Here is a 51582-nt window from a genome sequence, read left to right on the forward strand (position 1 = left end):
AGACAACAAACCAGTAGCAATTAAGTTTGCAACGATAACACTCACTTGTATGTGTTAACGACTGTTTGGGGTTGTATAGTCAAGTAATTAAGTGCATGTGGTGGATGCCTTGGCAGTCAGAGGCGATGAAAGACGTGATAGCCTGCGAAAAGCTCCGGGGAGGCGGCAAATATCCTTTGATCCGGAGATTTCTGAATGGGGGAACCCACCCGCTATAAGGCGGGTATCATAAACTGAATACATAGGTTTATGAAGCGAACGAGGGGAAGTGAAACATCTCAGTACCCTTAGGAAAAGAAATCAATTGAGATTCCCTTAGTAGCGGCGAGCGAACGGGGAGCAGCCCATTAAGTTATGTGTGTTTTAGTGGAACGCTCTGGGAAGTGCGAACGTAGAGGGTGATATTCCCGTACACGAAAGGGCACACATAATGATGACGAGTAGGGCGAGGCACGTGAAACCTTGTCTGAATATGGGGGGACCATCCTCCAAGGCTAAATACTCCTGACTGACCGATAGTGAACCAGTACCGTGAGGGAAAGGCGAAAAGAACCCCTGTGAGGGGAGTGAAATAGATCCTGAAACCGCATGCATACAAGCAGTGGGAGCCGACTTGTTCGGTGACTGCGTACCTTTTGTATAATGGGTCAGCGACTTATATTCAGTAGCGAGGTTAACCGAATAGGGGAGCCGTAGAGAAATCGAGTCTTAATAGGGCGTTTAGTTGCTGGGTATAGACCCGAAACCAGGCGATCTATCCATGAGCAGGTTGAAGGTTGGGTAACACTAACTGGAGGACCGAACCCACTGTCGTTGAAAAGCCAGGGGATGACTTGTGGATAGGGGTGAAAGGCTAATCAAGCCTGGTGATAGCTGGTTCTCCCCGAAAGCTATTTAGGTAGCGCCTCGGACGAATACCATTGGGGGTAGAGCACTGTTTCGGCTAGGGGGTCATCCCGACTTACCAAACCGATGCAAACTCCGAATACCAATGAGTACTATCCGGGAGACAGACTGCGGGTGCTAACGTCCGTAGTCAAGAGGAAAACAATCCAGACCGCCAGCTAAGGCCCCAAAATCATAGTTAAGTGGGAAACGATGTGGGAAGGCATAGACAGCTAGGAGGTTGGCTTAGAAGCAGCCACCCTTTAAAGAAAGCGTAATAGCTCACTAGTCGAGTCGGCCTGCGCGGAAGATGTAACGGGGCTAAAACTATGTGCCGAAGCTGCGGATTTGACATTAGTCAAGTGGTAGGGGAGCGTTCTGTAAGCCGATGAAGGTGTATTGAGAAGTATGCTGGAGGTATCAGAAGTGCGAATGCTGACGTGAGTAACGACAAAACGGGTGAAAAACCCGTTCGCTGAAAGACCAAGGGTTCCAGTCCAACGTTAATCGGGGCTGGGTGAGTCGACCCCTAAGGCGAGGCCGAGAGGCGTAGTCGATGGGAAATTGGTTAATATTCCAATACTTCTGTGTAATGCGATGAGAGGACGGAGAAGGTTAAGTCAGCCTGGCGTTGGTTGTCCAGGTGGAAGACCGTAGGCATGCATCTTAGGCAAATCCGGGGTGCTCTATGCTGAGAGTCGATAGCAAGCTGTACTTGTACAGTGAAGTGGCTGATACCATGCTTCCAGGAAAAGTCTCTAAGCTTCAGTTACACAGGAATCGTACCCGAAACCGACACAGGTGGTCAGGTCGAGTAGACCAAAGCGCTTGAGAGAACTCTGCTGAAGGAACTAGGCAAAATGGTACCGTAACTTCGGGAGAAGGTACGCTGCTGACGGTGATGGGACTTGCTCCCTGAGCGGTTGGCAGCCGCAGAAACCAGGCCGCTGCAACTGTTTATTAAAAACATAGCACTCTGCAAACACGAAAGTGGACGTATAGGGTGTGATGCCTGCCCGGTGCTGGAAGGTTAATTGATGGGGTTAGCGTAAGCGAAGCTCTTGATCGAAGCCCCAGTAAACGGCGGCCGTAACTATAACGGTCCTAAGGTAGCGAAATTCCTTGTCGGGTAAGTTCCGACCTGCACGAATGGCATAATGATGGCGGCGCTGTCTCCAGCAGAGGCTCAGTGAAATCGAAATCGCTGTGAAGATGCAGTGTACCCGCGGCTAGACGGAAAGACCCCGTGAACCTTTACTGCAGCTTGACATTGAACTTTGACCTTACTTGTGTAGGATAGGTGGGAGGCTTTGAAGTTGGAACGCTAGTTCCAATGGAGCCGTCCTTGAAATACCACCCTGGTAATGTTGAGGTTCTAACTCTGTCCCGTAATCCGGGACGAGGACCATGTCTGGTGGGTAGTTTGACTGGGGCGGTCTCCTCCTAAAGAGTAACGGAGGAGTACGAAGGTGCGCTCAGCGTGGTCGGAAATCACGCGTAGAGTATAAAGGCAAAAGCGCGCTTAACTGCGAGACCCACAAGTCGAGCAGGTACGAAAGTAGGTCTTAGTGATCCGGTGGTTCTGTATGGAAGGGCCATCGCTCAACGGATAAAAGGTACTCTGGGGATAACAGGCTGATACCGCCCAAGAGTTCATATCGACGGCGGTGTTTGGCACCTCGATGTCGGCTCATCTCATCCTGGGGCTGAAGCAGGTCCCAAGGGTATGGCTGTTCGCCATTTAAAGAGGTACGCGAGCTGGGTTTAGAACGTCGTGAGACAGTTCGGTCCCTATCTACCGTGGGCGCTGGAAATTTGAGAGGATCTGCTCCTAGTACGAGAGGACCAGAGTGGACGAACCTCTGGTGTACCGGTTGTCACGCCAGTGGCATCGCCGGGTAGCTATGTTCGGAAGGGATAACCGCTGAAAGCATCTAAGCGGGAAGCCTACCTCAAGATAAGATTTCCCTAGGAATTTATTCCTCTAAAGAGCCGTTCGAGACTAGGACGTTGATAGGTTGGGTGTGGAAGCACGGTGACGTGTGAAGCTGACCAATACTAATTGCTCGTGAGGCTTGACTATACAACACCCAAACAGTTGTTGTATTCAAGATAAATTCAATACACAACTTGATTTAGTGTATAAACTAGTTAAAATGCTGAACACAAAGTTAGACTCAATATCTAATCCGTTAATAACTCTTTGGATCGTAAGTAAGGCAAACATTATTAATTAATGTGAATAAGACCCGAAAACACCACAACAGTTTGCTGGCGACAATAGCAAGAGTGAACCACCTGATCCCTTCCCGAACTCAGAAGTGAAACCTCTTCGCGCTGATGGTAGTGTGGCGTTTGCCATGTGAGAGTAAGTCATCGCCAGCTTTTAATTCTAAACACCCCCAACCTAACAGTTGGGGGTGTTTTTTATTGTGTTTCTTTCCCATATAAAACACGTAACCAACCAATAAAGTTTATATAAATCTTTTTTTGCTAGTTTTTTGAGCATATAGATAGATGGAAAGTAAGCTTATTTATAGTTGTTCAAGTTTCTTTGTGTTATAAATAATTTTATAGGCATGTTTTTTGCTTTTTCTGATATAGGGAATGATTATGAAATTATCTGTTGGGTTGAAAGTAGCGAATAATTTATCGTTAACTCCTCAATTGCAGCAGGCAATTCGACTTTTACAACTCTCTAGTTTGGAGTTGGAGCAAGAGATACAAATTCAACTTGATAGTAATCCATTGCTCGAAAAAATTGAAGATAATAATAGTATTGAAAGTTTAAATAGTGTTGAAGCTAATGAAAATAAAGATTTAACATCTGAATTGAATGCAGATCATTTACCTAATGATTTACCTGTTGATACTGAGTGGGATGATATTTATACGCATCAATCCACCGCACTTGCTACACCAGAGTATGAAGAAAGAGAAGATAACAGACAAATTCACCTTAGTTTAAAAGAACATATTCTAGAACAAGTTAATCTTTTGCATTTTTCTAGGGTGGATAAGCTGATTGCTTATTGTATTGTAGACTCTTTGGATGATAAGGGATTTCTAGATGCTGATTTGACAGATATTTTAATTGCTGTGAATCAATTGTTACGAGAGGTTGATAACGACGAAGATGTTGAAGAAGATGAGGTTATTGTTGTCTTAAAACATATTCAACGTTTAGAGCCGATAGGTGTTGGCTCAAGAAGTTTGGCTGAATGTTTGCAAATTCAATTAGAAACAATTAAAGACAAGACTCCTTTTTTAGCCGAAGCAAAGCAGCTTTTAAATTACTATGAACTGCTGATTTCTAATGATTTAAATAAATTATTGAAACAAACTGGATTATCAAAAGAACAACTTACTAATGCAATTGAGCTACTTAAAACCTTAAAGCCTTATCCTGGGTTGGAGTTTGATCAACAAGAATCAGAGTATCAGGTACCTGATGTCGTTGTCGCAAAGAAAGATCAGCATTGGAATGTACAATTAAATCCGGATGTAATGCCTAAATTACGGATTAATTCATTTTATTCCAATATGATTCGTCGAGCAGATCAAAGTGACGATAATGTTTATTTACGAAATCAAATGTTAGAAGCAAAGAACTTCATTAAGAGTATAGATGAGCGTCATAAAACATTATTGAAGGTTGCGACTTGTATTGTTGAACATCAGCGAGCATTTCTTGAGCAAGGTGCTGAAGCAATGAAGCCTTTAGTTTTGCGTGATGTAGCAGAAGAAGTTGAACTACATGAATCAACAGTATCTCGTGTGACAACCAATAAATATATGCTTACACCCCGTGGGTTATTTGAATTGAAATACTTTTTTTCAAGTCATGTTGGAACAACTTCTGGTGGGGAGGCATCTTCGACTGCAATTCGTGCCATGATTAAAAAGCTCGTATCTAATGAAAATCCACGTAAGCCTTTGTCAGATAATGCAATAGCAGAGATGTTGAAAAAAGAAGGTATTGAGGTTGCTCGTAGAACAGTCGCAAAATATAGAGAATCGTTACATATTCCTTCATCTTCTGAAAGAAAAGTCTTGATCTAAATTTTAAGGTGTGACTATTCTAATAGCTCATTATGACGAAATAATGAATTTTTTTAATAGTCACTAGAGAGATCACTGAAATGATTTAATGGATACTGAACCACTCATGTGCATTAATTTGTTTTAGTTATTTCTTGAATCCTAAGAAAAGGTGAGGGATAGAATTATGCAAATAACAATTCGTGGACACCATTTAACCATTACACCAGCAATTGAAAAAAATATAAAAGAAAAGTTTAGTCAAATGACTAAGCATCTTGATCAAGTAAACAGTATGCAAATTAAATTAGCGAAAGATCATCAAATCGATAAGCGTTCGCATAAAGGGAGTGCCAATCATATAGCTGAGGCCATCATACGTTTACCAGGGGTTGAGCTGTTTGCTCAAGCAACAGCAGATGATATGTATACTTCAATAAAAAAACTGACAGAAAAATTAAAAAGACAGCTTGCTAAACATAGAAAAATGCAATGTTCTTACCAGCATGAGTTGGTTGTTTTAAGTTAAATTGCTTTTAAGAAAGAGGCTAATTTTGATAGCCTCTTTTTTTTATTTTTAAAAAAAGAAACTGCTTACTGAATAATGTGAAAAAGTTATAGTAAAATATGCGGTTTTACACCATTGGCTGTATAAGAGGTCTTGTAATGAATAGTGAACAGCTCACGCAAATTTTAAAAGAAGCTTTCCCTGAAGCAGAAGTAGCAGTGAGTGGACAAGCTGGAAAATTCGACCTTCGTATTGTAGATGATCAATTTGAAGGAAAGAGAACTCTTACACGTCAACAAGCCGTATATGCACCTCTTAATTCTTATATCGCGAGTGGTGAAGTTCACGCAGTTACTATTCGTGCAATGACTAAAGACGAATGGCGTAAAGCAAGCCTTTTCGGAGCTTAAATATTAATGGATAAATTTTTAATTACGGGCGGTGTTAAGCTCGAAGGTGAAGTACGCATTTCTGGTGCTAAAAATGCAGCTTTACCTTTACTCGCTGCAATGATTCTTGCGGACTCTCCGACTACTTTAACCAATGTGCCAAACTTAAAAGACGTAAATACATTAGTCAAATTAATAGCGGGTCTTGGCGTTACCATGACCTATGAAGGGGATACGGTTCGTGCTGATGCATCAACATTAGATAATCAATTTGCACCATACGAACTTGTGAAAACAATGCGTGCTTCAATTTTAGTGTTAGGTCCATTATTAGCACGTTATGGTAATGCAAAAGTATCATTACCAGGTGGTTGTGCCATTGGTTCACGTCCAGTTGATCAGCATTTAAAAGCTTTGGAAGCGTTAGGTGCACATATTGAAGTTGAAAATGGATATGTTCATGCTTCAGTTGATGGTCGATTAAAAGGCGGTGAAGTCATTTTTGATATGGTGACCGTGGGTGGCACAGAGAATATCTTGATGGCTGCTGTTTTAGCAGATGGTGTTACCACAATTCGTAATGCTGCTAGAGAGCCTGAGATTACAGACCTCGCCCAAATGCTAATTAAAATGGGTGCAAAAATTGAAGGCCTTGATACAGACACTTTGGTAGTAACTGGTGTTGAAAGTCTGCATGGTTGTGAATACGCAGTCGTAGCAGATCGTATAGAAACTGGTTCATATTTAGCTGCTGCAGCGATCACTGGTGGTCGTATCAAAACGACGCATACAGATCCAGCATTATTAGAAGCTGTATTAGATAAATTCGAAGAAATGGGTGCGGAAGTTACTCGTGGCGATGATTGGATTGAACTAGACATGCAAGGGAAACGTCCTAAAGCTGTTAGTTTTAGAACATTGCCTCATCCAGAATTTCCGACTGACATGCAAGCTCAAATTATGGCCGTGAATGCAATTGGTCGTGGTTTTGCGACGATTTCGGAAACAATTTTTGAAAATCGCTTTATGCATGTCCCTGAACTTTCACGTATGGGTGCAAATATTCAGGTAGAAGGCCATGATGCGATCGTAACTGGTGTGGAAACACTTCAAGCTGCACCTGTTATGGCTACAGATTTACGTGCTTCATTTTCACTAGTGCTTGCAGCCTTAGTTGCAGAAGGTGAAACACTAATTGATCGTATTTACCATATAGATCGTGGCTATGAACATGTTGAAGAAAAATTGCAAAGTTTAGGCGCTCAGATTAAGCGAGTAAAAGGATGAATGACTTAAGAAACGATGATCCGAATTTTGATGTAATGGGTAATTTTGATCATGGTTTAACTTTAGCACTCAGTAAAGGTCGTATCTTAAAAGAAACATTGCCATTACTTGAAAATGCAGGCATAAATTTACTTGAAGATCCTGATAAATCTCGTAAATTGATTTTCCCAACCACACATAAGAAAGTACGTATTTTGATTTTACGTGCTTCTGATGTGCCCACATATGTGGAAAACGGTGCAGCAGATTTTGGTGTCGCGGGTAAGGATGTATTAATGGAACATGGAGCTCAACATGTGTATGAGTTACTTGACCTGAAAATTGCCAATTGTAAATTAATGACTGCTGGTAAAGTTGGAATGGAGCGCCCGAAAGGACGTTTGAAGATTGCGACGAAGTATGTCAATTTGACGCGTCAATATTATGCGAGCTTAGGTGAACAAGTTGATGTGATTAAGCTCTATGGTTCAATGGAGCTTGCTCCATTAGTAGGCTTGGGTGATTATATTGTCGATGTCGTTGATACGGGTAATACTTTACGCGCCAATGGTTTAGAGCCATTAGAAGAGATTTGTAAAGTTTCTTCGCGTCTTATTGTCAATAAAGCGAGTTTTAAACGTAAACAAGCTTTATTAAATCCAATTTTGACTCAACTTGAACAAGCAGTCCAATCACGTTAAACGTGATTTCCTATGAAAACTGAGTGATAGATGTTGATATGATGCCCACAAGGACTTCGAAAAAGAGTAAACTTATTCTTCTCTTTTTCGCCTTGTGGGTAAATTGATGCGACGTTTATCGACTCAGGATCAAAATTTTAAGCAGATATTTGCTGAACTATTAGCATTTGAAACTGTAAATGATCCTCAATTAGTACAAACCGTAGACCAAATTATTGCCGATGTTCGTCAACACGGTGATCAGCATGTACTTAAGTTAACGCAACAGTTCGATCGACATCCTGCGCATCAATTCTCAGACTTAGAGCTCAGCCAAGAACAACTCAAATCCGCTTTTGAGGGTTTAACCATTGAAACTCGTGATGCACTTGAGTTAGCAGCAAAACGAATTCGTTCATTTCATCAAGCTCAGAAGCAAGAAGGGTGGACTTATGTTGATGATTTGGGAAATACATTAGGTCAAAAAGTCACTCCACTTGATCGTGTTGGGATCTATGTACCTGGTGGTTTAGCCTCTTATCCATCGTCTGTACTTATGAATGCTTTACCAGCCCATGTTGCTGGCGTACCTGAAATTATTATGGTTGTTCCTGCACCCAATGGTGAACTTAATCCATTGGTATTAGCAGCAGCATATTTAGCAGGTGTGAGCCGAGTTTTTACAATAGGTGGTGCACAAGCTGTTGCAGCTCTGGCTTATGGTACTGAAACAATACCAGCGGTGGATAAAATTACTGGGCCAGGTAATCGCTTTGTTGCCGCAGCTAAAAGAGCAGTTTTCGGTCAAGTGGGCATTGATATGATCGCAGGTCCTTCAGAAATTCTTGTTTATGCTGAAGGTGAAAATAATGCTGAATGGTTGGCAATGGATGTATTGTCTCAGGCAGAGCATGATACTGTGGCTCAATCAATTTTCATTACACCCGATGAGAATCTTTTAAATGCTGTGGAAATTGCAATTGAAAAGCATTTGAACGAACTGCAAAAGGCAGATATTGCTCGAACTTCTATCGAAAATCGTGGCGCATTAGTGCTTGTGAAGAATCGTGAAGAAGCAGTTGATCTTATCAACCAAGTTGCTCCAGAGCATTTAGAGTTATGTCTAGATGATGCAGAGTTGATGAGTCAAAAAATACGCCATGCGGGCGCAATATTCATGGGGCGCTATACTCCTGAAGCAATAGGTGATTATTGTGCGGGGCCTAATCACGTCCTACCAACATCTGGTACAGCTCGCTTTTCCTCACCGCTTGGTGTTTACGATTTTCAGAAACGCTCAAGCTTAATTATGTGCTCAAAAGAAGGTGTCAAAACCTTAGCAAAAGCAGCAGACATATTGGCGGTGGAAGAAAATCTCGATGCACATGCTCGATCAGCTCGTTATCGTTATCAATAGCTAACCCACGAATATAGGGGCTGATAAAGTTCCTTTTTAGAGAGTTTTGAGAGTATATAAAATGGCATTTACAATTGAACAAATGCGTTTTTGGAGTCCTGAGGTTCGTGATTTAGAGCCTTACGTACCTGGTGAACAACCAAAAATACAGAATTTATTGAAACTGAATACAAACGAAAATCCTTATCCACCATCACCAAAAGTGGTTGATGCAGTGCAAGCTGTTTTGACTCATCAAGCTGATGCCCTTCGTTTATATCCTGATCCAGATGCTACGGCTTTAAAACAAGCAATCGCTAAACAACAAAATGTTGATGTTAGCCAAGTCTTCGTAGGAAATGGTTCTGATGAAGTGCTTGCTCATATTTTTAAAGCATTTTTCATTCAGCAAGAACCAATTCTATATCCAGATATAACCTATAGTTTTTATCCAGTTTATAGTCAATTTTTTGGTGTTCAAACAAAGCAAATTCCATTGAATGAAAAATTTGAAATAGATATTTCAGATTATGAACAGGAAAATGGTGGCATCATTATCACTAATCCAAATGCACCAACGAGTATTGCATTAGGTTTGGACAAAATTGAACAAGTGTTAAAAGCTAATCCAAATCGTGTGATAGTCATTGATGAAGCTTATGTAGATTTCGGAGCAGAATCAGCCGTTGAACTTGTAAGTCGTTATGAGAATTTGGTTGTATGTCAAACAACCTCCAAATCTCGTTCACTGGCTGGATTACGTGTTGGATTTGCAATTGGACAAGCCCATTTGATTGCTGCACTTGAAGCGGTTAAAAATAGTTTCAATTCATACCCAATTGACCGTTTTGCAATTGCTGCAGCTGTAGCATCTTTTGAAGATCAAGATTATTTTCAAGAACAATGTGAGAAAGTCATTGCAAGTCGTGAAAAATTGGTAGCTAACCTAACTGAGCTAGGTTTTAATGTTTTGCCTTCAAAAGCAAACTTTATTTTTGCTACACACTCCTTACACGATGCAGCACAACTTGCAGAAAAATTGCGTGAGCAAGGTATTATTGTTCGCTATTTCAACAAACCAAGAATTAATCAATTTTTGCGTATCACGATTGGTACTGATGAACAAAATCAGCGCCTAGTTGATACATTAAAAATGCTGATAAGTTAATTTTGAAGTAGCTTATTTTATTTCTGCCATGTATTGAGTAGATCAAGCATGGCAGAAACTTTATCAAAACATTCTTGGTATTCGGCTTCCGCATCAGATGCGATAGTAATTCCACCACCTGCCCAAATCGAAAGATTGTCCTGATTTTTTTGAATACTACGAATTAAAATATTCCAGCGACCTGTACCATCGTAATTAAAATATCCTAAACTTCCGCAATAGGCACCGCGTGGAGATTCTTCAAGTTCATCGATAATTTGCATTGCGCGAATTTTTGGTGCCCCTGTGATTGAGCCTCCTGGAAGTGCTGATAGCAACATTTGCATTGGATTAACTTCTTCTTTTAATGTCGCGGTGATTTCACTCACCATATGATGAACTTGATTAAAACTTTCAATTTCAAATAATTTTGTTGTTTTTACTGAACCAGTTTCTGCATAAACACTTAAATCATTTCTTAGTAAATCCACAATCATTACATTTTCTGCCTGATCTTTTTTTGAATTTGTTAACTTTTCTTTTGAAATAAGGTCTTGTTCAGGATCTTGGTGTCTTGGCATGGTGCCTTTGATTGGTCGAGTTTTAATTTTATTTTTATTATCAAATTCAATGAATAGCTCTGGTGAACAACTTAAAAGTTCGAATTCATTAATTTTTACATAGCCTGCATATGGTGCATGAGTTAATTGCCAAAAATCATTTGATTTACTAAGTAAGGAGCCTTTCGCTTTTGCTGTAAACTCTTGAGTTAAATTTATTTGATAACAATCACCAGCTTTAATATAGTCTTGAATTTTTCTGAATGCCTGTAAATACTTGGTTTTAGACCAGCGAGGTGTACATTGATCCTGTAAAGATAATGATTCTAGTTGATCTAATTTATTTTTAGACAAAAGGGATAGAATGTAATTATAGGTGTTTACTGAATTTTTTTCATTGCCATAGAAATACCATTCACCATTATGATATTTGAGATAACTTGAATATTCACCTAAAAAAAGACTGGGTTGAGAGCGCATAGCAGTTGTAACGCATAAGTTTGAACAATAGTCATAACTTATAAAGCCGATGTATCCACCTTTAAAAGAAATGGATTCAATGGTTGATATTGGATTTTTGCTAAACTGAGCAAAATCAATGATCGATAAAGGATGCGTAATTTGATGATATTGGTTTAACTCAAGTTGAGTGAACTGTCGTGATGTTGAATTTTCGAAGATTAAATAATGTTTTGGCAAAAAACTAATAATAGGTGAGTTTTGATCATGCAAATAAACCAAACCAATTAACTCTCTCAACTGAAATAGAATTTCAGAGACTGATAGAGATGAAATATTGAGTTTTTGCTGAAACTGGCTCATAAACTTGAAAATAACACATGCAAATCATAAGAAATAATTGTACTACAATAGTGAGAAATCATCGGAGTTTTTCAAAAACAGGTTGTAATTCGAAAATCATTTAAACAGTATTTGTGATTCATCTCATAAAAATTGTCATTATCAGTAATTTAAATTCATAAAAATGGCAAAAAGTGTCATTGTTAACATTTATGTAAATATCTTATCCATTCAGATAAATGGAGAACTGAGAGAAATGTATACTTGTTTTTTTAAAAATGGTCTTATAAATATACAGATAATTCACAATGTTATTGCTGACTAAGAGTTGTAATGCAGTAGTGTATTTTTTATGCCGTTTATCGGTTTATTACTAAAAAGCGGTTAACAGGAGTTGAACATAAAATAACAAACAGGTAATTTAGTACTTGCTAAGCGAACTACTCAAGGATCGGAAGTTCAAGTTGTCATTTAAGAAAAAACAACAGTGGACAGTTTAGAGTAGTGTAAGTCAAAAAAATAAATGCTCTTGGGAGAGTGCTCAATGAAAATGTTTACTAAACTAGCTTTAGTTTCTTCAATGGCGATTAGCGCAAATGCAATGGCTATGCAAGCGATGGATGATGCTGCACTTAGCTCTGCTACTGGTCAAGATGGTATCAATATTGGTATTGGTGCTGGTCTAAATGCAGACTTGGCTACCTTTATGGGAACCCCTGTAGCTGTTACAAAAGGTATCTTGGTTGAAGATTTATACGTACATGATAACGACGGTCTAGCTGCAACTGCTGCGTTTAATGGTGTGAACTTAGGTGGTAAAGCAACTCCGGGTGCAATTCATATTGATGGTTTAGGTCTTCAAGCTACTGCTGGTGCTGATAATTTCGATGGTACTGCATCAACTAATCTACTTAATTTAAAAATTGATACTGATGCTGGTGATGCTGCAGCTGGTGGCGCATTCCTAAATATCGGTGCTAATGTTGCAGCACTTCGAGTTAAAGTGGGTGCGATCAGTGTTGGTGCTTCAGGCGCTGCTCCTGATTTAACTGCAAGCAGCATTCGTCGTGGCACGACTGGAACAGAGAACCAAATCCTTACTGGTTTAACTTTGGACATGGGTAAAGTTGCTGCTAACGTACAATTAGGTGCTACTCCGCAAGGCGCTATGGTTCTAGTGAAATCTTCTTTAAGTGGTATTAATATTACTGGTCTAGGTATTAATGATGCTGCTGGTGGTGGTAAAATTTATTTAGATGGTGTACATGTTCGTGGTATTACATCAGCTACCAATCTAACTGGTGCAATTGATCTTGATTTAGGCATCTCTGTAACAAGTACTGGTTTAAAAATTACGAATAACAGCACAGCTGGTAATGATGTCTATATCAAAGCTGTTCGTCTAGGTAATGTTGATACTGCCTCTTTAACTACAGCAGCTAATACAGCATCTATTGGCGATGTAGAAGTTCAAGGTCTTAAACTTGGCCAAACTACGATTACAATCGCTGGTCACTAAGTTGATTTGTTGATTAAAAAAAGCGCATTTATTGCGCTTTTTTTAATCTTTGAAGGAAAGTGGTTTTAAGCTAGATATTAATTTTCTATTTGAAAGTGAGGCCGTTACATATTTTCTTTGAAATACACGAAGATATGTAAAAGAAATAACATTTCATCAAAAAAAGCTAAAAAAAAGCTGTTTTTTTTTATAAAAAACGGTATCTTCATCACACAGGGAAGTAGTGTCAGTGACGCTAAGAATAAAATGAATAAGGCAAATCATGCCGCTGTTAAGAAAAGAGAATTATGTTAGAGATAGCTCTAGGCTCTGCATTGATGTATTACTTTACAACGCAAGCCTTTGAAATAGAAAAAAAACCTGAAGGAACAGTTTATTATACTGAAACTTTAGATTCTAGGAATTCTTCATTTACTCGTAATCATCGAGAAGCGGTTGTTATAAAACCAGCAGTTGAAGATCAGTTTCGAGGCATCGTACGTCAAGCATATGACTATAGTTGTGGTTCGGCGGCATTGACGACACTTTTAAATGGGTACGGTGGTCTAAAGCTCACAGAGCAGCAGACGATGAGTGGCTTGCTTCAGTACGGTGAATATCAACGAATCATTGAAAGAAGAAGTTTCTCCCTACTTGATATGAAAAGATTTGTTGCGGCTTTAGGTCTAAATAGTGGGGGATACCGCGGTGAGTTTTCAGATCTAATTGCGCTTAAGCAGCCAGCAATTGTTCCAATAACATATGCAGGATTTAAACATTTTGTCGTATATAAAGCTTATAAAGATGGGCGCGTGTATGTTGCAGATCCAGCTCTTGGAAATATAAGTTTTGATGAAACTCGATTTCGAGAAGTATGGGATAACAATACCTTATTTATCGTAGATGTTCCTGGACAATATCAAAAGGACTTGTTGGCGTTAAAAGATGAAGATATGCGCCACGTAGATGATGCTACAGTCAATCGATATGCTTTGGCTGAAATTCAATTCCCTACGCAAAAGTTTGAGAAACTTGCTGATAAAGCCTCTACAATGCGTAGGGTACTTGATGCTGATCCAAACTCAGAGAACTACAATAAACCGATCACTACATACATGCGTATGTACTATAAGCGTAAATAATCTCAGAATTTAATAGATGTAGGATGTCATAATGAACAATCAATGGATGAATGTGAGTGTATTAGCATTAAGTTTAAGTGCTATAGCGACGACCCTTTATGCTGAAGACCAAACTGAAGTTGCGAATGTAGAACAGACTCAAATCAATGAGTCGGCAACACAGAGTACACCAGCTGTAGCAGAAGTTCCACCTACAAATGATGCAAGTGAAGCTGCTAATGCTTTGCAGAAGCAAGAAGGTGATGCAACTAAGGAAACTAATTTACAAGAAGTATTCACTTCAAATGAACGTCAGTATTCTTTAATTAAAAAAGGTGTTTTCTCATCTTATTATGATATTGACTATACCTATTATCGCGATAGTCGCCTTGACTTAGCGACTGATGATAGTACGAGTACTTTAGCTCGGCTTCGTGTTGAAGAAGATGCAAATCATACATTAACCAATACTTTTACAGTTCAATATGGCTTACTAGATAACTTAACTTTATCAGCATCTGTTCCATTCATCGCAAAAAAAGACTTACTACAAGATGAAACTGCAGCAGGCTTGGGGGATTTATCATTTGGTGCACGTTGGGAACCTTTTCCGCTTAAACAAGGGCGACTACCTTTAGTTTTATTTGGTAGTTTATCGACCAAAACGGGTGATAGCCCATATGAAATTGGTATTGATGAGTTATCAACAGGTAAGGGCTACTACTCTGTAGGAGTTGGTGCTAGTACACGTAAATATATTGATCCAGTTGTTTTATTTACATCAGTTTCAGCCAATTATGGTCTCAAAGAGACAGGTCTAAATCAACTGCGTGGTAGTCGTACCTTAGAAAGTTTTGACCCTGGTTTAAGTGGTGGTTTTGCTTTTGGTTTTGCTTATTCGTTCAATTACGATGTATCTCTAACGATGTCTTACCAACAAAGCTTTAATACTGGTGCTAAATTTTATTTTAGCGAAGGTGAAAGTTTTAAATCAGCTGATCAAAGTAGTTCCACTCTTTCTTTTGCTTTAGGTGTACGTGTATCCCCAGAAACAATTGTGAATGGAACTGTTGGAATTGGTTTAACAGAAGATGCACCAGATGTTTCATTAGGACTTTCATTCCCGTTAGATATTATTGGTTTTGGTAAAAAACTACGTTAAGGAGACACAATGGTGAAATATCCTAAGTTATGTCCTTTAACGATAGGTATTCTAGTCGCGGGACTTTCGAATTTTACTCATGCACAATTGGGTCAAGACTTATCTGTAGATCTTAGGTCTTTGTCACTTGGAAATGCTGTTACCGCAGATCCACCAGGTATTAGTGCCGTTCATTTTAACCCAGCTGCTCTTGCTAAAATCGATGGTTTGCAAACTGATGTTCAAGGTATTCTTGCGAACTTTGCAATTAAAAGAGATTTTACCGCACCTGCAGGTTACAACGTTTTTGGTTATTCAGATGATCCTTTAGTTTGTAATGATGGACCTGAAGTTGATACAGGAATCTGTACAGATTTTAAAGGCACTGTTTCGGGTGATGTGGAATATGCCAGTATTTATGTTCCAGTACTCAAGAAAATTGTTGATCTTGGTCCTAATGCACCTTTAGCAGCTCCGACAGCGGGTATAGCCTATAAACCTCCTGGTTCTAAAGTTACCTATGCAACAGCAGTTTATGCGCCACTTGTAGCTGGCTTTGGTGCCGAAAGTGGTAATCCTGGTAATTTCATGGGGCAACAAGTTGCTTTAGAACGTATTACCTATCTTTCTCCTTCATTTGGATATCAAGTGAATGATCACTTAGCGATTGGTGCCTCTTTTGGTATGTCTTATCAAGCGATTGCGATGAAGACGGATTTACGTTTCCCCAATGAGATGATTGGTGTGTTGCGTATGGTCGATGAAGTCGTATGTGGTCCATTTAAAGATAATGGCGATATTATTACTGACTTACTGTTATTTGGTATTTGTAATGCTCAAGAGGGCCTAAATCCATTTAATAAATTGGGCGCTTTAGATGTATCCTTAGAACAGTCTTTGAGTCCCAGTTATAATTTAGGTGTGCTATGGGAACCTACAGATGATTTTAGTTTTGGTATGGTTTACCAAAGCGAGGCTAAAATGCGTCTAAAAGGGAAGTATCTTATAAATAATGCGAACGCTTCTCAAGAGCTAATCGCTGGACTAAACTCTTCAGCTACAGGACAAATTCTTGCTGCAATTTTGGGTTTGCCAGGATTTGTACCTAATATCGAATCTGGTCTTGTTGCGATGGATTTTAAATATCCTCAGCATTTTAAAGCAGGAATAAAATACAAAATATTTCCAGATTTACAAATGAATTTCGATATTGGTTGGACTGATTTCTCTGCATGGGATAAGTTTAAATTTGAATTTGATCGACAAATATCATTATTAAAAGTCGCGAAATTATTATCTGGGGATGTTACTGATCGTTCATTAGCATTACCTTTAAAATTCCAATCTTCGTGGCGTTGGGGGATTGGTTTTGAATATTCTGCCACGGATCGTTTAAAGCTACGTATAGGTTATGAACCACGGACAAGTTCGATTCCTGATGATAAGCGAAATACAATGGTTCCAATCAACAACGCACAATTGTTTGGGCTTGGTGTAGGCTATCGCTTTGATCAAGATACAGATTTAGATTTATCTATTGGTTTCTTACGTAGTCGTGATGATATTCCAGCCAATACAAGTAGCCTTGCGAACAAAACGGGTGTAGATAATATCTTACTGAATCCGTACGCAGGTTTAGATATTAAAACAAATACCAAAGTCACTTTACTTGGTATTAATTATAGAACTAGATGGTAATGCTTAAGAAAAATATTCAAATGTCTAAATACACTATGCTAATGATTGGTATTAGCATAGTGTCTGGACAAAATGTGTATGCAGATGGGTTCTATACAATCATTGGCCCAGATGGACGCCCAATGATTGTGCCTAAAAAGGATACCTCACAACAACTTCAATCTCAGGTTAGAAATATTGAGAAAGAATCGACCTTACCCAATAAAATTATTGAAAATAAAGTCGAAACGCCAGTAAAACTGTCTAACTCTCAAAATAGAAATATCCAGAGTGACATAAGTAATACGCGTAAAATAGAAAAGATTGAACCAGCAATTGTTGAGCAAAATGTTGAGTCCCAAAAGACAATTACAATTGAGATTCCATTGTCACAAGAATTGAAATCTGTTCAAACATTAGAATCTAAACAACAAAAGACTAAAGATATAAATCAAAAAGAAAAAGATTCAAAAGTTGTTACTCCAATCAATAATAAAGAACTGAAAAAAGAGTCCAATACATCTGCACAGCAAAAAGATGGTTTTACCAGTATAGATGGTGTGTCATATGTAAATAATGAATATTTAGAAGGCCAAGAATTTAATCTAGAAGGGAAAAAGCGTTTTTATACTATGCCTGATGGGAGTGGACGTTTAGAAACTATTGAGCGTAAAAAAGGGGTTAGTCGCTCAATGTTGGATCGCATAATGAGTCGCCCAATGGAGTCGAGTAAAGCGATTACACTTTCTACAAATTATGTAAGATTAACACCAGAAGACTTAGCATTAGCATTTGAAGAAGATCGCTGTTTTGTTGAAAATTATACAAAATCAATTAAAAAGCTTAGTCTTAATAAAGATATTGGTTTATGGCCAAGAAAACCTCTAAAAGAGAAATTTGAATACGAATTAGTTGAACTAGGCAATCCGATTACATATATTCAGCTTGATTCCTATGCCTCCAGTAATAATAAACCAGTGTATTATTGGCCACTTGTTATCTTCTTAGATAAAAAAGGTTGTATCCAAGAAGGTGTTAGTGGTTTCAAAAATGAAACTGTACATGAAACAACATTCAAGCATGCTGCTATTCAAGGTGTATTGCGTGTCCCAGAAACAGCACACTATGTAATGATGACACCATTAGCCTCAGCAGTTGATGTACCAGAACAAGAGCTTTCAAATCAAGGACAGATAAAAATCTCTGTTATACAGTAAATATTAGGATGAATTTTAGTATGAATAAAAAAACGATATTACCATTAAGCCTATCTATAATTGCTGCAATGATGACAGCTTGTGGTGGTGAAAGTGCTAAAATAAATGAAGATCCAAACCAAGGCGTTGATGGTGTTACATCTAATACAAGTTGTGACGTGTCAGCAAGTGATTGTCTGAAATTTGTGCTTGATTATCCTGTTTCTGGAATAAATTTTGATTGTAGTACGGATAAAATCAATCATTTTGCGACTAAATTAGACGGTAATATTGTTACTGGAGCATGTAAGCTAGGGGATGAAGCAAGTTTTTATATTCAAGGTTCTTCAGCTCGAAAAATCAACCTTGGTACGATTAAGTTAGATACAATTTCTAAGTTAAAAACAGCAACTCTTCCACATATTCGAGTAATAGATTTCGCTACGGCATTAACTGGCAAGATGCCAAATTCTCTTGATAAAAATGATGAAACTATTCGAGTTGCTGTTGCGCTGATTCGAATTATGCATAGTCTGGGCGTTGAAAGAAATGACAATGTAGTTGGAGATATACAACCGATAGAATTTACTGAAGAGAAGAAAGATTTATTAGTGAATGTTACTAAAGATATTGGTGTTAATGAATTATTGTCTGGCGAATATATTACACTTTTACAACCTTGGTTAGATGTATCAAAAGTTTCTGACGACCAAGCTTATACACTATTAATTCGTCTTTTAAACTTGGTTAACACGGGGGTTTGGCAAGCTGATTTACCGGCATATAAAGCTGGTGGTGAAAGTACAAGTGTTAATAATTTCCGCCCAGATGGGTTCTTCGGTTGTAATAAAGAATTGACTTCAAAATGCGTAGATAATGACACCAATCTATTGCATTCAATGGGCGCTTTCTTCTTATTGTCTGATCGACAAGGATATACGATTGGTGATGGTCAGCAATGGAAAGGAGCTGCAACTATAACGAATGGGTTGGTTGTTGCTCCAATTACCTTGATTACAAAGGTAAAACCAATTAAATTACAAGTAGATGCGCAAAAGGATTGGCTTGATCCGATCAATATGCAAGTAAATACAAATAAACCTTTACGTTTTAAAATTTCAGAAAATAATTCAGCTGAAGACTTATTGATATATCAGGGTAAGCTAATCAATAGAAATACTATACCTGGTACAACTAACTTTTATAAACAATTGATTAAAGCCAAAGATACGGATACCGTTGACACAACTCATCTTGGTTTATGGAAACAGTCTATATCAACTACTAACTATAATGGAACTGTTGATATTGTTAAGATTAATCCTTCGAGTTATTTAGCTAAAGACATTTTTAAAACTAGAAATAATGTTGCATCAAATCAGCAATATATCTTCCCTTTGTATGCTACTTTAACATTCAGATTCAGCAATGAAGCAAACCTAGCTCCAGTTGATTTAGGAATTGTCATTGATGAAGATGGTGATATACGTACAGATATCAAAGCGAATTCAACAGCTACAGATATGTCTGGTATTTGTGGCAGTGTGAAGACAGTGAATAGTGATGGTTCAATCACAGATAGTAATGATCAAAAACAGTTCCGAATTGGTACAACGGGAGCGACATTATTTTCAACGAATGATAAATCAATCAGTGTGAGAGCGATATTGTCTAATCCTAAGTTTGGAAATATCAATGGAGTAATGTTTGGCTTGAACGTAACTGCAGGCACTGGGGCGAAAATCAATATCAATAACCTTCTTGCAGGTCAAGCAACGGGCATTAATTTAACGAATTTCTCAAATAATACAGTGACATGGTCAAATACTTATGCATATTTTGTAGATGTATATAATCGTTTATATGATGATTTGACCACAGAGGAAAAAAATAAATACGTAGCTCCTACAGCAGAAGAACGTGAATTAGCGAAACGTTTCTCTGGTTCGGTAAGTATTAAGATTGCAGATCAATCTATCCCAGCATGTAAGGCAATTAAAGTTAAGTCGTAATATAAAAAAGACCGCGTTAAGCGGTCTTTTTTTAACCTGTATGGTCTAAACGAGTACCCAACGTTTCTAGATGAGTTGTGAATGTTCCTGATTTACGATCAGAAAAGTAGTGTTTCAATGTTTGTTCAACACTTGGAAATGCGAGTTCAGACCATGGGATTTCATGTTCTTCAAATAAACGACATTCAATACTTTCTTCACCTGCTCCAAAGAAACCTTGTTTAATATGTGCTTTGAATAATACGTATATCTGTCCAATACGCGGAATATTGTACATACAATAAAGTTGTTCTATTTCAACTTCAGCTTCCGCTTCTTCACGTGTTTCACGAGCTGCACCTTGTTCCATGGTTTCAAATAACTCCATGTAACCAGCAGGTAGTGTCCATAAACCATAACGTGGTTCAATTGCTCGTCGACACAGTAAAACCTTATCATCCCATAGCGCTAAAGCACCACAAATAACCTTGGGATTTTCATAATGAATATTGCCACAATTTGTACATACAAGACGTGTTTTATGATCACCTAATGGAATTTTTGCTTCAGTTTGATGTCCACACGCTACACAAAAGCTCATAATTATCATCAATCCTAGAGATAACTCAGCATAACTGAATTTTTATGAATTCGCATTAGGATCAGCTATGTTCCTCAGTAAAATTTCGGCTATGATGTTGGTGGATAAGAAAAGCATTCAAAGAGGGATGAGTAGCATGGAAGAGGCATCGTTAATACAGCTATTAGAACAACGGTTGCGATTTTCCAAACGAATTCAACAAGCTGATGCAGCAGTCTTAATTGCAATTACGCAGGAGACTCAGCCTAGAGTTTTATTGACACGTCGTTCAATTCATTTATCTCAACATGCAGGTGAGGTATCTTTTCCTGGTGGTAAACGTGATCCTAGCGATACAAGCAATATTGTTGTTGCTTTACGTGAGGCTCAAGAGGAAACCGCACTAAATCCTTTCGATGTTAAATTATTGGGTGATTTACCGATTCAAAGAGCGCGGAGTGGATTGTCCGTTAAACCAATTGTTGGTTTAATCCCTGCGGAAGTAAACCTTATTGCACAGCCCTCAGAAATTGATCGCATTTTCTTTGTACCATTAAAACAGTTAATCGATGCTCCTCCTTTACCTTATGAAGTTAGATTAGCCCGTCAATCTCTCTATTTTCCAAGTATGCAAGTTGAAAGCGAAGTCGTGTGGGGTCTCACCGCAAGAATGCTCGTTTCATTATTCCAATACGGTTTAGGCTATCAAAAAAAATGGCCATTTCTAGTTAACCCACCTAACTTTGGTCTAGCTAAGTTTTAATTTCACTTTGAAAAGTAGAGTTTTTAAAATGATGTACAAATATAAAGAATTTACTCCTAAAGCGCTTCAACAACCTTGGGATGGTTGGGTTGCACCGACAGCAACTGTGATTGGTCAGGTAGAATTAGGGTGTGAAGTGAGTGTTTGGTTTGGTGCTGTTGTTAGGGCGGATAACTGTTTAATTCGAATCGGTAATTACTCGAATGTTCAAGAGAACGCTGTTTTGCATACAGATGCTGGTATTGAATTGAATATTGGTGAATATGTTACGATTGGCCATCAGGCGATGTTACATGGATGTACCATCGGTGATAATTCTTTAATTGGTATTAATGCGGTGATTCTAAATAATGCTGTGATTGGCAAGAATTGTATTATTGGTGCTAATGCATTAATTCCAGAAGGTAAAGTGATACCTGATAATTCTGTCGTAATGGGTTCACCTGGGAAAATAGTTAAAACTGTAGATGATGAAGGTGCGGTTAAACTACGAATGAGTGCCTTACATTATGCTGAGCATTTTAAAAACTTCCTAAATTTAGAAGCGTTTAATTTTTAAAACACTTTAGATCAATTGATATGAACTCAGCCAAGTGAATGCTTGGCTTTTTTGTATCCATAAAAATAGAACAGCTCGCCTATGATGTCTGAGTGGAGTATGATACTCGACGTTTTTCATCTCTTTTATACCAAGGTTTTTGCATGAAATTGCTTGCATTGGAAACTGCAAATGAGCAGTGTTCAGTTTCACTAATTGATGACACACAAGAACTCTATTTTCAGTTGGATGAGCGAACAAAGGCACAAACTCAAACCATTTTGCCTTTAACAGAGCAGGCTTTAATTCAGACTCAAACACAACTTTCTGATTTAACAGCAATTGCATTTAGCCGAGGTCCTGGTTCTTTTAGTGGTGTGCGCATCAATGCTGCAGTTGCACAAGCTTTAGCATGGTCGCATGATTTGCCAGTTATACCTGTTTCTACTTTACAAGCTTTAGCTCAAGCAGCATATCGACTAACCGGTTTGAAACAAGTTTCTGCTGTTTTAGATGCACGAATGCAAGAAGTGTATATTGCAAATTACAGCTTAGATCAGTTTGGTATTATGCAAGCAATCGATGAAGAAAAACTATTAGCTTATGAGCGTGCTAGTGAATACTGTAAGTTTACACCAATTGGTTCAGGTTCAACTCTCATAGAGTTTATGCAAGAAGATGAATCTAAAGCCTTAAATCAAACTGTTGCTGATATCAAAGCAACTGCGCACGATATCTCAACCATCGCACGAATTTATGCAACTCAACAAAAATGGGTTGATGCAGAACATGCCTTGCCAGTTTATTTACGTGATGATGCGTGGAAAAAAATTGCTGATCAGGGTAAACCAAATTAAGGTGAGTTATGGATCTTTTATTGCTATTTAAAGCTGCCATAATGGGATTGGTTGAGGGCATAACAGAGTTTTTACCCATCTCAAGTACAGGTCATCTTATTTTGTCTGGACAGTTGCTAGATTTTTGGACTGTAGAAAAAAGAGATATGTTTGCCGTTGCAGTTCAGATCGGTGCGATTGCTGCAGTTATTTATGAGTATTGGGGCAAATTATGGGGTGCTTTGATTGGAGCAATGAAAGGTCAGGAGCAAGGTCGACGTTTAAGCCTAAATTTAATTATTGCTTCAATTCCTATTGTGATCATTGGATTAACATTTGGTGATGTGGTTAAAGCGTATTTATTTAATGCCATTACTGTTGCTATCGCTTTAATCGTTGGTGGTTTTATCATTCTTTGGGCGGAAAGACGCCAGCATTTAGTTGTCAGTTCTGAAGTGGATGATTTGACGTTTAAACAAGCAACGTTGATTGGACTGATTCAATGTTTTGCTTTGATCCCTGGTACCTCACGATCGGGTTCAACGATAATTGGTTCTTTATTTTTAGGGATATCACGTAAAGCTGCTGCTGAATTTTCATTTTTCTTAGGGATCCCTGTACTGATGGGTGCAGGTTTACTCGATATGTATAAAATGCGAAATGATTTACATAGTAATGATTTAGCAGTACTTGCAGTTGGGATTGTGGTTGCTTTTATTTCTGCTTTGATCGTGATCCGTGCCTTGATTCGATATGTTTCTAAACACGATTTTACGGCATTCGCGTATTATCGTATCGGTTTTGGGGTATTTATCCTTGCAACATGGTGGACAGGTTGGGTGCATTGGTAATGCGAATGATATGTTGGTATCAAGCAGAATATGAACACTCATTTCAGCAACTTCAAGCTCGTTTTGCTGAACTAGATGTAAAACTTGAGGGTCATGTTGTAGAGAAAATTAACTCAAGATTTTTACGTTTGAATCCTGATATGGCATTGGTATTGGATGAAGATGGTTTAAGTCTCAGTGCAAATGGCATGAAAATGCAGCCCGATTGGTGTGCTGAAATTCCTCGTTTAAAAAGAGCAAGTTTAAAATCAGAAATGATAGCGAGGGCATGCCAACTTGGAGAGAAACCAACACTTATTGATGCTACAGCAGGGTTGGGACACGATAGCTTGCTTATGGCACATTTGGGTGCCAATGTACGCTTAATTGAGCGACATCCAATTTTATTTGTATTACTCGAATATGCTAAGGCGCAAGCGGAAAGAGACCCCTTTTTACAAGCCACTATGCAGCGCATTCAACTTATACATGCAGACTCAAATTGCTATTTAAATGAGTTAGCACAGAAAGGTGAATATCTAGATGTTGTTTATCTAGATCCGATGTTTCCCCAGCGTGATCAAAATCAGCAAGCGATAAAAAAACAGGCACAAGTCAAAAAACAAATGCAGTTGTTGCATATGTTATTACCCGAAGATGGTGAAATGGATTTGGGTGATCAACTACTCGATTTAGCTAAGAAAATTGCAAAAAGAGTAATTGTTAAACGACCACGCCATGCGGTTTATCTCGCTGAACAACATCCTGATCATCAATGGTTAGGGGATGCTTGTCGATTTGATGCTTATTTTCCAAAAGGTTAAATTTGAGTCTTTTTATCAGATGATTGTTTGGCTTAGGTCAATGCTCGGTAAAAATTTGTGATATAGTTCAAAAGCATGATTGCTAAAAAATTCTTGCTAAGCTTACACTACGGTTGCATATATTAACGATTTTGAAAAAGCGACATTTAATCTATAACGTTTGGCATATTTTTTTAGTTTAGGCTTAAAAAGAGATACTCCCGAAGAATTCTATGATAGATCTCAAACCCTCCATTAATATCTGGCATGATTTCAAAAGTAACCAAATTGCTGGAATGTGGTTGTTCCTCGGGTCCCGCCGTTCATTACAAGTGGTTCATCCCTCTATCACCCAGCTGATCCTTTGGGGGATTTTAGGTGGCTGTACAAACTCGTTGTATAGTTGGTTAATAGCTGGTCAAGTAGGTGATTTTAACCCTCAAGGTCTCATTGGCTATGCGCTTTGGCCGTTCATTGCCTTGATTGTTGGGATTTTTCTATCTCAACGGATGAACCAAGCACGTTTGATGTTAGTGCCTGCTTTACTCTGGTTGGTTCTTGATACCAATATTTTGCTCTTACAGTGCTTGATTCAGTATTTAGGATCAAATGGTTATCTAAACTTCATTCCTGATAGTATCTATAATGGTTTTTTACCACCATTCTTTGTGGCTTTATTTGTTTGGCAAAGTTTAGCCGTAATTTGGGTGTTCTCACGTGCGCTGAATTGGCCTTGGTGGGAGCGAGCTCTCGTTTTTATCGCAACGATTGCAACGATGGTGGTTTGGCAATTATCGGTGAAAGATCAACCGATTTGGAAAGTCGAAGAAACTCCTCCAAGCTTTTCAGAGGAAGCCTTTTATGCTCAGAGTAATTTATTGCAACAAGCATTAGATAACATCCAATATGGCGACATTGCCCAAAGTCACTGGTACTTTTTAGGTGTTGCAGGTGATAGTTATGTGGATGTTTTTAAATCTGAAGTTGAGCGTATAAAAGAGCAGTTTGATACACGCTTTGGAACTGTCGACCGTTCTATCATGCTGATCAATAACCCTGCCACGCGTTTAGAAGTACCCATAGCTTCAAAGACAAGTATCGAGCTTGCTTTGCGCCGTATCGGTCAACAGATGAATCGTGATAGTGATGTTTTATTTCTTTATATGACATCACATGGTGAAAAAAATCATTTTGAACTAGAAAATGCACCACTTGAATTAGGTCAGGTCGATCCAAAATGGTTACGTGAAACTCTGGATAAGTCAGGTATTCGTTGGCGAGTGATTGTAATTTCTGCATGCTATTCTGGAAGTTTTATTCCAGCATTACAGTCTCCAGAAACATTGATTATTACTGCATCAGCAGCGGATAAGACCTCTTTTGGCTGTAATAATGAAGCAGATTATACTTATTTCGGTCGAGCTTTTTTTGATTTGGCGATGCGTGAACAGTCTTCAATGAAAAAAGCCTTTGAACAAGCCAAACAAACGGTGACACAGTGGGAAACTGCACAAGGTTTTGAGCCATCTGAACCACAATGGTCAATTGGTCGTAATATGGAACTCATGCTGCCGCAATTAGAACCATATTTATTCCCTACTCAAAATATTACAACAACAGACATTACAAAAACACAGGATGATCAACATGCAGCTACTGCAAAAAAATCGTTGTTTTGAGGGTGAGCAAAGGATTTATCAACTTGAATCACAACACCTCAAAGGCTCAAGCCGCGTTGGTGTTTATCTCCCACCAGCTGCTTTAGATGGCAAACCTTGTTCTGCGCTTTTTTATCTTGCAGGGCTTACGTGTACTGAAGAAACATTTGCAATAAAAGCACATGCACAACGCATGGCAGCAAGATTAAGTCTTATTTTGATTACTCCTGATACATCTCCACGTGGAGAGCATGTTGCTCAAGGCGATCATTGGGATATTGGGCAGGGTGCTGGTTTTTATATTAATGCGACTCAACAACCTTGGGCTGAGCATTATCAAATGGAGTCATACATTGTTGATGAACTCTATGCTCATGTTTTGCAAGAATTTCCAATTATTGAAAATCAGGTTGGGGTTTTTGGACACTCAATGGGTGGTCATGGTGCCCTAACATTAGCATTTAAGTACCCGGAACTTTTTAGATCGGTCTCGGCATTTGCACCGATTTGCGCACCAAGTATTTGTCCTTGGGGTGAAAAGGCATTTAGTCAATATTTAGGACAGGATCAACAACGTTGGGCAGAACACGATGCAACAGCATTAGTACAGCAGAAAGGGTCTCAATTTGAAGAAATTCTGATTGATCAAGGTTTAGAAGACCAATTCTTTGCGCAGTTAAATCCTGAAAAATTTAAACAAGCGTGTTTAGAGTCTGGCCAGCATATTACTTTACGTTTGCATGAAGGTTATGATCATGGCTACTATTTTATTCAAAGCTTTATCGATGATCATTTGCAATTTCATGCTATTCAATTAGAAAAGAATGCTTAATCTTTGAAAGAAGCTCATTATGAGCTTCTTATTCTTGATGGGTCCAATTGGCAGCGAATTCCTGCTGAGCCATTCGATTCAAATGATCTATTACAACTTGCTTTAGTCGCTCGACATCATCTTGTTGATTTTCAATGATGACCTCTAAGTGTTGCTGTTGTGCTGTGAGTGTCACCGTTGCAGTAGGCATCAAAATTTTTGAATAGATTTCAGTTTCTTCAACTTCAAATTTATGTTTCCAGTGATTGAGCAAACGTTTAGCGATTCGTTTACCTTCGACTGTTTCAATTTGTGTAGTACTCTTCATCATACGACTTCATTTTTTGTATCGAAAATTACCTTAGCAAATAACAAATGATAAAAAAATAGTAACTCTGCAACGTGGTGTTGCATGTTTGCAATGCTCGAATAATCACTTTCTAACAGCCCTAAACAGTATGAATTTGTTATAATCACGGAATCATTCCTTCGTCATTGTCAGGTTATCCATGTCCAAGCCTTATCTCATTGCTCCTTCAATTTTATCTGCTGATTTTGCTCGTTTAGGTGAAGATGTAGAAAAAGTTCTAGCTGCAGGCGCAGACGTTGTACATTTTGATGTGATGGATAATCACTATGTTCCGAATCTGACCTTCGGTGCAGGTATTTGTAAAGCATTAAAAAATTACGGTATTAAAGCACCAATTGATGTACACCTCATGGTTTCTCCTGTGGATCGTATGATTGGTGACTTCTTAGAAGCAGGTGCCGATATCATTACTTTCCACCCAGAAGCGACAGATCATATTGATCGCTCTTTGCAGTTGATTAAATCAGGTGGTGCAAAAGCAGGTTTGGTCTTCAACCCAGCGACACCATTACATTATCTTGATTATGTTCTAGATAAAGTGGACCAAATTTTATTAATGAGTGTAAACCCTGGTTTTGGTGGGCAGAAATTTATTCCGATGACATTAGAAAAACTTCGCCAAGCACGCCAAATTATTGATGCCAGTGGCCGTGATATTCGTTTAGAAGTGGATGGTGGTGTAGGACCTGCAAATATTCGAGAAATAGCAGAAGCTGGGGCGGATATGTTTGTTGCTGGTTCAGCAATTTTTGGTCAGCCAGATTACAAAACAGTGATCGACCAAATGCGTGCAGAGTTGGCTAAAGTTGGTGCAAAACAAATTTAGTCTATTTAACCTATTATATACATTGGGCTGTGGATAACTTTGTTTATAACTACGTGGATAACCGTGTTGATAAGCGAGTGGATAAGATGTTGTTAAAATAAACAAAATGATTTCAGTTGTTTATATTCACAGCAGTTTGAATGAAAAAGGACAAGTTTTTGTCCTTTTTTTGTGCGCTAAATTATTTATTTTGCTCTATTTTTACTCATGAATGATTTTTGCAGATATTGTTGAATAAAACAGCATCACTCTGTTTAAAGTTGTTGAATATTGCATAATTTGAACATAAACATGATTGTGCATAACTATGAAACAACTTATGCTTTATATAGATAAAGATTCTGATCTGTGGATAGGAATATTCAGTGCTACATCTCAAAAGATACAAACATATGTGGTTTGTGTTCCTGATGATATTGTTCATCGGGGGGAGTAATGTCGCCATTGCAGCTGTACATGCAATTCATACTGAGCAATCTACTGTAACTACTCAGGATATGCCGTGTCACAAGATGCAAATGAAAAGTGATCAGCATCATCAAATACAAATGGCACATCAAGACATGACGAGTATGACTAAATGTCATGACCAACAAGTGCCAAATCAGCAACATTGTGAAGATTGTAATCATCCATCACATTGTCAAACGGTGAGTTTTACACTCGATCAAAATATACCTGAACTATCTGCTTTATCTGTTTTTGAACGACCTATTCATCTAATAACAGCATATCAAGCTCGACACTTAGCTGGATATTGGCAAGAAATTCTTCGTCCTCCCAAAGCCTAATCTATCAGCCACTCAGTCTTTTCTTAACTATTTATAGTTAGGGAAATTTGATGAATCAATAGATTAGGATTATTTCATGTCTTCAAAATTATATGCTGGCGTTATTGCGAGTTTCGGTCTCTTATTCGCGCCCTATAGCATGGCTGCAATCAAAGAGTATCATCTTAATATCAATCAAGAGATGGTGAATGTCACAGGAAAACCTGTTCAAAGAATTACAGTGAATGGCAAATTTATTGCGCCTTTGCTGGAGTTTGAAGAAGGGGATGAAGCGGTCATTCATGTCCATAATCAACTTAAAGATCAAGATACCTCTCTGCATTGGCATGGTTTACTTTTACCAGGGCTTATGGATGGTGTTCCAGGCTTCAATGGCTTTAAAGGTATTAAGCCTAATGGTAGTTTTGAGTATCGTTTTAAAGTACGACAAAACGGAACTTATTGGTATCACGCACATAGTAAAGGTCAGGAACAGGATGGTTTATATGGTCCTTTGGTCATTTATCCCAAAGGAAAACAGCCTGTAGCCAAACATGAGAATGCTGAACGTGATTATGTTGTGATGCTTTCCGATTTCCATGAAACGAAAAGTGACAAGATCATGGCAAATCTAAAAAAATCAGCGGAGTACTATCAAAATCAAAGAGAAACTGTCGCTGATGTTTGGTCACAAGTGAAAGATCAAGGTTTGAAAGCTACATGGCAAGATCGTTCGATGTGGAATCAGATGCGCATGCTGAAAACTGATTTATCAGATGTCACTGGTTATACCTTTTTAGTGAATGGGAAAACACCACAACAAAATTGGACAGGTACTTTCAAAGCAGGAGAAAAAGTTCGCTTACGGTTTATCAATGCTTCGGCGATGTCTTTTTTTGATGTGCGAATTCCTAATTTAAAAATGATGGTTGTCAGTGCTGATGGTCAGCCTGTCCAACCTGTTCCAGTCGATGAATTTAGAATTGGTGCAGCAGAAACTTATGATGTAATTGTTGAACCAACTCAAACGCATTATCAAATCCAAGCAGAGTCAATTGATCGTTCTGGTTTTGCAATCGCGTCATTGCAGAATGAGATGAAGCCAGCACAACAGACCGTGACGATGCCGGCAGCGCGTCCACGTGCATTATTGACCATGGACGATATGGGACATGGAGCGCATGCGCAAGATGAAACGAGCAAAATGGATCATAGCCAGCATGCTGAAATGGATAAGTCTAAAATGGATCATAGCCAACATACTCAGATGAGTAAGATGGCAATGAATCATAATGCGCATGGTGAAATGGATATGGGCGATATGAACCATAAATTTCATGCCGATATGAATATGAGCCAGATGCATCATCATTCGGATAAGCAACAATCCTCTATGTCCGTAACAAACCAACATAAACCACAAGCTGTTCAAGGTTGGGCAAATGCATCAACACCTGTCGGCCATAAAGCATTGCAATATACTGATCTAAGAGCATTAACTCCTCAGCCGGATACGCGTGCTGCAGAAAGAGAACTCGTGATTCGTTTAGGTGGGACGATGGAACGATATATTTGGACAATTGATGGTAAAAAATTCAGTGATAAAGATTTTGAACCATTGAAAGTACAGTACGGTGAGCGAATTCGCTTGAAGTTTGTCAATGAAAGTATGATGGCACATCCTATGCATTTACATGGCATGTTTATGCAGCTAGAAAATGGACAAAGCGCAGCCGATATGCCAAATAAGCATACCGTGATCGTACCACCCGGTAAAACCGTAACTGCATTACTGACAGCTGATGAATTAGGAGAGTGGGCCATTCACTGTCATTTGCTCTATCACATGAGTGCAGGAATGATGAGTAAGTTGATTGTTGCGAATGTCAATGAGGCAAAAACAGCCACTCAACCCACATCTACATCAGTTCAACCATCGATAGGAGAAAGCCATGCACATCATTAAGCAGTCTTCGAAGATGAAACGATATACACAGTTGATCGTGGTGAGTGGTATTGCATCCTCTTTGGGAGGATTTGCCCATGCCCATGAAGCTCATAATCAAATGTTGCAGATGAATCAAGCTTCACAGCAACAGACGGTTGTGATGGAAACGTCAAAGGCAGATCATCACAAACATGAACAGTCCAAACTTGCATATTCAAGCGATGTTCAAGATGCAGAGCATAGCCATCATAACGAGCATGGCGGGCAAATATACCAATCAACCAGTTTAGAAAATGCTTGGGCGGTAGATGAGGATGGTAAGGGTAGTGTAAGCACCGAGTTAAAAACATGGGTGGGTACAGATGAAAATAAAATCTTCATCAAAGCCCATGTTGAGAAGGCTGAATCGGAAAAAGCTGAAACTGAAGCAATGACTTTATATAGCAGAAATATTGCAGATTTTTGGGATATACAGGCGGGTGTACGTTATCAATATCAACCAGAACATCAGCTAGATCAAGATCAATGGAGTGCTGTATTCGGTTTGCATGGTTTAGCACCATATTTCTTTGAAACAGAAGCTTATGTTTTTGCTGGACAAGATCAGCGTTGGCAGTTGAGTTTAGAAACCAGTCGAGACTTGCTATTTACACAAAAGTTAATTGCTCAACCCTATTTGAATGCAGATGTGGTATTGAGTGATGAATCGAAATATGCAAAGAAATCGGGGTTATCTAAACTACAAACGGGAGTACAAGTGCGTTATGAGATCAATAAAAAACTTATGCCTTTTGTAGATGTAGCATATGCTTATCATAAAGGTGCGGAGCAAACACCATGGCAAGCTGCTTCTGAAAGTGAAAAGGGTTGGTTATATGCTACGGGATTAACGCTAAAGTTCTGATACTTTGTCTAAAAAGTCACTTTACTGAGATACTGTTGGTTTATACTAACAGTATCTTTTTTGAGTCATTGATGGTGTATAAATGGCTTTAGAACAACAAAACAATCAAATAACAGTAATAACAGATTCCCTCGAAAAGATTAGCAATCAATCGTCTTTTTCAGATTCACAGCGGAGCAATAATAGTTCTATGCAGGTGAGCTATTATTATATTCCTCTGATGAATGATGATCAGGATGTACAACGAATCAGAAAAGCATTAATTCCTTTCTCGGAAGTATTAATCGAGCATCATATAGATTTAGATTGTAAGCACCTCACGTTGTACCATCGAGATGATTTATCTCAGCTCACTTATAAACTTGAGTGTTTGAATTTAGGGGTGGAATTGCAACAAACCATGTCGCATTACGAACCGATTCAGATCATGATTGATCGACATAAGGGTTCGATACAAGAGGAATCTATAGATTCATCTAAGCATAATTATTTTTACCAATTCCAGATTTTTTTGAAGACTATATTTCAGCATTTAAATCAATGGATGAATGCGATACGAAACAAAAGGGATAAATGAGATGCCTAAATGGATGTATTGGGTATTAGCAGTCGCATTTGCATGGTTAATTTGGACAAATTTTTTAAAACCTGTTCCTGATTTAGATCAACTCAAGACACAACAGAATGTTCAAATCATTGAATTAGAAAAGTATGAAGGTTCTTTCCGTGTCTTATCCAAAGAAGATTATCATTGGGGAAGAGAAGCTGAATTTTCACCGATCGACATTGCGGTCGGTTGGGGAGAGATGGCGAAACCGCAAGTGTATGAGCGCATTGATATTTCTCAAAGTAATCGTTGGTATTATTGGAAAGTTGAAAATGAGCCACCTATTTCATTAAGAGAGATTGCAACACATAGTGCCAACATGCATTTAGTCCCAGCAAATCCTTCTGTGGCATCGCAAATGAAGAAGATAAAAAAAGATGATTTGGTTTATTTAAAAGGTTCATTGATTGAGATTCAGGCTTCAGATGGCTGGCGATGGAAAAGCTCTCTATCTCGAGAAGATACAGGGAATGGTGCTTGTGAACTCATGAAAGTTGAAAGTATCGTTTGGCAGTAATAGTTGTGTTAATAAATTTTAATTATTTCAAATGTTTAAATTATCTAGATACACAACAATTCACACAATTGCGCATTTTACAGTAAACTGTTCAACTAAGGAGGACGACCTCCTTGCAAAGAATCACGTTGGGACGACCTGACTATTGATAAAGTAGACTGTTAAAAATGGCTTGGGCAATTTTAATCTTGGCGGGTATTTTTGAAATTATTTGGGCATATTCTATGAAAATGTCTGAAGGTTTTACAAAGCTAACGCCAAGCATCGTGACTATTGTTTTCATGATTTTAAGTGTTGTTTTATTGTCGATTTCAATGCGTTCACTTCCTTTAGGTACAGCATATACGGTGTGGACAGGGATTGGAGCGATTGGCTCTTTCGTGGTGGGTATTCTCATTTTGAATGAGCCGATGATCGCAATGCGAATGATTGCAGCAGTGTTGATTGTATCTGGTCTGATTTTAATGAAATTGTCTTCAAATTAAGAAAATTCAGCATCTTATCGGATTGAGTAAGCTGAATGGAACAAAGTCTATGGGAAATTTTTAATGCAATTGGTTTATATGTATATGGATTCTCCTGTAGGTGCATTAAAACTGGTTGCACATGATCAGGCTTTAGTTGCAGTCATGTGGGATAATGAAGATCATAAAAGAGTTCGTTTAGCAAAGCCCTTAGAAGATCATCAACATCCGATGTTACAGCGAGTTAAAAAACAATTAGAAGAATACTTTGTAGGGCAGCGCCAACAATTTGATTTACCTCTTGATTTTCATGGCACTGATTTTCAGCAGCAGGTTTGGAAGGCTTTATTGACGATTCCTTACGGGGAAACACGTAGTTATAAAGAGATTGCACTCCAGATTGGTAATGAAAAAGCTGTACGTGCAGTGGGTGCTGCGAATGGTAAGAATCCGATTTCGATTATTGCGCCGTGTCATCGAGTGATTGGATCGAGTGGGGCATTGGTTGGTTTTGCTGGTGGGTTGGATAAGAAGCAGATTTTACTCAGTTTAGAGCAAAGTCAAATTCCATAATCTGTATTGTTAATACTCGATTTTCATTGCTTTTTGGAATAAGCTACTTAACAGATATGAATCCACATATTTTATGACTTGAACCGTAACTCAGTTATTGGCGAGGCGGTGTCTTGCTTAGCGTAATCCAATATTAGGAATAACCTTCGGTTCGAGTTACTTTGGTTTCGCCCAAAGTAACCAAAGGCATTGTCATCTACAAAACCTGTTCACTTGCTGCATTTGTTTTATCTATCGCAGAAACGGGATATTACAAATACCACGCAGGTTGTAGATGAACTTTCCGAGTCTCATATATAGGGTATGTATTCATTTTCTTTTTCATAACAAATTGAATGGAAGTTTAAAAATGGCTGTTGGTGACGTAACAATGCCACTTATGCATGTGGTGCAGGGTGTAAAAATTGGCTCAACTGAGGCGTATGTACGTTATCCAAATCGACGAGATCTAGTCATTTTTGAATTTGCTGAAGGTTCAAATGTAGCAGGTGTATTTACTCAAAGTGCATTTGCTGCTGCGCCAGTTTTGCTTAGTAAAAAACACTTGGCAGAAAATACAACACGTTATTTGATTATTAACACTGGTAATGCAAATGCGGCAACAGGAACTGTAGGTTATAAAAATGCAGAAACGACGTGTGCCAAATTAGCGCAATTAGCAGGTGTCCAAGCGAATCAGATTCTACCTTTTTCAACAGGTGTAATCGGTGAGCAACTTCCGATTGAGCGTTTAGTTCAAGGTATTCAGCCTGCATTAAATGATTTAAATGCGGATCGTTGGGCTGAAGCTGCTTCTGGCATTATGACCACAGATACTACTCCGAAAGGTGCATCTGAACAGTTTGAGCTTGATGGTGTGACATACACCATGACTGGAATCAGTAAAGGTGCGGGTATGATTCGCCCGAACATGGCAACCATGTTGAGCTTTGTTGCAACAGATGCACCAATATCAAAAGTACTTGTTCAGCAACTGTTACAAACGACTGTCGAACATTCGTTTAACCGCATCACAATCGATGGCGACACTTCAACCAATGACTCATGTATTTTTGTAGCAACAGGTCTAGCTGGTGGTGCGGAAATTGAATCACAAGATGACCCTCGTTACCAACAAGTGCTGGATGTACTTGCGCGTATTATGAATCGTTTAGCACAATTGATTGTTCGTGATGGTGAAGGTGCAACTAAATTCATTACGGTACAGGTGGAAGGCGGAGCCAATACCCAAGAATGTTGTGATGTTGCTTATAGTGTTGCTGAGTCACCACTCATTAAAACAGCTTTGTTCGCTTCTGATCCAAACTGGGGGCGTATTGTAATGGCGATTGGTAAAGCAGGTGTTCCAAACTTAGATAGCAGTAAGGTTCAAGTGTGGTTAGGTGATGTCCAGATTTGCTTGGATGGTGGTGCGAATCCTGACTATACCGAAGAAGCAGGCGCTGCTGTGATGGCTGAGAAAGAAATCACGATTCGTATTGATTTAGGACGAGGTGAAGCGAAAGACACAGTTTATACCTGTGATTTTTCTTATGACTACGTCAAAATTAATGCCGATTATCGTTCGTAAATATGCGTTATAATAAAGCCTCCACAGTGGGGCTTTTTTTATATCACTCATGTGTGGACGAAGTGATTCATCCCAAATGATCACCCTAGATACCCACGTTATATGTTTGCTGTGATGCAAGCACGCAGGATAGAGAAGACGTTTTATGAATGATGCGAATTTAATTGCGAACGAAGCCAAAAATATTGTGCAGGCGCATTTAGATCGTTTGGGTGAGCCAAAGGACCATAGCCTCAGCCCAGAAGTGAAACAAGAAAAGTTCGCACAAATTGCAGCTGAGTTGAAAAAGCGTGATGCTGTCCTTGTTGCACATTACTACTGTGATCCTGATGTTCAAGAGCTTGCAGAATTAACAGGTGGTTGTGTTTCTGATTCTCTAGAAATGGCGCGTTTTGGTCGTGATCATGCTGCATCAACTCTCGTAGTTGCTGGGGTAAAGTTCATGGGAGAAACAGCAAAAATTTTATCTCCTGAAAAGACAGTATTAATGCCTACACTTGAGGCAACCTGTTCTTTGGACTTGGGTTGTCCAGTAGATGAGTTTACAGCATTCTGTGATCAGCATCCCGATCATACTGTCGTGGTGTACGCCAATACTTCTGCAGCTGTGAAAGCACGTGCTGACTGGGTAGTGACTTCAAGCTGTGCAGTCGAGATTATTGAGCATCTTGATAGCTTGGGTGAAAAAATTATTTGGGCGCCTGATCAGCATTTAGGACGTTATATCCAAAAGAAAACGGGTGCTGATATGTTGTTATGGGATGGCGCGTGTATCGTACATGAAGAATTCCGTGCACGTGGTATTGCACAAATGAAAGCGCTATATCCTGATGCAGCAGTTTTAGTTCATCCTGAATCGCCTGAATCTGTAGTAGATATTGCAGATGCAGTGGGAAGTACTTCGCAACTGATCAAAGCAGCGCAGACTTTACCGCATAAACAAATGATCGTAGCTACTGATCGCGGTATTTTCTACAAGATGCAGCAAGCAGCACCAGATAAAGAATTATTCGAAGCGCCAACGGCGGGTGAGGGTGCAACATGTCGTTCGTGTGCACATTGTCCTTGGATGGCAATGAATGAGTTGGATGGTATTTTGCACGTGTTACAACATGCTGATCAAGAAATACACGTCGATCCAGCATTGGCTGAACGCGCAAAATTACCACTCGATCGAATGTTGAACTTTAGTGCTTCTCTAAAGCGTTAAAATGCTTGTAAAATATACATTTGATAAGGAAAAATCATTTTTTTTAAAACTAGGTGTTGACGTGATGCGACGTCAAGCCTAGAATGCACACCGTACCGCACGATGTGCGATACAATAAAAGCTGAAATAAATCGGAGCATAGCACAGCCTGGTAGTGCACCTGGTTTGGGACCAGGGGGTCGTAGGTTCGAATCCTACTGCTCCGACCATTTAAAAGATGTTGAAAAACATTATTTTAAGATCGGCGAAGTATCGCTTGATAGTATTATCATCGTTATGCGCCTGTAGCTCAGTTGGATAGAGCATCCGCCTTCTAAGCGGATGGTCACAGGTTCGAATCCTGTCAGGCGCGCCATTTAGTTGGTAGCTTGGTACATAGAACCAAACGTTATGGTGGATGTAGCTCAGTTGGTAGAGCCCTGGATTGTGATTCCAGTTGTCGCGGGTTCGAATCCCGTCATTCACCCCAATTTCGGAGCATAGCACAGCCTGGTAGTGCACCTGGTTTGGGACCAGGGGGTCGTAGGTTCGAATCCTACTGCTCCGACCATATTCTTGAAAATTAAAAGAAAAATATCAAAGTACAGGCTTTGATAACCTTGATCATAGGGTGAATTACTTCCCGATCGTGTAAATTACATACCACGTTAAATTCTTATTCCCATTCCCAACCCACTCCCATGTATTTTTTTCGTATTGCGTGTAAAATCAGCGAAAAGGCTGTTTTTGAATATATAGAAAATAAATTGTGTATAGCGTTTTTTTGAAGTAATAAAGTAATATTTTAATTAATACTTATATATATCAATACTCTATATCATTAATCATATGTAATATTATTAGTAATAACTATGTAAGATATTACTGTGAAAAAAAGTATTGTTATCTAAGATTTAGTATTAATAAAAACAATGACTTATAAAAAATTACTTGTGTTATTACAAAAAATTACTTTTAGAAGTAAGGTTTTATATTATTAATTTTCAATTACTTACCTATTGGTATTACTTTATTACTTCAAATCGATTCTAGATTCTTTAAAAAGACATTTTTATGTTCTTTAGTATCAAACAGCGATCAAATTTTTTACTCATTGGTTCGTATTAGCTTGAAACTGTAGTATCGTAGTAATATGCAGTATGAAAATTTCCTTATTTTTCTCTCAATAGCCTAAGTTTTATAGGTCTTGCCGTTTTATCCAATAGTGCATCTTGCTGCAGTGAAATTGACTCATTTAGACGAACCCCAGGCGCGCGGGTGACTGCGCCGGGCCACGGTCTTACTGATTTAAATGAGAATTTTTATCATTTGATCGAAATTTCTGAAAATCCATAAAAAAAGCCAGCTAATGCTGGCTTTAATGCTTTTTAGAATGTCATGTGACGTTCTTTAAGTCATATTCTTTAAATCTAATCACTTCATCACCAGCCCATTCATTTAATTGCTGCATGCGCGATTGAAGTGGAAGAATTTCATTTTGATAAAAGACCTCTGCAGCATCTTTAATAGATCCAAACCCACCGGTATTGTTTGGTACGATACCCATTAGTTGAGGTGGTATACGAAGTGCTGCCAAAGTATCATCACGTGTGATGGATTTAATATTTGTGAAATCATCCTTTGCAGCGATTTCAGAAACAGGCAAGATCTGTATACCATCCTTTTTCCCTCCTGGTGCGTAGTAGAATAGATTACGGAAGTTGCCTGGTCCCTTGCTATCTTTCAGAGCCTGTCGTAATGCTGTGATGTCATTCGGATCTTGAGCAGCATCATTTACATATAAGATGAATCCAGCATGTGATCCATTGTTGTAGTACTTGCGACGGAACAGAGTAGCCGATTCATTAAGCCATGCACTTTGTAATGCGGATAGATATTCCGGTGATCCATAAATTTCTTGATCGATATCAGCTTCACGGATATGACAAACTCGATTAGAAAATTCATATTCTTGATAGCCAAGATGATCATTACAAAGTAAGAAGAATTGATCATCATATTCACCACGTCGCATGTATTTTGCTAACGCTGGTTTATACTGCATCACATTTCCAAGTCTGGATCTCACCTCTTCGAGATATGTGTTACCACACCAAACATAGTCTAATGCGACCTGTTCAAATGCTTTTCGATTTAATTTTGCATGCGGAATAAATAAATTGGCCAGAAAATTACGTTTAAAAATAATGCCACTGTTCAAGTAGGGCGTCGATTTATAAGACTTTGCCAAGCCATTCATATTGACCTGTGGTTCATACCAACGGCCATTGAACCAAGATTCCAAATAATCCGATAATTCATTGCCATTTAGCACTGGTACAGCATCGCCGAATGTAAAGGCCATTGATTCATGCTTGGTTTGTTTCATTTGGGTTTGAAACATTGGGATTTGGCTTTTAGCAAAACTAACCAAATTTTTCGCTGTCGATAGGGGATTCATTAATAGATCTCCAAGAATGATTGATTCATTTGTGTTTGGCCTTCAAGCGGTTCATTGTGAATTGCATGCATCAATGCCCAAGCTAGATCCGCATGTCCTGTTTCTTCAGAACGACCAGCTGTAAACGTCATTTGTCTTTGACTTGCTGTTAATGTTTTTTTGATGCTCATTAAAGATTGAGATAGATCTGTCCAGCCTGCGTCATACTCAAGCCGACCGTGACGGATCACATCCATTGTTTTTAATACAAGCCGTGTCTTTACTTCAGGTGAATAGCTGAATTCAGTCACATTTGGGAAAAATTGCTTAACCAGTTGAGATACACCCGTTCCCATACCAGTGATGTCTACGCCAATGTAAGTCACGTAATAACGCAAAGTCGTTTGTCGAATCATTTCAGCCTGAGCTTTGAAATCCATTCCACGAAATTGAATGCGTTCAAGTACTCTGAACTTACCTCCTGCAACTTTAGGTGGAGCAACGACAACCATGCCAGCACTGTCGCCACTTTCAGCCGGGTCATAGCCTATCCAAACTGGATTGTTACCAAAAGGTCTTGTATGAAATGCTTTATAATCATCTACCCAAACTTCCCATGAATCCACCATACATGGCTGTAACATGGCTAATGGGAATATTGATGCGCCATCATCAATAAATTCACACATCAACAAATTGGCAAATTCTTCTGGTGAATACTCGAAGCGTAGCTCCTCGATGTCGAACAGATCACAACCGCCATTCTCTGCATCAAGAATAGTGATAATCTGACGCCACATCCGATCTTCGCATAAGCGTCCATTTTTCAGTGCATCGTGAGATACATCGATATTGAGCTTTTGATCTTTTGATCGACCACGATTTGCTCGTGTGCCAGTCCAAAACGTATACGCTTCATGCGCCATAGTTGATGGTGTAGAGAAATAGGTTTTACGCCACTTTTTCTGCAAAGCCATTGCTGATGCGACTTTGTTTAATTCATTAAAACCAAACGTCCAAAAAAATTCATCAAAGTAAAAATTACCATGGTGGCCTTGAGCTGTACGATAATTTGTTCCGAGAAATGACAAAGTGGCTTGGTTGTTATCTGGTAGAACAATTGGATCTCCAACCAATTCAACACCACAAGCTTCGTATGCAAAACCTTTGATATATTCTTTAAAGATATGCGCTTGAGCTTTTGAAGCAGATAAGAAAATCTGATTCCGGCCAGTTTTAACAGCATCGACCAACGCTTCACGGGCAAAGTACCAAGTCGCACCAATCTGCCGACTTTTTAAAATGACTCGCGTACGCTGATTGCCAGCTTTATACCAATCGCGCTGATAGTCAAAAAGACTATCTTCAAAAGCTGAAATGAGTTGTTCGACTTGTTCTTCTGTGAATGTATTGCTTTCTTTTTTCTTTTTTGGTGCCGCATTACGTTTTACGATATTCGGATTTAAGTCCGCTTCATTGCCGCCATCTTTGTAGCGTTCAATGCGCGCAAATTCTTTGTAGTTTTTAAATAATTCGCCAAGCTCTTTATAGTCGCCACTCGATTTTTTGTTTTTAAGTGTGAGTGTCATTAAGCGAACGGTCAGTGCTTCTTCAACACGACTGTCAGATCTCGTTTTGTCCCATTCTTCTCGTGTTTTCCAAGCCTGAACTGTACGTTCGTTTTCATCCAACGCTTCAGCTATATCAACGATTTTCCAGCCAAACCAAAATAAAAATTTTGCCTTGAGTTTGTTGTCGAGTATCAGCTCTAGATTAGCCAGTTGAGAGAGTTCGTTCATGTCCTGCGGATCGATTTGATTTCATCCGCAAACGATGGCAGGCACTGACTCTTTTAGCAGTTCAATGCAGTTGTAAAAGCACTTTTAACAACTGCAAATGATTGAACAACAAGGCTTTGATTGCCCATTCTGCACCTATTGAAATTGCCCAAAAAACCTTGCAACAGGTGCAGCAAAATGACCGATAAAACACAGCAGAAAAAATTTAAATCCAAATGGTTCCGAGTAGCCGTCGCTGGTGACACTTCCGATGGACGTGAGATTTCATCAGAGTGGATTATTCAGATGGCTCAAACATATAACATGAACACATATGGTGCTCGTATTAATGTTGAGCATATCCGTAGTTACTTCCCAGATAGTTCATTTGGGGCTTATGGCGATGTTATTGCCTTAAAAACTGAAAAAGTAGACATCAATGGTGAGCAGAAAGATGCGCTGTTTGCCCAGATTCAACCAAACGATAATTTGATTGCACTCAATCAAAAAAATCAAAAAATTTATACATCAATCGAAGTCGATCCAAATTTTGCTAAAACAGGCCAAGCATATCTAGTCGGTTTAGCTGTGACTGATAGTCCAGCTTCGCTCGGTACTGAAATGTTGCAATTTGCAGCGGGTGCAGCAACCAATCCATTTAATGCCCGTAAATTGCGTCCTGAAGATGTGATTACAGCTGCTCAAGAAACCGCATTTGAATTCGAAGAAGTTAAAGAGTCATTTTCAAGTGACTTGGTGAATAAAGTAAAAAATCTGTTCAAAAAACAAGAGCAGCAACAACAGCAGACCCAAGACAATTTTAGCCAAAGTGAACAAGCCATTCTTGAAATTGCTCAGCAAACTGCGAATCAAGGGACAGAGTTTTCTGAGTTAAAGCAAAAGCATGAGCAGCTCCAGCAAGACTTCAATCAATTGAAAACGAAGCTTGATCAAGAGCCACAGGGTAGTCCACGTCCTGGTTCAAACAACAGCCAATTTAAGCATGAAGAAGAACAAGTCGACTGTTAATTCAGTCGACTAGGTCAACTTATTCACTAATTTTAGAGTAAAAAAAATGCGCCCAGAAACACGTAGAAAATACAACAAAGTCATGGTTGAGTTGGCAAAACTCAACAATGTCGAGAAAGTGTCAGAAAAATTTAATGTGACACCAACTGTTCAGCAAAAACTTGAAGATAAAATTCAGCAATCATCTGAATTTTTGAAGAAAATTAATATTTTTCTTGTTGTAGAACAATCTGGTTCAGCGGTTGGTTTGGGTATTTCTCGTCCCATTGCATCTCGTACAAATACCGATGCTACTGAGCGTCAAGCGACTGATCCGACTTATATGGATGAGCGTTTTTATATGTGTCGTAAGACAGATTTTGATACTGCCATCAAATATCAAAAATTGGATCAATGGGCGAAATTTAAAGATTTTTACAGCCGTTTCCGTGGTGCCATTGTTAAACGTCAGGCTCTTGATCGCATCATGATTGGTTTTAATGGTATCAGTATTGCTGCCAATACTGATAGTACAGCAAATCCATTGCTGCAAGATGTGAACAAAGGTTGGCTGCAAAAAATGCGTGAAGAGAATCCTTCGCGTGTCATGAAGTCTGGTGCTACTCAAAATAAAATCACAGTGGGCAAAACGGGTGATTATCACAATCTTGATGCATTGGTGATGAATATCGTCGATGAAATGATTGATGACGTGCATCAGGGCAACCCTGATCTAGTTGTAATGTGTAACCGAAAAACCGTATCAGATAAATATTTCCCATTGGTCAATAAAGACCAGGACAACTCTGAAAAATTGGCTGCGGATATCATCATCAGTCAAAAACGAATGGGTGGTTTGCCTGTTTATTCAGTACCGTTCTTCCCCGAAGGTGCAATTCTTGTGACAACTTTCGATAACTTATCGATTTATGTGCAAGAAGGTGCGCGTCGTCGAACAGTCATCGACAATCCAAAACGTGATCAGATCGAGAACTACGAATCTTCAAACGAAGATTACTACATCGAAGATCTCGGCTTGGCTTGCATGGCTGAAAATATCGAAATTCAGGCGGAGTAATAATCCATGAACTTGGCTCGAAAGCACTATCAACAGCATCAAGCCAAATCCGCAGCTGAATCAGCTGCGGAGTTCGGAACGATGCAAAATACCAATGCTTATGAACAGCAATTGATGCAGCTCAATAGCGATAAAAACCGTCTGAAAAATATTCAGTCAAAACAAAACAAAGTCGAACTAAAACGCCAGTTACTACCCAATTACAAACCATACCTTCATGGCATTCTAGAAGTGAAGCCGGGTGTACAGGATGCAGTAGTCACTGAAATGTTGGTTTGGTCAATCGATGTTGGTGAATACGACTTTGCGTTGGATCTAGCTGAATATGTCCTCGAGCACGGATTAAAACTTCCCGATCGATTTGAACGTTCTGAAGCGTGTTTCATCACTGAAGACATTGCTGATGAATTTTTAAAAGTGCTTAAAACGGATGTATCCATTGATATCACCGTGCTTGAACGACTTGAAAGTTTGATTACAGATGAGTCATTGGATAAGTCCAAACGGGATATGCCTGACGAAGTAAAGGCCAAACTTTATTTGGCATTGGGTAAAGCTGAAATGCGTTTGATTACTGGTGAGCAGCTTGTCGATTTAGTACACGCAACTCGTGCACGTGATTTTCTAGAGCAGGCTTGCAAATTGGATGATAAATGTGGTGGGCGAACAGATCTCAATAAAATGACCAAACTTGTTACCAAGTTACAGCCAGTTTTCGCCAAAAGTGACGAAAACCTACCCATCCAGATTTTAAATCCAGAAGGGACAACCGAACAACCAGAAGCCACCAACGTTTTGCTCAATCAAAACGGAACGCCTGTCGTCGACGATCACGGCAGTATGGTACCAGCTTCTGAATAAGTGCCCCGCACCGCACTGGAGTGCAAAGGTCGTGATCTTCACATCACAGTAAATCTTCAACGAGCCTTTGCCCCTCCCAGTGCCCTAAGGAGATTCCTATGGGCTTTGTCGCAAACGGCAATACCACGCCAAGCAATATCAATATTACCAGTGGTACTTTTTTTCCAAGTATTTCACTCGATCAAATTCGGGATGTGGTTCGTACCGATGGTGCAGTAACAGATGTTCGACTTCGTCAATTGGTCCTTGAAGAAATCATCGATACCAATCGTTTGCTTGCAAGCCTGGTCATGAAAGCCGACACGCTAGTAGATCTGTCAACAAGCATGATCGATGGTGCACCAGACACCGAAGTTCTTTATTTTTCGGCTGTATCCAACGGTGTAGCAGCCAAAGTAAATGAAAACTATCGGAATTATGACAGCACAAATTCAGGTAATAAAAAAGCCGAGCATGCATTTTTAACTGTTGAAGATTATCGACGCAACAAAATGTGGGCCATCCAGCAACTTAAAGGTGAAAACCACAGTGTGGTGGAGTTGATATGAAAATGAATATTTCTTCGACTGAAACACATAAACGTCAACATCGCTATCGTTACCAACAGAAAGAGCTTGAACGTCTGGCAGTTGAAAAAGTAGCTGAAGAACTAGGATTGGATTTATCAAATAACAACTTACAAGTCGAATCTCGAATTATTTCAAATTCAAACAGCATTAATCCAACTACATATGAATGTGAAGTTTCAATCACTGAAATTTTAGATTGTAAGGATTGAGTCATGAGCAGAACCGTCACAGCCGTCCAAAATGACACGATTGACTCAATTTGCTGGCGATATTACGGACGTAGCTCTGGCGTGGTTGAAGTAGTACTTGAAGCAAATCCCAATCTGGCAGACGTCGGTGTTTTTCTGCCAATCGGTACATCCGTGATTCTTCCCGACATCGATACACCACAACAAACCAAACAAACAATACAACTGTGGGATTAATAATGCCAGAACCAACTACAACAGCAGCGGCAACAGCAGTCACTATCAGTGCAGCTTCATTACTCCCATTTGTAAACGGGAATGCATTGCTTGGTGCTGTCTTTGGAGCAGCTCTATTTGCAACAACCAAAAAAGACTTAAAACCTTTACAACGGCTTTCAACCATGATCATCGCGGTTGGTTTTGGGTACTTACTTGCGCCAGAAATTACAATGCGAACGCTCATTACCAATGATGCAACTGCGGGCATGATCGCATCAATTTTTTCATTACCTATTGTTTTAAAAATGATGGTTTGGGTAGATCAATCCAGCCTGTCTGATATCTGGAATAAATTTCGTGGAGGAGGAAAGTCATGATCGAAATTATGTTTCAACTGATTGCACTAATTGCATACATGATTTGTGGCATTCGTATCATCTGCTTTGATGCGGAAGGTCTACGTCATCGACATGGTTTTTCAATTCTGGCCACGATTTTGATCGCAGCGTTCATTGGCCAGTCGGTGCACATCTTATTCTTTAAAGATCCAGTCACTTTGTGGGATGCGATCTTCGCAGTACTTTTGGCTGTTCTGATTTATCGAGCAAAAGGTAATGTGGCCAAACTGATTTGGAGTACATCATGATCTTAAAATTTGGTTCAAAGGGTAATGATGTCATTACAATTCAGCAGCAGCTTAAAAAACTTGGTTTTAAAGGCGTAAAGGGTAAAGATCTCTCTATCGATGGTGATTTTGGTGCTTCTACTGAACACGCTGTCATTACATTTCAAAAGCAAAAAAATCTGGTCGCCGATGGCAAAGTCGGAGACAAGACAAGAGCAGCTCTACTTGAACAAAATATCTCGAAATTACTTAAAGATAGCGACTACACAGCAGCAGCTGCGCGCCTTAAAGTTTCGGAGCTTGCGATTCGTGTTTTTGGTGCAGTTGAAGGCAGGGGAGTGGGTTTTCTAAAAAATGGAAAGCCTAAAATTTTGTTTGAACGTCACCGTATGTATGCATATTTACGTTTGAAAAAGGGAGCTGCCTTTGCAAACAAAATGGCAGTTGAACGTCCAAATATTGTAAATAAAAAATCGGGTGGTTATCAGGGCAATGAGGCCGAATATGTCCGTTTAGAATTAGCAAAGCAGATCGATGTTGAATGTGCTTTGATGTCTGCAAGCTGGGGCCAGTTTCAAATTATGGGCGAAAACTGGAAAGAGCTAGGTTACACATCTGCACAAGATTTTGTTGATCAACAATTTGCTAGTGAATCTTTCCAGCTTGAAGCATTTATTCGATTTATCGAATGGAAAACAGGCATTATCGACGATAAAAAAGTCAAATTAATTGATGCGCTGCGAGCTGAAAATTGGGACGCAGTATTTACGCTTTATAACGGACCGAATTATAAAAAACTTGGTTATCAGGCAAAGTTCCAAAAAGAATGGGATCACTTGGAAACAATTTATGGCGGAGCCAAAGCAGCATGAAAAAACCACAGAGCCTTCGAACACATTTATTAAATGCGATACCAGAACTGCAGCGTGATCCTGAGCGTGTTCTTATTTTTGTTGACGAAGGCAATGTCCGCAGTACTTTAGCTAACGGCCTATCATTTGAATATGCATACACACTGACGATGATCTTAACTGATTACGCCGGTGATTTAGCTGCAGTCAGTATTCCGGTGCTCGATTGGATTCGAGAAAATCAATCTGAACTAATGGCCAATCTTGATCACGTCAAAAAAGGCATAAAATTTGAAGCAGAAATTTTAGCAAATGATAAAGTCGATCTAGCGATTCAACTGCCTTTAACTGAACGTGTCATTGTAAAACAGACGGATGCTGGTCTAAATGTCAGTTATCCAGAAGAGCCAAAATATCGTAAAGCTGAAGAATCCAAAGAAGTCACGCTCTATGATAAAGACGGTACCATCCTAGCATCGTGGATGTCACGTGAACCTGAAGAAGGGCGTTATCTGTAATGGCTGAACTCGAATATCTTTCTGAGCACCTCAATGCATTACTGGCATCGTTAAGCGATGCTGAAAAACGTAAATTTGCAATGATGATCGCTCGAAAGATTCGTGCAAGCCAAAGTCAACGCATTACACGTCAGCAGAACCTAGATGGTAGTTCATACACACCGCGAAAAAATTTACGTGCACGTAAAGGCAAAATAAAACAAAAAATGTTCATGAAGCTTAAAACGGCAAAATTCATGAAAATAGAAAAAATTCCAGATGGCGTGACTATTGGATTTGATCAACGAGTATCAAGACTTGCTCGTATTCACCAGGATGGATTAATCGATACATTAAAGTACAACGGCAGAACATTTAAAGTCAGATATGCACAGCGGATCTTGCTTGGATTTACAGATGCAGAAATAGAAATGTTCGAAAATGAAGTTTTTAATTTTATTGATAAAAAATAATAATCTGAGTTGTTATTCTGTTTTTTACAACTCCACCCGAATGCATTAAGCAAAAAGCTGCACCACGATTGCAGCATGAATGCAGATATCAATCGTCGCGTCGAAAATTTGATCCGTTTCGGACGAATCAAGACCGTAACTCCGTCTAAAACCTTTCATACAGTTACAGTCAATTTAGGTGACATCGTAACCAAGCAGTTACGTCTACTCAATTTGAGAGCAGGCAAAGATTCAACTCATGATCTACCAAGCATCAATGAAGAATGTATTGTTTTTAGCCCATGCGGAGTTTTAGAGCTGGGTATCGTTGTTGTAGGTCTAAATAATGAAGATTTCCCAACCCCGTCCCAAGATCCAGATATCAAATTACGCTTATTTGAAGACGGTGCCGTTATCAGCTACGACACCAAAAACCATAGCTTACAAGCGATTCTACCTGCAAATGCCACCGCAATTTTAACCGCACCTGGTGGTCTTACCGTGAATGCAAATACCACGATTAACGGCAAACTGTTTGTCAATGGCGACCAGACTAACGTTGGTAATGTCCAAATTGATGGAAGTACTGCCATGACAGGTAATAACACGGTAGGCGGTAGTCAACTGGTACAAGGATCTAGTCACTCTTCTGGTGATTTCAGTACCGAGGGTGACGTTAAAGCCGGTGATATCAGTCTGAAATTCCATAAAACCAAAGACGTCAAGTCGGGTTCAGACCTGTCAGGAGTGCCAACGCCATGATGTCACGCCAAAACGGTGTCTCTATTTCAGAGCTTGAAAGCATTCAACAATCAATTCAAGACATTGTCACAACTCCGCTCGGTTCTCGAATCATGCGTCGAGACTACGGTTCTATCATTCCAGATCTGATCGATCAGCCTATGAGTGATGTACTCAAAGTCAAGATTTTTAGCGCAATTTACACGCCAGTTACTCGCTGGGAAGAGCGTATCAGTATCGAAAGCATGAAAGTGAGCGATGTTTATTCTGGCGGACTGCAACTTGATTTAGAAGCAGTGCACACAATCACTGGCCAGTCTCTTAATTTAAATATTCCGCTGCAAATGGGATCTTCAATATGAGCGTCGACTTTTCACAACTTACCAAGCCCAGCATGGTTGAAGAAATTGACTTTGAATCGATTCTTGCTGAGCGAAAAGAAAAACTGATTAGCTTGTTTGACAGTACTGATCAGGATCAGATTCGTCAGACTTTACAGCGTGAAAGCGAACCACTGACAAAGTTTTTAGAAGAAAATGCCTATCGTGAAGTCATTCTACGTAACCGCATCAATAATGCAGCACTTTCAGTACTACTGGCTTTTGCTGAAAAGACCGATCTTGATGCCGTCGTTGCAAACTATGGTATTAAACGATTACTGATCAATGAAGCGACTGCAGACAGCGATGCGGTGTATGAAACCGACGATGCTTTACGTTATCGCGCATCGCTGGTTTTTGACTCGTTATCCGTTGCTGGGCCAACCTCAGCATATGAATACCATGCTTTAAGCTCCGATGGACGTGTTGCCGATGCAAAAGCATCTTCACCGGCACCTGCGGAAGCTTTAGTTACTATTCTTCAAAACAATACCGAAACAGGTGCAGCAACCGACGCACTTTTATCAATCGTACAAAGCTATTTAAATGATGATGTCCGTCGCCCCGTCGCAGATCGACTGACAGTTCAATCAGTCGATGTGATTCCTTTTGAACTAACCGCCACAATATTTACTAACAATTTACCCGAATCAGACTCTCTAATTTCAGCAGCCACCGCAGCAGTGAAAAAATATTTAGATGAAAGCCGACGTATTGGCCGGTCTATTTACCTTTCTAAAATTTACAACTTGCTGCATGTGTCAGGCGTTGTTCATGTTGTGATTTCAAGCCCTGCTGCAGATGTTGAGGTAAGCCACGTTCAAGTCGCGCACTGTACTAAGATTACTATTAATGCAGGAGAAGCTTGATGAATAAACTTCTCCCGCCTAACTCAACACTACTTGAACGCAATGTTTGTAGTGTGACCTCTGAAGCCACGGACTTAGACGTCAACATTCGTGCAATTACTACACTTAAAAACACCCCTAACGATTTTCTTCCACTCATTGCGTGGCAAAACAGTGTCGATCGCTGGAATCGGAACTGGTCAGACAAAGAAAAAATTGCCCAAATTCGTGCTTCTTTTCAGATTCACCAGAAGAAAGGCACGGTCGCAGCACTGAAAGAAATTACCAAAGCCTTTGGATATTCACTAACAGTGACCGAGTGGTGGCAAGAGCAGCCAACCAATACACCAGGAACATTTCAAATCACTATTGATACCGAAGGCAATGAACTCAGCGAATCAGGCTACAACACCCTGATTGCCTTATTGAATGATGCAAAACCTCTGACACGTGAACTCAAAGGCATTGAAGTTAATGTTGTCTCAGTGCGTGGTGATACCAATATCGCTTGTGCCATGTACGACGGTGAAGATGTCACCATCTATCCCAAACAAAACGAATTTACTCCTATTTGTTGTCCGATTTTTGTCTTCTTTGGACATGACGACACCACCATCTATCCGAGAGCTTAAACATGGCAGAACAAGTTTATTATTCAGTTTTCACAAAAAAAGGTCTGGAACTTCTAACTGAAGCGATTCGTAATGGCACCAAGCTTGGGATTACAAGCATGGCCTTTGGTGATGGCGGTGGTTCATTACCTGTTCCTAATGAAAATTTCACCTCAATGGTTCATGAAGTACATCGAACACAACTAAATAGTCTTGCGCCAGATCCAAATAATGCGAACTGGTTACGAGCTGAAGCTATTATTGCAAGTGCCGTAGGTGGTTTTAACATACGCGAGCTTGGCTTATATGCGGGTAATGTACTGGTTGCATATTCAAATTATCCAGCAACCTATAAACCAAATCCGAGTGATGGTACTGCCCGCATCATGACCTTTCGGATGGTTTTGCAAATTGATAATACTGCGAACTTTGATTTAGTGATTGATCCAGATGTCGTGCTTGCGACGATCCAATATGTCAATGACATTGCAATTGACTCGAAAATCAAAACCACCCGCGGACGGAATCAAGAAGAAAAAAATAATGATATTATCTCTATACAAGATGTCGGCGGTGATAAAGATAGCTTTGATCCAAGCGAACACGAAGCAATTGCAAAGCAAGAAGCAGCAGATGAACGAAAACCTTATTTGGGTTCAAGACAAACTGCTTTTCCGATGCAAACATTGAAAGTTTGGAATTATTGCGACGGATTTCTCGACCGTGGTGCGGTTGCATCAATTAGAAATGTAGCTGATTTTGATTCAAAAGAACCCCGCACTGAAGTTTTGGGTATAGACAACGCTGCAGGGCTAGGTAATTATTCTGACAGAGATGTTGTTGGTCTGTTTGTTCAAACAGATGGACAACCCGCTCTTTTCAAATCGAATAATACGATCTTTACATCAACTACATTAACGTGTAATGACCTATCCGCAGAAATCATTAAAAAAATCAAAAAAGATCAAATTATTGATGTAAGTGACAATGATATTGAATATTCAGGATTGATTAAATCTATTAATGGCAAGACCATCACCATTGATACTGCCTGGTTTAGAAAATTTGGAAATGGTGCAACAGGTACCCCAAGTAATGATTCAGAGGTCAAGTTTGTACCTAATACTAAGATTTGGGGACAAAATACCAATGTGACACTTGGCCCAGATGCTGATGCAAAAAGTTTTGCAGGTTTTGAACTCGGTTTATTCAATAATACTGGACGTGATGGTGCTGGATATGGCTATGACGTCTGGAGTGGAGGTACAAATCAAGTCAGTGCAGCATTTCAGGCGCGCGGGAAATATCAGACGGGATTATATCTTTACGACTCATGCAGTACTGGAACATATGTGAGCAATCCCGTTAATGTTGGCCATATCGTTGTTGGAGGCTCCTATGGTTTTATTTCGCATGATCAGAATGTCGGCTTCTTGAGTCGCGGTGCAGGCCAATATTCATTTGCTCATACGACGATTGATGGAACATTTATAACTGCAGTCAATAAAGCTGGGGCTTGGGAAGGTTTAAGGTATTCGTATAAATTCTTCAATAGTGCACAAACAATCGATCAGGAAGCTGT

At 39.3% G+C, this 51582-nt stretch carries 51 protein-coding genes, 4 tRNA genes and 2 rRNA genes; 52 read left to right on the top strand and 5 right to left on the bottom strand.

Annotation, left to right across the window (positions count from 1 at the left end):
* Positions 1-77: 77 nt before the first annotated feature.
* The 9 genes from MKL32_RS14425 (at position 78) to hisC (ending at position 10333) form a co-directional block, all read left to right on the top strand.
* Positions 78-2968, top strand: a 23S ribosomal RNA gene (locus MKL32_RS14425).
* A gap of 187 nt (positions 2969-3155) precedes the next feature.
* A 5S ribosomal RNA gene (gene rrf / locus MKL32_RS14430) occupies positions 3156-3270 on the top strand.
* Positions 3271-3498: 228 nt separating this feature from the next.
* Positions 3499-4947 (top strand): RNA polymerase factor sigma-54, encoded by a 1449-nt coding sequence (locus MKL32_RS14435; protein ID WP_004952298.1) that lies wholly within the window; start codon positions 3499-3501, stop codon positions 4945-4947.
* Between the two features lie 166 nt (positions 4948-5113).
* Complete coding sequence (hpf, locus tag MKL32_RS14440) at positions 5114-5455, top strand: ribosome hibernation-promoting factor, HPF/YfiA family (RefSeq protein ID WP_004914435.1); 342 nt, start codon at positions 5114-5116, stop codon at positions 5453-5455.
* A 137-nt stretch (positions 5456-5592) separates the two neighbouring features.
* Positions 5593-5844, top strand: a complete 252-nt coding sequence (ibaG, locus tag MKL32_RS14445; protein ID WP_004914432.1) for a BolA family iron metabolism protein IbaG — start codon at positions 5593-5595, stop codon at positions 5842-5844.
* A gap of 6 nt (positions 5845-5850) precedes the next feature.
* A complete protein-coding gene (gene murA / locus MKL32_RS14450; RefSeq protein WP_151738264.1) occupies positions 5851-7110 on the top strand; it encodes a UDP-N-acetylglucosamine 1-carboxyvinyltransferase in 1260 nt (419 codons plus the stop codon).
* Positions 7107-7790 carry an ATP phosphoribosyltransferase gene (gene hisG / locus MKL32_RS14455; RefSeq protein ID WP_004952306.1) on the top strand — a complete coding sequence of 228 codons (684 nt, stop codon included), beginning with the start codon at positions 7107-7109 and terminating at the stop codon, positions 7788-7790. Before murA ends, hisG begins: the two co-directional genes overlap by 4 nt.
* Positions 7791-7896: 106 nt before the next feature.
* Positions 7897-9186, top strand: coding sequence for a histidinol dehydrogenase (gene hisD / locus MKL32_RS14460; RefSeq protein ID WP_151738265.1), 1290 nt, complete (start codon positions 7897-7899; stop codon positions 9184-9186).
* A gap of 61 nt (positions 9187-9247) precedes the next feature.
* Positions 9248-10333, top strand: coding sequence for a histidinol-phosphate transaminase (hisC, locus tag MKL32_RS14465; protein ID WP_151738266.1), 1086 nt, complete (start codon positions 9248-9250; stop codon positions 10331-10333).
* A 17-nt stretch (positions 10334-10350) separates the two neighbouring features.
* Here hisC and pabB read toward each other — a convergent pair whose 3' ends face one another.
* On the bottom strand, positions 10351-11694 hold the full coding sequence (gene pabB, locus MKL32_RS14470; protein ID WP_151738267.1) for an aminodeoxychorismate synthase component I: 1344 nt from the start codon (positions 11692-11694) through the stop codon (positions 10351-10353).
* Between the two features lie 523 nt (positions 11695-12217).
* Between pabB and filA the strand changes: the two genes are divergently transcribed.
* The 6 genes from filA to filF all read left to right on the top strand — a co-directional run bounded on the left by filA (position 12218) and on the right by filF (position 20318).
* On the top strand, positions 12218-13192 hold the full coding sequence (gene filA / locus MKL32_RS14475) for a putative pilus system protein FilA (protein WP_151738268.1): 975 nt from the start codon (positions 12218-12220) through the stop codon (positions 13190-13192).
* Positions 13193-13479: 287 nt separating this feature from the next.
* Complete coding sequence (gene filB / locus MKL32_RS14480; protein ID WP_270900700.1) at positions 13480-14313, top strand: putative pilus system C39 family peptidase FilB; 834 nt, start codon at positions 13480-13482, stop codon at positions 14311-14313.
* A 31-nt stretch (positions 14314-14344) separates the two neighbouring features.
* Entirely contained in the window at positions 14345-15454 is a 1110-nt protein-coding gene (gene filC / locus MKL32_RS14485; protein ID WP_270900701.1) for a putative pilus system protein FilC, read from the top strand.
* 12 nt (positions 15455-15466) lie between these two features.
* Complete coding sequence (gene filD, locus MKL32_RS14490; RefSeq protein ID WP_171430655.1) at positions 15467-17131, top strand: putative pilus system OmpP1/FadL family transporter FilD; 1665 nt, start codon at positions 15467-15469, stop codon at positions 17129-17131.
* Positions 17131-18327 (top strand): putative pilus assembly protein FilE, encoded by a 1197-nt coding sequence (gene filE / locus MKL32_RS14495; protein ID WP_270900702.1) that lies wholly within the window; start codon positions 17131-17133, stop codon positions 18325-18327. Before filD ends, filE begins: the two co-directional genes overlap by 1 nt.
* Before the next feature lie 20 nt (positions 18328-18347).
* Entirely contained in the window at positions 18348-20318 is a 1971-nt protein-coding gene (filF, locus tag MKL32_RS14500; protein ID WP_270900703.1) for a putative pilus system protein FilF, read from the top strand.
* 31 nt (positions 20319-20349) lie between these two features.
* Here filF and MKL32_RS14505 read toward each other — a convergent pair whose 3' ends face one another.
* Entirely contained in the window at positions 20350-20898 is a 549-nt protein-coding gene (locus MKL32_RS14505; RefSeq protein ID WP_004914410.1) for an NUDIX hydrolase, read from the bottom strand.
* A 127-nt stretch (positions 20899-21025) separates the two neighbouring features.
* On the opposite strand from MKL32_RS14505, the gene MKL32_RS14510 reads away from it, so the two are divergent.
* The 7 genes from MKL32_RS14510 to fghA all read left to right on the top strand — a co-directional run bounded on the left by MKL32_RS14510 (position 21026) and on the right by fghA (position 27137).
* The gene (locus MKL32_RS14510; protein ID WP_005403193.1) at positions 21026-21640 is read left to right on the top strand and encodes a CoA pyrophosphatase; all 615 of its coding nucleotides are present in this window, start codon (positions 21026-21028) and stop codon (positions 21638-21640) included.
* 28 nt (positions 21641-21668) lie between these two features.
* The gene (locus tag MKL32_RS14515) at positions 21669-22199 is read left to right on the top strand and encodes a gamma carbonic anhydrase family protein (protein ID WP_005403192.1); all 531 of its coding nucleotides are present in this window, start codon (positions 21669-21671) and stop codon (positions 22197-22199) included.
* Between the two features lie 143 nt (positions 22200-22342).
* The gene (gene tsaB, locus MKL32_RS14520; RefSeq protein WP_005403191.1) at positions 22343-23035 is read left to right on the top strand and encodes a tRNA (adenosine(37)-N6)-threonylcarbamoyltransferase complex dimerization subunit type 1 TsaB; all 693 of its coding nucleotides are present in this window, start codon (positions 22343-22345) and stop codon (positions 23033-23035) included.
* An 8-nt stretch (positions 23036-23043) separates the two neighbouring features.
* Positions 23044-23865: an undecaprenyl-diphosphate phosphatase gene (locus MKL32_RS14525; RefSeq protein ID WP_005403190.1), complete on the top strand. Its 822-nt coding sequence runs from the start codon at positions 23044-23046 to the stop codon at positions 23863-23865.
* Positions 23865-24668 (top strand): class I SAM-dependent methyltransferase, encoded by an 804-nt coding sequence (locus tag MKL32_RS14530; RefSeq protein WP_039908323.1) that lies wholly within the window; start codon positions 23865-23867, stop codon positions 24666-24668. Before MKL32_RS14525 ends, MKL32_RS14530 begins: the two co-directional genes overlap by 1 nt.
* Positions 24669-24880: 212 nt before the next feature.
* A complete protein-coding gene (locus tag MKL32_RS14535; protein WP_270900704.1) occupies positions 24881-26326 on the top strand; it encodes a C13 family peptidase in 1446 nt (481 codons plus the stop codon).
* Positions 26295-27137: an S-formylglutathione hydrolase gene (gene fghA / locus MKL32_RS14540; RefSeq protein WP_039908321.1), complete on the top strand. Its 843-nt coding sequence runs from the start codon at positions 26295-26297 to the stop codon at positions 27135-27137. The genes MKL32_RS14535 and fghA overlap by 32 nt, the downstream gene beginning before the upstream one ends.
* A 28-nt stretch (positions 27138-27165) precedes the next feature.
* On the opposite strand, the gene MKL32_RS14545 is transcribed toward fghA, so the two are convergent.
* Positions 27166-27444 carry a DUF2218 domain-containing protein gene (locus MKL32_RS14545; RefSeq protein WP_005403186.1) on the bottom strand — a complete coding sequence of 93 codons (279 nt, stop codon included), beginning with the start codon at positions 27442-27444 and terminating at the stop codon, positions 27166-27168.
* A 181-nt stretch (positions 27445-27625) separates the two neighbouring features.
* Here MKL32_RS14545 and rpe point away from each other — a divergent pair, with 181 nt between their 5' ends.
* From rpe to MKL32_RS14615, 14 genes are all read left to right on the top strand, one after another.
* Positions 27626-28312, top strand: a complete 687-nt coding sequence (gene rpe / locus MKL32_RS14550) for a ribulose-phosphate 3-epimerase (protein WP_004914382.1) — start codon at positions 27626-27628, stop codon at positions 28310-28312.
* Positions 28313-28722: 410 nt separating this feature from the next.
* Positions 28723-29103 carry a hypothetical protein gene (locus MKL32_RS14555; RefSeq protein ID WP_394803831.1) on the top strand — a complete coding sequence of 127 codons (381 nt, stop codon included), beginning with the start codon at positions 28723-28725 and terminating at the stop codon, positions 29101-29103.
* A 76-nt stretch (positions 29104-29179) separates the two neighbouring features.
* Positions 29180-31048 carry a copper resistance system multicopper oxidase gene (locus MKL32_RS14560; protein WP_270900705.1) on the top strand — a complete coding sequence of 623 codons (1869 nt, stop codon included), beginning with the start codon at positions 29180-29182 and terminating at the stop codon, positions 31046-31048.
* Positions 31035-31934, top strand: coding sequence for a copper resistance protein B (locus MKL32_RS14565; RefSeq protein WP_270900706.1), 900 nt, complete (start codon positions 31035-31037; stop codon positions 31932-31934). The genes MKL32_RS14560 and MKL32_RS14565 overlap by 14 nt, the downstream gene beginning before the upstream one ends.
* A gap of 82 nt (positions 31935-32016) precedes the next feature.
* On the top strand, positions 32017-32511 hold the full coding sequence (locus MKL32_RS14570) for a hypothetical protein (RefSeq protein WP_151738765.1): 495 nt from the start codon (positions 32017-32019) through the stop codon (positions 32509-32511).
* Between the two features lies 1 nt (position 32512).
* Positions 32513-33058, top strand: a complete 546-nt coding sequence (locus MKL32_RS14575; RefSeq protein ID WP_004960552.1) for a hypothetical protein — start codon at positions 32513-32515, stop codon at positions 33056-33058.
* 167 nt (positions 33059-33225) lie between these two features.
* Entirely contained in the window at positions 33226-33543 is a 318-nt protein-coding gene (locus tag MKL32_RS14580; protein WP_125271986.1) for a DMT family transporter, read from the top strand.
* Positions 33544-33606: 63 nt separating this feature from the next.
* On the top strand, positions 33607-34095 hold the full coding sequence (locus MKL32_RS14585; protein ID WP_125271985.1) for a methylated-DNA--[protein]-cysteine S-methyltransferase: 489 nt from the start codon (positions 33607-33609) through the stop codon (positions 34093-34095).
* A gap of 349 nt (positions 34096-34444) precedes the next feature.
* Positions 34445-35665, top strand: a complete 1221-nt coding sequence (gene argJ, locus MKL32_RS14590) for a bifunctional glutamate N-acetyltransferase/amino-acid acetyltransferase ArgJ (RefSeq protein ID WP_270900707.1) — start codon at positions 34445-34447, stop codon at positions 35663-35665.
* Positions 35666-35810: 145 nt separating this feature from the next.
* Positions 35811-36875: a quinolinate synthase NadA gene (gene nadA / locus MKL32_RS14595; RefSeq protein WP_004914354.1), complete on the top strand. Its 1065-nt coding sequence runs from the start codon at positions 35811-35813 to the stop codon at positions 36873-36875.
* Between the two features lie 132 nt (positions 36876-37007).
* A tRNA-Pro gene (locus tag MKL32_RS14600) sits at positions 37008-37084 on the top strand.
* A gap of 69 nt (positions 37085-37153) precedes the next feature.
* Positions 37154-37230 (top strand) — tRNA-Arg (locus MKL32_RS14605).
* A 38-nt stretch (positions 37231-37268) separates the two neighbouring features.
* A tRNA-His gene (locus MKL32_RS14610) sits at positions 37269-37344 on the top strand.
* 4 nt (positions 37345-37348) lie between these two features.
* A tRNA-Pro gene (locus MKL32_RS14615) sits at positions 37349-37425 on the top strand.
* Positions 37426-38250: 825 nt separating this feature from the next.
* On the opposite strand, the gene MKL32_RS14620 is transcribed toward MKL32_RS14615, so the two are convergent.
* On the bottom strand, positions 38251-39315 hold the full coding sequence (locus MKL32_RS14620; protein ID WP_053469853.1) for a phage portal protein: 1065 nt from the start codon (positions 39313-39315) through the stop codon (positions 38251-38253).
* Complete coding sequence (locus MKL32_RS14625; RefSeq protein WP_057050331.1) at positions 39315-41093, bottom strand: terminase large subunit domain-containing protein; 1779 nt, start codon at positions 41091-41093, stop codon at positions 39315-39317. The genes MKL32_RS14620 and MKL32_RS14625 overlap by 1 nt, the downstream gene beginning before the upstream one ends.
* A 177-nt stretch (positions 41094-41270) precedes the next feature.
* Between MKL32_RS14625 and MKL32_RS14630 the strand changes: the two genes are divergently transcribed.
* From MKL32_RS14630 to MKL32_RS14705, 16 genes are all read left to right on the top strand, one after another.
* Complete coding sequence (locus MKL32_RS14630; protein WP_057050332.1) at positions 41271-42101, top strand: GPO family capsid scaffolding protein; 831 nt, start codon at positions 41271-41273, stop codon at positions 42099-42101.
* 46 nt (positions 42102-42147) lie between these two features.
* Complete coding sequence (locus MKL32_RS14635) at positions 42148-43158, top strand: phage major capsid protein, P2 family (protein WP_151832557.1); 1011 nt, start codon at positions 42148-42150, stop codon at positions 43156-43158.
* A gap of 6 nt (positions 43159-43164) precedes the next feature.
* The gene (gpM, locus tag MKL32_RS14640) at positions 43165-44019 is read left to right on the top strand and encodes a phage terminase small subunit (protein WP_057050420.1); all 855 of its coding nucleotides are present in this window, start codon (positions 43165-43167) and stop codon (positions 44017-44019) included.
* Between the two features lie 98 nt (positions 44020-44117).
* The gene (locus MKL32_RS14645) at positions 44118-44567 is read left to right on the top strand and encodes a head completion/stabilization protein (RefSeq protein WP_057050419.1); all 450 of its coding nucleotides are present in this window, start codon (positions 44118-44120) and stop codon (positions 44565-44567) included.
* Positions 44564-44797 (top strand): hypothetical protein, encoded by a 234-nt coding sequence (locus MKL32_RS14650; protein WP_053469847.1) that lies wholly within the window; start codon positions 44564-44566, stop codon positions 44795-44797. The genes MKL32_RS14645 and MKL32_RS14650 overlap by 4 nt, the downstream gene beginning before the upstream one ends.
* Before the next feature lie 3 nt (positions 44798-44800).
* A complete protein-coding gene (locus tag MKL32_RS14655) occupies positions 44801-45013 on the top strand; it encodes a tail protein X (protein ID WP_057050418.1) in 213 nt (70 codons plus the stop codon).
* A 2-nt stretch (positions 45014-45015) separates the two neighbouring features.
* Positions 45016-45372 (top strand): putative holin, encoded by a 357-nt coding sequence (locus MKL32_RS14660; protein ID WP_057050417.1) that lies wholly within the window; start codon positions 45016-45018, stop codon positions 45370-45372.
* Positions 45369-45641 (top strand): phage holin family protein, encoded by a 273-nt coding sequence (locus tag MKL32_RS14665; RefSeq protein WP_057050416.1) that lies wholly within the window; start codon positions 45369-45371, stop codon positions 45639-45641. Before MKL32_RS14660 ends, MKL32_RS14665 begins: the two co-directional genes overlap by 4 nt.
* The gene (locus MKL32_RS14670) at positions 45638-46492 is read left to right on the top strand and encodes an N-acetylmuramidase domain-containing protein (protein WP_057050415.1); all 855 of its coding nucleotides are present in this window, start codon (positions 45638-45640) and stop codon (positions 46490-46492) included. The genes MKL32_RS14665 and MKL32_RS14670 overlap by 4 nt, the downstream gene beginning before the upstream one ends.
* The gene (locus MKL32_RS14675) at positions 46489-46989 is read left to right on the top strand and encodes a phage tail protein (protein WP_057050414.1); all 501 of its coding nucleotides are present in this window, start codon (positions 46489-46491) and stop codon (positions 46987-46989) included. The genes MKL32_RS14670 and MKL32_RS14675 overlap by 4 nt, the downstream gene beginning before the upstream one ends.
* Positions 46989-47441 carry a phage virion morphogenesis protein gene (locus MKL32_RS14680; RefSeq protein ID WP_057050413.1) on the top strand — a complete coding sequence of 151 codons (453 nt, stop codon included), beginning with the start codon at positions 46989-46991 and terminating at the stop codon, positions 47439-47441. The genes MKL32_RS14675 and MKL32_RS14680 overlap by 1 nt, the downstream gene beginning before the upstream one ends.
* A gap of 75 nt (positions 47442-47516) precedes the next feature.
* Positions 47517-48182, top strand: a complete 666-nt coding sequence (locus tag MKL32_RS14685) for a phage baseplate assembly protein V (protein ID WP_057050412.1) — start codon at positions 47517-47519, stop codon at positions 48180-48182.
* Positions 48179-48523, top strand: coding sequence for a GPW/gp25 family protein (locus MKL32_RS14690; RefSeq protein WP_057050411.1), 345 nt, complete (start codon positions 48179-48181; stop codon positions 48521-48523). The genes MKL32_RS14685 and MKL32_RS14690 overlap by 4 nt, the downstream gene beginning before the upstream one ends.
* On the top strand, positions 48520-49410 hold the full coding sequence (locus tag MKL32_RS14695; protein WP_057050410.1) for a baseplate J/gp47 family protein: 891 nt from the start codon (positions 48520-48522) through the stop codon (positions 49408-49410). The genes MKL32_RS14690 and MKL32_RS14695 overlap by 4 nt, the downstream gene beginning before the upstream one ends.
* Positions 49410-50021 carry a phage tail protein I gene (locus MKL32_RS14700; RefSeq protein WP_057050409.1) on the top strand — a complete coding sequence of 204 codons (612 nt, stop codon included), beginning with the start codon at positions 49410-49412 and terminating at the stop codon, positions 50019-50021. Before MKL32_RS14695 ends, MKL32_RS14700 begins: the two co-directional genes overlap by 1 nt.
* Positions 50022-50023: 2 nt before the next feature.
* Positions 50024-51582: phage tail protein (locus MKL32_RS14705; RefSeq protein WP_270900708.1), on the top strand; the 1559-nt coding region annotated here is incomplete at its 3' end.

The sequence above is a fragment of the Acinetobacter sp. AOR34_HL genome, from assembly GCF_027854795.1.
GTDB classification, from domain to species: Bacteria; Pseudomonadota; Gammaproteobacteria; order Pseudomonadales; family Moraxellaceae; genus Acinetobacter; species Acinetobacter junii.

What these genes read in the sequence shown, in the direction of transcription:
- MKL32_RS14435 (WP_004952298.1), top strand. Translation starts at nt 3,499, where the DNA reads ATGAAATTATCTGTTGGGTTGAAAGTAGCGAATAATTTATCGTTAACT.
- hpf (WP_004914435.1), top strand. Translation starts at nt 5,114, where the DNA reads ATGCAAATAACAATTCGTGGACACCATTTAACCATTACACCAGCAATT.
- ibaG (WP_004914432.1), top strand. Translation starts at nt 5,593, where the DNA reads ATGAATAGTGAACAGCTCACGCAAATTTTAAAAGAAGCTTTCCCTGAA.
- murA (WP_151738264.1), top strand. Translation starts at nt 5,851, where the DNA reads ATGGATAAATTTTTAATTACGGGCGGTGTTAAGCTCGAAGGTGAAGTA.
- hisG (WP_004952306.1), top strand. Translation starts at nt 7,107, where the DNA reads ATGAATGACTTAAGAAACGATGATCCGAATTTTGATGTAATGGGTAAT.
- hisD (WP_151738265.1), top strand. Translation starts at nt 7,897, where the DNA reads ATGCGACGTTTATCGACTCAGGATCAAAATTTTAAGCAGATATTTGCT.
- hisC (WP_151738266.1), top strand. Translation starts at nt 9,248, where the DNA reads ATGGCATTTACAATTGAACAAATGCGTTTTTGGAGTCCTGAGGTTCGT.
- pabB (WP_151738267.1), bottom strand. Translation starts at nt 11,694, where the DNA reads ATGAGCCAGTTTCAGCAAAAACTCAATATTTCATCTCTATCAGTCTCT.
- filA (WP_151738268.1), top strand. Translation starts at nt 12,218, where the DNA reads ATGAAAATGTTTACTAAACTAGCTTTAGTTTCTTCAATGGCGATTAGC.
- filB (WP_270900700.1), top strand. Translation starts at nt 13,480, where the DNA reads ATGTTAGAGATAGCTCTAGGCTCTGCATTGATGTATTACTTTACAACG.
- filC (WP_270900701.1), top strand. Translation starts at nt 14,345, where the DNA reads ATGAACAATCAATGGATGAATGTGAGTGTATTAGCATTAAGTTTAAGT.
- filE (WP_270900702.1), top strand. Translation starts at nt 17,131, where the DNA reads ATGCTTAAGAAAAATATTCAAATGTCTAAATACACTATGCTAATGATT.
- filF (WP_270900703.1), top strand. Translation starts at nt 18,348, where the DNA reads ATGAATAAAAAAACGATATTACCATTAAGCCTATCTATAATTGCTGCA.
- MKL32_RS14505 (WP_004914410.1), bottom strand. Translation starts at nt 20,898, where the DNA reads ATGAGCTTTTGTGTAGCGTGTGGACATCAAACTGAAGCAAAAATTCCA.
- MKL32_RS14510 (WP_005403193.1), top strand. Translation starts at nt 21,026, where the DNA reads ATGAGTAGCATGGAAGAGGCATCGTTAATACAGCTATTAGAACAACGG.
- MKL32_RS14515 (WP_005403192.1), top strand. Translation starts at nt 21,669, where the DNA reads ATGATGTACAAATATAAAGAATTTACTCCTAAAGCGCTTCAACAACCT.
- tsaB (WP_005403191.1), top strand. Translation starts at nt 22,343, where the DNA reads ATGAAATTGCTTGCATTGGAAACTGCAAATGAGCAGTGTTCAGTTTCA.
- MKL32_RS14525 (WP_005403190.1), top strand. Translation starts at nt 23,044, where the DNA reads ATGGATCTTTTATTGCTATTTAAAGCTGCCATAATGGGATTGGTTGAG.
- MKL32_RS14530 (WP_039908323.1), top strand. Translation starts at nt 23,865, where the DNA reads ATGCGAATGATATGTTGGTATCAAGCAGAATATGAACACTCATTTCAG.
- MKL32_RS14535 (WP_270900704.1), top strand. Translation starts at nt 24,881, where the DNA reads ATGATAGATCTCAAACCCTCCATTAATATCTGGCATGATTTCAAAAGT.
- fghA (WP_039908321.1), top strand. Translation starts at nt 26,295, where the DNA reads ATGCAGCTACTGCAAAAAAATCGTTGTTTTGAGGGTGAGCAAAGGATT.
- MKL32_RS14545 (WP_005403186.1), bottom strand. Translation starts at nt 27,444, where the DNA reads ATGAAGAGTACTACACAAATTGAAACAGTCGAAGGTAAACGAATCGCT.
- rpe (WP_004914382.1), top strand. Translation starts at nt 27,626, where the DNA reads ATGTCCAAGCCTTATCTCATTGCTCCTTCAATTTTATCTGCTGATTTT.
- MKL32_RS14555 (WP_394803831.1), top strand. Translation starts at nt 28,723, where the DNA reads ATGATATTGTTCATCGGGGGGAGTAATGTCGCCATTGCAGCTGTACAT.
- MKL32_RS14560 (WP_270900705.1), top strand. Translation starts at nt 29,180, where the DNA reads ATGTCTTCAAAATTATATGCTGGCGTTATTGCGAGTTTCGGTCTCTTA.
- MKL32_RS14565 (WP_270900706.1), top strand. Translation starts at nt 31,035, where the DNA reads ATGCACATCATTAAGCAGTCTTCGAAGATGAAACGATATACACAGTTG.
- MKL32_RS14570 (WP_151738765.1), top strand. Translation starts at nt 32,017, where the DNA reads ATGGCTTTAGAACAACAAAACAATCAAATAACAGTAATAACAGATTCC.
- MKL32_RS14575 (WP_004960552.1), top strand. Translation starts at nt 32,513, where the DNA reads ATGCCTAAATGGATGTATTGGGTATTAGCAGTCGCATTTGCATGGTTA.
- MKL32_RS14580 (WP_125271986.1), top strand. Translation starts at nt 33,226, where the DNA reads ATGGCTTGGGCAATTTTAATCTTGGCGGGTATTTTTGAAATTATTTGG.
- MKL32_RS14585 (WP_125271985.1), top strand. Translation starts at nt 33,607, where the DNA reads ATGCAATTGGTTTATATGTATATGGATTCTCCTGTAGGTGCATTAAAA.
- argJ (WP_270900707.1), top strand. Translation starts at nt 34,445, where the DNA reads ATGGCTGTTGGTGACGTAACAATGCCACTTATGCATGTGGTGCAGGGT.
- nadA (WP_004914354.1), top strand. Translation starts at nt 35,811, where the DNA reads ATGAATGATGCGAATTTAATTGCGAACGAAGCCAAAAATATTGTGCAG.
- MKL32_RS14620 (WP_053469853.1), bottom strand. Translation starts at nt 39,315, where the DNA reads ATGAATCCCCTATCGACAGCGAAAAATTTGGTTAGTTTTGCTAAAAGC.
- MKL32_RS14625 (WP_057050331.1), bottom strand. Translation starts at nt 41,093, where the DNA reads ATGAACGAACTCTCTCAACTGGCTAATCTAGAGCTGATACTCGACAAC.
- MKL32_RS14630 (WP_057050332.1), top strand. Translation starts at nt 41,271, where the DNA reads ATGACCGATAAAACACAGCAGAAAAAATTTAAATCCAAATGGTTCCGA.
- MKL32_RS14635 (WP_151832557.1), top strand. Translation starts at nt 42,148, where the DNA reads ATGCGCCCAGAAACACGTAGAAAATACAACAAAGTCATGGTTGAGTTG.
- gpM (WP_057050420.1), top strand. Translation starts at nt 43,165, where the DNA reads ATGAACTTGGCTCGAAAGCACTATCAACAGCATCAAGCCAAATCCGCA.
- MKL32_RS14645 (WP_057050419.1), top strand. Translation starts at nt 44,118, where the DNA reads ATGGGCTTTGTCGCAAACGGCAATACCACGCCAAGCAATATCAATATT.
- MKL32_RS14650 (WP_053469847.1), top strand. Translation starts at nt 44,564, where the DNA reads ATGAAAATGAATATTTCTTCGACTGAAACACATAAACGTCAACATCGC.
- MKL32_RS14655 (WP_057050418.1), top strand. Translation starts at nt 44,801, where the DNA reads ATGAGCAGAACCGTCACAGCCGTCCAAAATGACACGATTGACTCAATT.
- MKL32_RS14660 (WP_057050417.1), top strand. Translation starts at nt 45,016, where the DNA reads ATGCCAGAACCAACTACAACAGCAGCGGCAACAGCAGTCACTATCAGT.
- MKL32_RS14665 (WP_057050416.1), top strand. Translation starts at nt 45,369, where the DNA reads ATGATCGAAATTATGTTTCAACTGATTGCACTAATTGCATACATGATT.
- MKL32_RS14670 (WP_057050415.1), top strand. Translation starts at nt 45,638, where the DNA reads ATGATCTTAAAATTTGGTTCAAAGGGTAATGATGTCATTACAATTCAG.
- MKL32_RS14675 (WP_057050414.1), top strand. Translation starts at nt 46,489, where the DNA reads ATGAAAAAACCACAGAGCCTTCGAACACATTTATTAAATGCGATACCA.
- MKL32_RS14680 (WP_057050413.1), top strand. Translation starts at nt 46,989, where the DNA reads ATGGCTGAACTCGAATATCTTTCTGAGCACCTCAATGCATTACTGGCA.
- MKL32_RS14685 (WP_057050412.1), top strand. Translation starts at nt 47,517, where the DNA reads ATGAATGCAGATATCAATCGTCGCGTCGAAAATTTGATCCGTTTCGGA.
- MKL32_RS14690 (WP_057050411.1), top strand. Translation starts at nt 48,179, where the DNA reads ATGATGTCACGCCAAAACGGTGTCTCTATTTCAGAGCTTGAAAGCATT.
- MKL32_RS14695 (WP_057050410.1), top strand. Translation starts at nt 48,520, where the DNA reads ATGAGCGTCGACTTTTCACAACTTACCAAGCCCAGCATGGTTGAAGAA.
- MKL32_RS14700 (WP_057050409.1), top strand. Translation starts at nt 49,410, where the DNA reads ATGAATAAACTTCTCCCGCCTAACTCAACACTACTTGAACGCAATGTT.